General features: G+C 34.2%; 66 protein-coding genes and 2 pseudogenes (2 of these 68 only partly in view). 32 read left to right on the plus strand and 36 right to left on the minus strand.

The features are described from left to right. From CIGN_RS06640 to CIGN_RS06745, 22 genes are all read right to left on the minus strand, one after another. Positions 1-746, minus strand: partial view of a tol-pal system YbgF family protein gene (locus tag CIGN_RS06640; protein WP_086302871.1) — the 5' portion only. Its footprint begins 172 nt before the window's first position; only the first 746 of its 918 coding nucleotides appear in the window; its start codon is at positions 744-746; the stop codon falls past the left edge of the window. Positions 747-759: 13 nt separating this feature from the next. Continuing rightward, positions 760-1,242, minus strand: a complete 483-nt coding sequence (locus CIGN_RS06645; protein WP_086225062.1) for an OmpA family protein — start codon at positions 1,240-1,242, stop codon at positions 760-762. Positions 1,243-1,317: 75 nt separating this feature from the next. Further along, positions 1,318-2,577 (minus strand): Tol-Pal system protein TolB, encoded by a 1,260-nt coding sequence (tolB, locus tag CIGN_RS06650; RefSeq protein ID WP_086225061.1) that lies wholly within the window; start codon positions 2,575-2,577, stop codon positions 1,318-1,320. Positions 2,578-2,579: 2 nt separating this feature from the next. Continuing rightward, positions 2,580-3,353, minus strand: coding sequence for a TonB C-terminal domain-containing protein (locus CIGN_RS06655; protein ID WP_086302873.1), 774 nt, complete (start codon positions 3,351-3,353; stop codon positions 2,580-2,582). After that, positions 3,353-3,745, minus strand: coding sequence for a biopolymer transporter ExbD (locus tag CIGN_RS06660; protein ID WP_086300792.1), 393 nt, complete (start codon positions 3,743-3,745; stop codon positions 3,353-3,355). The genes CIGN_RS06655 and CIGN_RS06660 overlap by 1 nt, the downstream gene beginning before the upstream one ends. Beyond that, positions 3,746-4,315 carry a MotA/TolQ/ExbB proton channel family protein gene (locus CIGN_RS06665; protein ID WP_086300793.1) on the minus strand — a complete coding sequence of 190 codons (570 nt, stop codon included), beginning with the start codon at positions 4,313-4,315 and terminating at the stop codon, positions 3,746-3,748. Then, positions 4,316-4,705 (minus strand): ATP synthase F1 subunit epsilon, encoded by a 390-nt coding sequence (gene atpC / locus CIGN_RS06670; RefSeq protein WP_086226793.1) that lies wholly within the window; start codon positions 4,703-4,705, stop codon positions 4,316-4,318. Between the two features lie 18 nt (positions 4,706-4,723). Further along, positions 4,724-6,121 carry a F0F1 ATP synthase subunit beta gene (atpD, locus tag CIGN_RS06675; protein ID WP_086225056.1) on the minus strand — a complete coding sequence of 466 codons (1,398 nt, stop codon included), beginning with the start codon at positions 6,119-6,121 and terminating at the stop codon, positions 4,724-4,726. Positions 6,122-6,138: 17 nt separating this feature from the next. Further along, entirely contained in the window at positions 6,139-7,026 is an 888-nt protein-coding gene (gene atpG, locus CIGN_RS06680; protein ID WP_086244845.1) for an ATP synthase F1 subunit gamma, read from the minus strand. Between the two features lie 9 nt (positions 7,027-7,035). Next, positions 7,036-8,553, minus strand: a complete 1,518-nt coding sequence (gene atpA, locus CIGN_RS06685; RefSeq protein WP_086225054.1) for a F0F1 ATP synthase subunit alpha — start codon at positions 8,551-8,553, stop codon at positions 7,036-7,038. A gap of 14 nt (positions 8,554-8,567) precedes the next feature. Then, positions 8,568-9,101 (minus strand): F0F1 ATP synthase subunit delta, encoded by a 534-nt coding sequence (locus tag CIGN_RS06690; protein WP_086232552.1) that lies wholly within the window; start codon positions 9,099-9,101, stop codon positions 8,568-8,570. Further along, positions 9,102-9,614 (minus strand): F0F1 ATP synthase subunit B, encoded by a 513-nt coding sequence (locus tag CIGN_RS06695; RefSeq protein WP_086302875.1) that lies wholly within the window; start codon positions 9,612-9,614, stop codon positions 9,102-9,104. A 9-nt stretch (positions 9,615-9,623) separates the two neighbouring features. Beyond that, entirely contained in the window at positions 9,624-10,046 is a 423-nt protein-coding gene (locus CIGN_RS06700; protein ID WP_086225051.1) for a FoF1 ATP synthase subunit B', read from the minus strand. Between the two features lie 62 nt (positions 10,047-10,108). Then, entirely contained in the window at positions 10,109-10,945 is an 837-nt protein-coding gene (locus tag CIGN_RS06705; protein WP_086225050.1) for a ParB/RepB/Spo0J family partition protein, read from the minus strand. 1 nt (position 10,946) lies between these two features. Further along, positions 10,947-11,729, minus strand: coding sequence for a ParA family protein (locus CIGN_RS06710; RefSeq protein ID WP_086225049.1), 783 nt, complete (start codon positions 11,727-11,729; stop codon positions 10,947-10,949). Then, positions 11,726-12,361, minus strand: a complete 636-nt coding sequence (locus CIGN_RS06715; RefSeq protein WP_086302878.1) for a biotin--[acetyl-CoA-carboxylase] ligase — start codon at positions 12,359-12,361, stop codon at positions 11,726-11,728. Before CIGN_RS06715 ends, CIGN_RS06710 begins: the two co-directional genes overlap by 4 nt. Next, positions 12,339-13,253, minus strand: coding sequence for a methionyl-tRNA formyltransferase (gene fmt, locus CIGN_RS06720; protein WP_086302880.1), 915 nt, complete (start codon positions 13,251-13,253; stop codon positions 12,339-12,341). Before fmt ends, CIGN_RS06715 begins: the two co-directional genes overlap by 23 nt. After that, positions 13,250-14,014: a glutamate 5-kinase gene (proB, locus tag CIGN_RS06725; protein ID WP_086302882.1), complete on the minus strand. Its 765-nt coding sequence runs from the start codon at positions 14,012-14,014 to the stop codon at positions 13,250-13,252. Before proB ends, fmt begins: the two co-directional genes overlap by 4 nt. A 68-nt stretch (positions 14,015-14,082) precedes the next feature. Then, complete coding sequence (gene obgE / locus CIGN_RS06730) at positions 14,083-15,123, minus strand: GTPase ObgE (protein WP_086302884.1); 1,041 nt, start codon at positions 15,121-15,123, stop codon at positions 14,083-14,085. Positions 15,124-15,197: 74 nt separating this feature from the next. Then, positions 15,198-15,455 carry a 50S ribosomal protein L27 gene (rpmA, locus tag CIGN_RS06735; protein ID WP_038455086.1) on the minus strand — a complete coding sequence of 86 codons (258 nt, stop codon included), beginning with the start codon at positions 15,453-15,455 and terminating at the stop codon, positions 15,198-15,200. Between the two features lie 12 nt (positions 15,456-15,467). Continuing rightward, positions 15,468-15,776, minus strand: coding sequence for a 50S ribosomal protein L21 (gene rplU / locus CIGN_RS06740; RefSeq protein ID WP_086225044.1), 309 nt, complete (start codon positions 15,774-15,776; stop codon positions 15,468-15,470). Positions 15,777-15,959: 183 nt separating this feature from the next. After that, a complete protein-coding gene (locus CIGN_RS06745; protein ID WP_086302886.1) occupies positions 15,960-16,988 on the minus strand; it encodes a cytochrome-c peroxidase in 1,029 nt (342 codons plus the stop codon). Between the two features lie 408 nt (positions 16,989-17,396). Here CIGN_RS06745 and CIGN_RS06750 point away from each other — a divergent pair, with 408 nt between their 5' ends. The 15 genes and pseudogenes from CIGN_RS06750 to CIGN_RS08530 all read left to right on the plus strand — a co-directional run bounded on the left by CIGN_RS06750 (position 17,397) and on the right by CIGN_RS08530 (position 30,313). After that, positions 17,397-18,137 carry a thioredoxin domain-containing protein gene (locus CIGN_RS06750; RefSeq protein ID WP_086302888.1) on the plus strand — a complete coding sequence of 247 codons (741 nt, stop codon included), beginning with the start codon at positions 17,397-17,399 and terminating at the stop codon, positions 18,135-18,137. After that, positions 18,137-18,808 (plus strand): pseudaminic acid cytidylyltransferase, encoded by a 672-nt coding sequence (gene pseF, locus CIGN_RS06755; RefSeq protein ID WP_181892533.1) that lies wholly within the window; start codon positions 18,137-18,139, stop codon positions 18,806-18,808. The genes CIGN_RS06750 and pseF overlap by 1 nt, the downstream gene beginning before the upstream one ends. Next, positions 18,798-19,583: a sugar phosphate isomerase/epimerase family protein gene (locus CIGN_RS06760; protein WP_086302892.1), complete on the plus strand. Its 786-nt coding sequence runs from the start codon at positions 18,798-18,800 to the stop codon at positions 19,581-19,583. Before pseF ends, CIGN_RS06760 begins: the two co-directional genes overlap by 11 nt. Positions 19,584-19,930: 347 nt before the next feature. Further along, complete coding sequence (gene exbB / locus CIGN_RS06765) at positions 19,931-20,344, plus strand: TonB-system energizer ExbB (RefSeq protein ID WP_086302894.1); 414 nt, start codon at positions 19,931-19,933, stop codon at positions 20,342-20,344. A 9-nt stretch (positions 20,345-20,353) separates the two neighbouring features. Then, positions 20,354-20,740, plus strand: coding sequence for a TonB system transport protein ExbD (gene exbD, locus CIGN_RS06770; protein ID WP_086302896.1), 387 nt, complete (start codon positions 20,354-20,356; stop codon positions 20,738-20,740). Beyond that, positions 20,737-21,408, plus strand: a complete 672-nt coding sequence (locus CIGN_RS06775; protein WP_086302898.1) for a TonB family protein — start codon at positions 20,737-20,739, stop codon at positions 21,406-21,408. Before exbD ends, CIGN_RS06775 begins: the two co-directional genes overlap by 4 nt. A 132-nt stretch (positions 21,409-21,540) precedes the next feature. Then, entirely contained in the window at positions 21,541-22,548 is a 1,008-nt protein-coding gene (pseI, locus tag CIGN_RS06780; RefSeq protein ID WP_086225036.1) for a pseudaminic acid synthase, read from the plus strand. A 3-nt stretch (positions 22,549-22,551) separates the two neighbouring features. Next, positions 22,552-23,550, plus strand: a complete 999-nt coding sequence (gene neuB, locus CIGN_RS06785) for an N-acetylneuraminate synthase (RefSeq protein ID WP_086302900.1) — start codon at positions 22,552-22,554, stop codon at positions 23,548-23,550. Continuing rightward, positions 23,547-24,695: a UDP-N-acetylglucosamine 2-epimerase gene (gene neuC, locus CIGN_RS06790; RefSeq protein WP_086302902.1), complete on the plus strand. Its 1,149-nt coding sequence runs from the start codon at positions 23,547-23,549 to the stop codon at positions 24,693-24,695. Before neuB ends, neuC begins: the two co-directional genes overlap by 4 nt. Before the next feature lie 41 nt (positions 24,696-24,736). Further along, on the plus strand, positions 24,737-25,774 hold the full coding sequence (locus tag CIGN_RS06795) for a nucleotidyltransferase family protein (RefSeq protein WP_086244879.1): 1,038 nt from the start codon (positions 24,737-24,739) through the stop codon (positions 25,772-25,774). Further along, entirely contained in the window at positions 25,771-26,664 is an 894-nt protein-coding gene (locus CIGN_RS06800; protein ID WP_086302904.1) for a Gfo/Idh/MocA family protein, read from the plus strand. Before CIGN_RS06795 ends, CIGN_RS06800 begins: the two co-directional genes overlap by 4 nt. Beyond that, the gene (locus CIGN_RS06805; RefSeq protein WP_086225031.1) at positions 26,661-27,359 is read left to right on the plus strand and encodes an acylneuraminate cytidylyltransferase family protein; all 699 of its coding nucleotides are present in this window, start codon (positions 26,661-26,663) and stop codon (positions 27,357-27,359) included. The genes CIGN_RS06800 and CIGN_RS06805 overlap by 4 nt, the downstream gene beginning before the upstream one ends. Further along, the gene (locus CIGN_RS06810; protein ID WP_086302906.1) at positions 27,352-28,086 is read left to right on the plus strand and encodes an oxidoreductase; all 735 of its coding nucleotides are present in this window, start codon (positions 27,352-27,354) and stop codon (positions 28,084-28,086) included. Before CIGN_RS06805 ends, CIGN_RS06810 begins: the two co-directional genes overlap by 8 nt. A gap of 298 nt (positions 28,087-28,384) precedes the next feature. Beyond that, positions 28,385-29,191 (plus strand): annotated as a pseudogene (locus CIGN_RS08525) (nitrate- and nitrite sensing domain-containing protein); the annotation flags it as partial. Between the two features lie 462 nt (positions 29,192-29,653). Then, positions 29,654-30,313 (plus strand): methyl-accepting chemotaxis protein, encoded by a 660-nt coding sequence (locus CIGN_RS08530; protein WP_236844809.1) that lies wholly within the window; start codon positions 29,654-29,656, stop codon positions 30,311-30,313. 131 nt (positions 30,314-30,444) lie between these two features. On the opposite strand, the pseudogene CIGN_RS06820 reads toward CIGN_RS08530, so the two are convergent. The 6 genes and pseudogenes from CIGN_RS06820 to CIGN_RS06845 all read right to left on the minus strand — a co-directional run bounded on the left by CIGN_RS06820 (position 30,445) and on the right by CIGN_RS06845 (position 35,167). Beyond that, a pseudogene (locus CIGN_RS06820) lies at positions 30,445-31,925 on the minus strand (amino acid adenylation domain-containing protein). Positions 31,926-31,943: 18 nt separating this feature from the next. Beyond that, a complete protein-coding gene (locus tag CIGN_RS06825; RefSeq protein WP_086302909.1) occupies positions 31,944-32,135 on the minus strand; it encodes a hypothetical protein in 192 nt (63 codons plus the stop codon). A gap of 158 nt (positions 32,136-32,293) precedes the next feature. Continuing rightward, the gene (locus CIGN_RS06830; protein WP_086302911.1) at positions 32,294-32,509 is read right to left on the minus strand and encodes an AAC(3) family N-acetyltransferase; all 216 of its coding nucleotides are present in this window, start codon (positions 32,507-32,509) and stop codon (positions 32,294-32,296) included. A 20-nt stretch (positions 32,510-32,529) separates the two neighbouring features. Then, positions 32,530-32,955 (minus strand): type II secretion system protein, encoded by a 426-nt coding sequence (locus CIGN_RS08460; RefSeq protein WP_086226815.1) that lies wholly within the window; start codon positions 32,953-32,955, stop codon positions 32,530-32,532. Then, positions 32,955-34,235, minus strand: coding sequence for a dihydroorotase (locus tag CIGN_RS06840; RefSeq protein WP_086228428.1), 1,281 nt, complete (start codon positions 34,233-34,235; stop codon positions 32,955-32,957). Before CIGN_RS06840 ends, CIGN_RS08460 begins: the two co-directional genes overlap by 1 nt. After that, positions 34,235-35,167, minus strand: a complete 933-nt coding sequence (locus CIGN_RS06845) for an aspartate carbamoyltransferase catalytic subunit (protein WP_086302913.1) — start codon at positions 35,165-35,167, stop codon at positions 34,235-34,237. Before CIGN_RS06845 ends, CIGN_RS06840 begins: the two co-directional genes overlap by 1 nt. A 190-nt stretch (positions 35,168-35,357) precedes the next feature. Here CIGN_RS06845 and rho point away from each other — a divergent pair, with 190 nt between their 5' ends. The 7 genes from rho to CIGN_RS06880 are packed head-to-tail and all read left to right on the plus strand — an operon-like array spanning position 35,358 to position 41,956. After that, positions 35,358-36,686 (plus strand): transcription termination factor Rho, encoded by a 1,329-nt coding sequence (rho, locus tag CIGN_RS06850; protein WP_086225018.1) that lies wholly within the window; start codon positions 35,358-35,360, stop codon positions 36,684-36,686. A 9-nt stretch (positions 36,687-36,695) separates the two neighbouring features. Next, positions 36,696-38,285, plus strand: coding sequence for a DNA polymerase III subunit gamma/tau (locus CIGN_RS06855; RefSeq protein ID WP_086302914.1), 1,590 nt, complete (start codon positions 36,696-36,698; stop codon positions 38,283-38,285). 7 nt (positions 38,286-38,292) lie between these two features. After that, positions 38,293-40,083 (plus strand): translation elongation factor 4, encoded by a 1,791-nt coding sequence (gene lepA, locus CIGN_RS06860; RefSeq protein ID WP_086225016.1) that lies wholly within the window; start codon positions 38,293-38,295, stop codon positions 40,081-40,083. Positions 40,084-40,092: 9 nt separating this feature from the next. Next, positions 40,093-40,440 (plus strand): hypothetical protein, encoded by a 348-nt coding sequence (locus tag CIGN_RS06865; RefSeq protein ID WP_086302916.1) that lies wholly within the window; start codon positions 40,093-40,095, stop codon positions 40,438-40,440. Positions 40,441-40,491: 51 nt separating this feature from the next. Continuing rightward, the gene (locus CIGN_RS06870; RefSeq protein ID WP_086296420.1) at positions 40,492-40,698 is read left to right on the plus strand and encodes a tautomerase family protein; all 207 of its coding nucleotides are present in this window, start codon (positions 40,492-40,494) and stop codon (positions 40,696-40,698) included. After that, positions 40,695-41,354 carry a hypothetical protein gene (locus tag CIGN_RS06875; RefSeq protein ID WP_086302918.1) on the plus strand — a complete coding sequence of 220 codons (660 nt, stop codon included), beginning with the start codon at positions 40,695-40,697 and terminating at the stop codon, positions 41,352-41,354. The genes CIGN_RS06870 and CIGN_RS06875 overlap by 4 nt, the downstream gene beginning before the upstream one ends. 32 nt (positions 41,355-41,386) lie before the next feature. After that, positions 41,387-41,956, plus strand: a complete 570-nt coding sequence (locus tag CIGN_RS06880) for a ComF family protein (RefSeq protein WP_086225012.1) — start codon at positions 41,387-41,389, stop codon at positions 41,954-41,956. A gap of 28 nt (positions 41,957-41,984) precedes the next feature. Here CIGN_RS06880 and pseC read toward each other — a convergent pair whose 3' ends face one another. Beyond that, positions 41,985-43,109 carry a UDP-4-amino-4,6-dideoxy-N-acetyl-beta-L-altrosamine transaminase gene (gene pseC / locus CIGN_RS06885; RefSeq protein WP_086302920.1) on the minus strand — a complete coding sequence of 375 codons (1,125 nt, stop codon included), beginning with the start codon at positions 43,107-43,109 and terminating at the stop codon, positions 41,985-41,987. 9 nt (positions 43,110-43,118) lie between these two features. Further along, on the minus strand, positions 43,119-43,679 hold the full coding sequence (gene dcd, locus CIGN_RS06890; RefSeq protein WP_086239172.1) for a dCTP deaminase: 561 nt from the start codon (positions 43,677-43,679) through the stop codon (positions 43,119-43,121). A gap of 109 nt (positions 43,680-43,788) precedes the next feature. On the opposite strand from dcd, the gene CIGN_RS06895 reads away from it, so the two are divergent. Further along, on the plus strand, positions 43,789-45,573 hold the full coding sequence (locus CIGN_RS06895; protein WP_086302922.1) for a DASS family sodium-coupled anion symporter: 1,785 nt from the start codon (positions 43,789-43,791) through the stop codon (positions 45,571-45,573). A 24-nt stretch (positions 45,574-45,597) separates the two neighbouring features. Here CIGN_RS06895 and CIGN_RS06900 read toward each other — a convergent pair whose 3' ends face one another. Next, positions 45,598-45,879 (minus strand): hypothetical protein, encoded by a 282-nt coding sequence (locus CIGN_RS06900; RefSeq protein WP_086302924.1) that lies wholly within the window; start codon positions 45,877-45,879, stop codon positions 45,598-45,600. A gap of 275 nt (positions 45,880-46,154) precedes the next feature. Between CIGN_RS06900 and CIGN_RS08355 the strand changes: the two genes are divergently transcribed. From CIGN_RS08355 to CIGN_RS06925, 7 genes are all read left to right on the plus strand, one after another. Beyond that, positions 46,155-46,379 (plus strand): hypothetical protein, encoded by a 225-nt coding sequence (locus tag CIGN_RS08355; RefSeq protein ID WP_236844749.1) that lies wholly within the window; start codon positions 46,155-46,157, stop codon positions 46,377-46,379. Next, complete coding sequence (locus CIGN_RS08360) at positions 46,379-47,092, plus strand: MFS transporter (RefSeq protein WP_236844750.1); 714 nt, start codon at positions 46,379-46,381, stop codon at positions 47,090-47,092. Before CIGN_RS08355 ends, CIGN_RS08360 begins: the two co-directional genes overlap by 1 nt. After that, the gene (locus CIGN_RS08365) at positions 47,093-47,347 is read left to right on the plus strand and encodes a hypothetical protein (protein WP_086290107.1); all 255 of its coding nucleotides are present in this window, start codon (positions 47,093-47,095) and stop codon (positions 47,345-47,347) included. It begins immediately after the preceding gene. 49 nt (positions 47,348-47,396) lie between these two features. Next, positions 47,397-47,843 (plus strand): CHC2 zinc finger domain-containing protein, encoded by a 447-nt coding sequence (locus tag CIGN_RS06910; protein WP_236844751.1) that lies wholly within the window; start codon positions 47,397-47,399, stop codon positions 47,841-47,843. A 199-nt stretch (positions 47,844-48,042) separates the two neighbouring features. Further along, positions 48,043-48,288, plus strand: a complete 246-nt coding sequence (locus CIGN_RS08470; RefSeq protein ID WP_335582295.1) for a hypothetical protein — start codon at positions 48,043-48,045, stop codon at positions 48,286-48,288. A 330-nt stretch (positions 48,289-48,618) separates the two neighbouring features. Further along, positions 48,619-49,068 (plus strand): acetyl-CoA carboxylase biotin carboxyl carrier protein, encoded by a 450-nt coding sequence (accB, locus tag CIGN_RS06920; protein ID WP_086253751.1) that lies wholly within the window; start codon positions 48,619-48,621, stop codon positions 49,066-49,068. Continuing rightward, positions 49,065-50,402, plus strand: a complete 1,338-nt coding sequence (locus CIGN_RS06925; protein ID WP_086246094.1) for an acetyl-CoA carboxylase biotin carboxylase subunit — start codon at positions 49,065-49,067, stop codon at positions 50,400-50,402. Before accB ends, CIGN_RS06925 begins: the two co-directional genes overlap by 4 nt. Positions 50,403-50,671: 269 nt before the next feature. Here CIGN_RS06925 and CIGN_RS06930 read toward each other — a convergent pair whose 3' ends face one another. Beyond that, positions 50,672-52,474, minus strand: coding sequence for a PhoX family protein (locus tag CIGN_RS06930; protein WP_086302926.1), 1,803 nt, complete (start codon positions 52,472-52,474; stop codon positions 50,672-50,674). Between the two features lie 136 nt (positions 52,475-52,610). Here CIGN_RS06930 and bioD point away from each other — a divergent pair, with 136 nt between their 5' ends. Both bioD and bioA read left to right on the plus strand, forming a co-directional pair. Then, a complete protein-coding gene (gene bioD / locus CIGN_RS06935; protein ID WP_086302928.1) occupies positions 52,611-53,294 on the plus strand; it encodes a dethiobiotin synthase in 684 nt (227 codons plus the stop codon). Positions 53,295-53,303: 9 nt separating this feature from the next. Continuing rightward, complete coding sequence (gene bioA, locus CIGN_RS06940) at positions 53,304-54,659, plus strand: adenosylmethionine--8-amino-7-oxononanoate transaminase (RefSeq protein ID WP_202819621.1); 1,356 nt, start codon at positions 53,304-53,306, stop codon at positions 54,657-54,659. Here bioA and CIGN_RS06945 read toward each other — a convergent pair. The 4 genes from CIGN_RS06945 to CIGN_RS06960 all read right to left on the minus strand — a co-directional run. Then, the gene (locus CIGN_RS06945; protein ID WP_086302930.1) at positions 54,656-55,336 is read right to left on the minus strand and encodes a methyltransferase domain-containing protein; all 681 of its coding nucleotides are present in this window, start codon (positions 55,334-55,336) and stop codon (positions 54,656-54,658) included. The two genes, bioA and CIGN_RS06945, sit on opposite strands and share 4 nt — an antisense overlap. Next, the gene (locus tag CIGN_RS06950; RefSeq protein ID WP_086302932.1) at positions 55,326-55,940 is read right to left on the minus strand and encodes a pimeloyl-ACP methyl esterase BioG family protein; all 615 of its coding nucleotides are present in this window, start codon (positions 55,938-55,940) and stop codon (positions 55,326-55,328) included. The genes CIGN_RS06945 and CIGN_RS06950 overlap by 11 nt, the downstream gene beginning before the upstream one ends. Further along, on the minus strand, positions 55,921-57,018 hold the full coding sequence (locus CIGN_RS06955; RefSeq protein ID WP_086302934.1) for an aminotransferase class I/II-fold pyridoxal phosphate-dependent enzyme: 1,098 nt from the start codon (positions 57,016-57,018) through the stop codon (positions 55,921-55,923). The genes CIGN_RS06950 and CIGN_RS06955 overlap by 20 nt, the downstream gene beginning before the upstream one ends. A gap of 150 nt (positions 57,019-57,168) precedes the next feature. Then, positions 57,169-57,671 carry the 3' portion of an ABC transporter ATP-binding protein gene (locus CIGN_RS06960; protein WP_086302936.1) on the minus strand. It continues 133 nt past the right edge of the window, so the window shows 503 of its 636 coding nt (coding positions 134-636); its start codon lies beyond the right edge, outside the window; the stop codon is at positions 57,169-57,171.

The raw sequence follows: 57,671 nt of genomic DNA on the forward strand, positions 1-57,671 counted from the left end.
TCATAATATGGTACGGCAGTTTTATAGCTTTTGTTAAAATATTCAATCTCGCCAAGCATAAAATTTGAGTAGGCTGGCTTATAGTTTTTACTAATTAAATGAGTGAAACACTCACTAGCTTTTTTATATTCATTAGCTTTATAGGCCTTATCAGCCATTATTAAAATCTCAGAAGCTGGCATATCATCAAGTTTTAAATTTGATTTTGTCTCTTTATTTTGAGATGTTTGCTCTTTAACTTCTTTGTTTACAGCTTTTTTATCTCCGGATTTTGTTTGAGCTTTTGGCTGAGCAGTTGAAGTCTCTTGATGTTTGCTATCTATTAAAGCAGTTAGCTCACCAAGTGCTTTAGTAATATTTTTAACATCTTCATCATGTTTAGTTTTGTTTGCTTTGATCTGTGATTTTAAATTTGATATATCTTTGGAAGTAGTAGTTTTTTGCAAATTTAGGCTATTTTCTAGCTGAGTTACTCTGCTTTCAATTGCTAAAATTCGCTGATTTATACCATCTAAAAGGCTTTTAACACCTTCGATATTCTCCTGAGCTAGAGCCACATCAGATTGCATTGAGCCTATATTTTGATCTAGTCTATCTACCTTTTTTTTATTATTTAATAAAACCTTTTCACTTTCTGTAAGACCATATGGATTTTCTTTATTTATATTACCTGCATCGAATACTGAAACTTCAGCAAATATAGAAGTTGCAGCCAAAACGGCTGCAACATGGATAAATTTTTTCATTTATTAGATAAAATTATGGAAGTAGTCTAAATTCATCACGACGATTTTGGGCATCGCAAGATTTTGTTTTTTCAGTACATACAGGTTTGCTCTCACCATTGCTGGTAATTTCGATTCTATCTGCAGCGATACCTTGTGCTATTAAAGCATCTTTAGCAGCTTTTGCTCTTTTTACACCTAAAGCATAGTTATACTCATCACTACCCCACTCATCACAGTTGCCTTCTACCATTACTTTGTAGTTGCCAGCTTGATTAAAAATAGAAGCGTTTTGATTAATTACGCTTTGCATATCTGGACGAATACTAAATTTATCAAAATCAAAATATACATTTTGAACTTGAGCTTGTAATGAATTTAATCTCTCAGCAGCGCTGATAACGCCTTGATTAGCTTTATTTGCGTCTGCACTCATATCTACCTCTGGAGATTTTGAGCTACAACCAGCCATAAATAGAGCCGCAGCAACAGTAGAAACTAGGACTAATTTTTTCATCTCATTCCTTTTTAAAAAAATTTTGGGCGAATTATAGCATAAATATTCAAATTTTAGATATAAATTTAATATTTATTACCAATCAATTGACTGTAATTTACCAATTTTTAAAGGGAACTGAAAACTGCGGTTTTCATGAACCCTGATAATTCCAACCAAACTACTTCCATTAATATTTTTGATAAATACAATACTTCCACCATCACTAGAAAATCTTGGATAAGTATTAACTCCGCCTGCTGTAAGTTGTCTAATATAGTCGCTTTTTGTTGAAATTAAATATAAATTAAAAGTCTTTTGCTCATATTCATTTGCACTCTCACGACTTGAATATACAACATAATTATCAAAAGTACTAATTGAGTTATTATTTTTACCATGGAATACCATCTGTTCAACTAACCCATTACCATCAAGACTAGTAGAAAATATATTTGGATATCCCATTCTATCACTGACAAATACTACTTTAGTATCATTATCTACAAAATTACCGTTGACATCGATTCCACTAAATGTAGTAATTCGTTTTAAGTTTTTAGTAAATATATCATATAGATAGATATCACTTTGATCATTTGGTGCCATTGTTAAAAGCAATTTGGTACCATCACGACTGACATCACTTGCTACAATCATACCGCTACTTTGAATGATTTTACTCTTTTGTTTAGTATGTAAATCAAATTTAAAAAGAGTCGGAGTTAAATTTACATAAGATGTGTAATAAAAAGCACTTTGATCATCATTTGCCCATTTTGGAAAGATATTTAATCCACCGCTAATTATAATTTTTTGATATGTAAGCGTATAATCTGCTACTACAATATTGCTCTTGCCAGGTGTTGTATATTGAGAGAATATAATAGATTTATCCATCCACTCAATTGGAGATAAATTTAGATTTCTAGCAAGTTCTACAATGCTTTTATGCGCTAAAAATGGAAATTTATCCACGCTTTGGATATACTCACCACTAAATCTTATCTGATTATTTTTAGCATTTAACACCTTAACTTTTAGACTTAATTGATTGCCTAACTGAGTTAGAGCATATCTGTATATCAAATCAGCATTTTGCTCGCTAGTAAGGATTGCGCTATCATTAAAATCACTAGTATAATACTTATCTAAGACCTCAAATGCTGAACCAACTTTTAAATCTCCTACGATAAGCTTAAAAAATTTATCTTGTAATGCTCTATTGCCAAAATTTTGCGTAGCATCTTGAACTATAATTTTTGGCAATACAAGCCCCTTATTTACAATATCGACTCTACCATCTGCAGCTATTAACCCAATACAGATCATAAGTAACAAAAATAGCTTTTTCACTTTTACTCCGTTTCTATTAAATCAATTAAATTTATATCCAATACAGTAGCATCTTTACTAGGTGGAACTGGGAAATCTATGGCTTTTAACTGCTCTAAAAACTCCCTAACCTTGCTATTAAATGCACTATTTAATGAATACTCGTCTATATGATAGCTTAGTTTTCCAAATTTATCTATAATAATTTTAACCTTAGCATTATTGTTTGTATCTGCTTTATAGCGCACCCATCTATTTTGAATAATCTCTACTATATCGCCCATATATTTATTATATACGCCTGTTATTGATGATTTTGGTGCTTTTTTATCTATATCTTTTTGGAGCGAAGCGATAATATCAGCTGCACTTTTTGAATTAGATTTTGTCTCGCTTTTAGCATTACTTTGAACGGCTTGAGTTGTCTGTGGAGTAATATCTATAGGTGCAGCCTCGCTAAAAAGATCGCTTAAATTTACACTTGGTATATCTTGTTGTTGTGACACAATATCTTTATTTGTTGTCTCTTGTTTTAATTCTAAAGGTGGTTCTACTTGCTTTTTAATTATAAATTCTTCTATTTTTTGTTCATTTTGCTCAGGCGCTTTGATACTTTGACTAATATCTGATTCTACTACAAAAACATCCATAAATGCGTCTTTGTCATTTGTATATTTTATGCTCTCTTCATATCTACTGAGTTTAAAAAATATAAAAAATATAATGAAAAAATATAATATTACAGAACACCAAAAAGCGCCTGTAGTGTTATATGAGATTCCAAATTTACTATTCATTAACCATTTGTTTCTAAGGCAACCTTAGAAAAACCTGCATTTTTCATACTTTTTAAAACAAACATAACATCATCATATATAAGTCTCTTATCAGCTTTTATATATACTGGTGAATTTTTATCATACTTTTTAGATAATAATACTAAATTATCGCTAAGTTCATTTAAAGACATTTTAGATTGATCAATATATACCTGTCTTTGACTATCAATTCTAACTGTTAAACTTTTTAACTCTTGGCTTAATACTTTAGATTTTGAACCATCTGGCAAACTAATTTGCTCTTCATAAATAATAGCTGGTGTTGTTACCATTAAAATAGCTAATAACACCAGCATAACATCAACTAAAGGGGTAATATTTAGTTCTGGATTTTCATCAAAATTTATCATCTATTTACTACTAAGCAATAAATTTGTTTCTCTTTGTATAAGACTTATTAATTCATAAGCTTTACGTTTAATCAATAGATTAAAACTATAAGCTGGAATAGCTACAAATATTCCACAACCAGTAGCAACTAAAGCTTCTGAAATAGCTGGCGCAATAACTGAAAGAGATGCTGCACCACCACCTTGACCAAGTGCCGCAAATGTCTCTAATATACTAATAACAGTCCCAAAAAGCCCTATAAATGGTGAAGTAGATGCGATAATTGCAAGAGCTGTAAGGCCACTTGTAGAGTTATTTTGAGCTAGTGATATAAAGACTTCTAGACGTTCTTTGCTTAAATTTGATTGTGGGCATTTTTTTAAAACTGAATCTGTATTTTCAAGCTTATTTCCAAGCAAGATCGCCTCCAAAGATTGCTTCTCTCTTTTAATCCAGCGATTAAGTCCATTATATCTTGAGAATAAAATAGTAAAACTAATAACAAAGTAGAGTGACAACCACGCAAGAACGACGATTGTCACCAAGCTACTTTTAGATAGATAACTTATAAGAAGTTCTATAGACTCCACTTATCTAACCCTTACTGAACTATCAATCTTAGATAATGCAGTAGCTAAGATTCCATTGCTATCATGCATTTTTCTTACAAGAGCTTTAGCGTTTTCTATAGATTTAGCAATCTCACTTTCGCTATTGCCACTTACATGTACAGCACCATCAACTAAGATGCTAATTTTGTTTTCATCGATCTTAGCATAGCCCCAATCAATAGCAACTGCGTCATGACTTCCATCTAGATTTTCTATATCTACTACGCCAATTTTAAGCAAGGAAACCAAAGAGGCGTGGCCTGGCAAAACGCCAAACTCGCCATCTGCACCAGGAAGGACTACCATTTTAGCATCATTAGAAAATATTAGCCCTTCTGGGGTGACTATTTCTAAATGTATTGTATTCATATAGCTTCCTTTTTTGGCTTACGATTTCATCTTTTCAGCTTTAGCGATAGCCTCATCAATATTTCCTACCATATAAAATGCATTTTCTGGTAGGTGATCATATTTACCTTCTAAAATACCTTTAAATCCAGCGATTGTCTCTTCTAGACTTACATATTTACCAGGACTACCTGTAAATACTTCTGCAACGAAGAATGGCTGAGATAGATATTTTTCAATTTTTCTAGCTCTATCGACAGTTAATTTATCTTCTTCGCTTAGCTCATCCATACCTAAAATCGCAATAATATCTTGCAAGTCTTTATATTTTTGCAATACTGCTTGAACGCCACGAGCAATTCTATAGTGTTCTTCACCTAAAATTTGTGGATCTAGCATTCTAGATGTTGAATCTAGTGGATCAACTGCTGGATAAATACCTTTTTCAGCAATGGCTCTATTAAGAACTGTAGTAGCATCAAGGTGAGCAAAAACAGTCGCAGGAGCTGGGTCAGTAAGGTCATCTGCAGGTACATAAACAGCTTGAACTGATGTGATAGAGCCTTTTTTAGTTGATGTAATTCTCTCTTGTAATTTACCCATTTCACTAGCAAGTGTAGGTTGATAACCAACCGCACTTGGAATACGTCCAAGAAGTGCTGACATTTCTGAACCTGATTGAGAGAATCTAAAAATATTATCAATAAACATAAGAACATCTAGTCCCATCTCATCACGGAAATACTCAGCCATTGTTAGACCAGTTAAAGCAATTCTATTTCTTGCCCCTGGTGGCTCGTTCATTTGACCATAGCATAGGGCAACTTTATCTAAAACGCCCGATTCTTTCATTTCATTATAAAGGTCGTTACCTTCACGAGTTCTCTCACCAACACCAGCAAATACTGAGTAACCACTATGTTTGAATGCAACATTATGAATAAGTTCCATAATAATAACTGTTTTACCAACGCCAGCACCACCAAATAGACCTACCTTACCACCTTTTGCATATGGAGCTAGAAGGTCAACAACTTTAATACCAGTTTCAAAGATTTCACTTTTTGTGCTTTGCTCTTCAAACGGAGGCGGATCTCTATGGATAGACCACCTATTGTCAAATTTTTCTTCAGCACCTTCGTCTATTAAATCGCCTACAACATTAAAAATTCTACCAAGAACTTTTTCACCAACAGGTACACTAATAGGTGCGCCTAAAGCCGTAGCCTCTAGACCACGAGTTAGACCCTCACTCATATCCATAGCAATTGTTCTCACTCTATTATCTCCTAGATGTGCAGCAGTTTCTAATACTAGCTTATGCGTATTACCTTCAACAGTAAAATTTACTTCAATAGCTTCGTTAATTTTAGGTAAGTAGTCTTTGAAATCAACATCAACTACAGGACCCATAACTTGGCTAATTACACCTTTCATTATTACTCCTTATAAATTTACTTCATACTCTCAACGCCACTTATAATCTCTATAAGCTCTGTTGTGATACTCTCTTGTCTTGCTTTATTATAGGCAAGATTTAACTCTTTTACTCTAGCTTTAGCATTATTTGTTGCATTATCCATAGCCTGCATTCTAGCACTATGTTCAGCCGCCAAAGAGTCAATAAGAGCATAATACATACTATACTCAAAATACTTTCTCATAAGCTCATCGAGTATTCTCTCATCATGTTCTGGCTCAAAGTCCATAAGCGAACTATGCAATTGATTATCTTCAATCACTGGTGGTTCAACTGGAACTATGGTATTTACTCTTAGTTCTTGAGAAATCATATTTTTATAGCCATTATGAACTAAAATAACTTTATCAGTTACTCCAGCTACAAAATCAGCAATAGCTGCTTTAATAACCTCTTGAGCTTTCTCATATGTAGGTGCTGAACTTACGCCACGGTAACTTTCTAAAATCTCAATACCTTGGAAATTGAAAAATTCAATACCTTTTTTACCCACAGCTCTTAAGCGAACTTTAACTTTTTTAGATTTAAACTCATCTATCATATTTCTTACAGCTTTAATAGTTGAGATATTAAAACCTCCACAAAGACCTTTATCAGCAGTAACAAAAATTATATCAACCTTTTCTACCTTAGCCTCTGTATCAAAAAATTTATTACCTTCGCCAACGATTTTAAACTTATTAATCTCATAAGCTATCTCGCTTAAGACCTCATTGATCTTTAGAGCATAAACACGAGAATGGCGAGCTGCCTCTTCTGCTTTTTTTAATTTCGCAGTAGAGACGAGCTTCATCGCTTTTGTAGTTTTTTGCGTGTTTTGTACGCTCTTGATCTTTCTTTTAATATCCTTTAAATTTGACATATTTTAGCCTTATTCAGCGCTAAATATTGCTTTAAATTCATTTAATGCTTTATCTAGTGCCTCTTCGATATCTTTATCAAGCGCTTTTTTGTTACGAATTTGTTCAAAAATATCTGGGTATTTAGCCTCGATATATGGATAAAGCTCAGCTTCAAATTTAGTAACAGCAGACACTGGAAGATCGTCTAAATATCCATTGCTTCCTGCAAAAATAATTACAACTTGATTTTCAACTGGAAGCGGACTGTATGGTGGTTGTTTTAGAACTTCAACCATTCTTTGACCACGCTCTAATTGCTTACGGCTACTCTCATCTAAATCGCTTGCAAATTGAGCAAATGCTTGTAATTCACGGTATTGAGCTAGGTCTAGTCTTAGAGTACCAGATACTTTTTTGATAGCTTTAATTTGTGCAGCACCTCCAACACGAGATACAGATAGACCAACATTAATTGCTGGGCGAATACCTGAGTTAAATAGATCACTCTCAAGGAAAATTTGACCATCTGTAATAGAGATAACATTGGTTGGAATATAAGCTGAAACGTCGCCAGCTTGAGTCTCTATAATAGGTAATGCTGTTAAGCTTCCTGCTCCTAGTTTATCACTTAGCTTACTTGCTCTTTCAAGTAGTCTTGAGTGTAGATAGAATACATCACCTGGATAAGCTTCACGACCTGGTGGACGGCGAAGAATAAGTGACATCTCACGATATGCAACAGCATGTTTACTTAAATCATCATAAATAATAAGCGCATGACGAGAATTATCACGGAAATATTCACCCATTGTTACACCAGCATATGGTGCTAAATATTGTAAAGCAGCTGCATCGCTAGCACTTGCATTTACAACAATTGTATAGTCCATAGCGCCATATTCTTCAAGTTTTTTAACAACTTGAGCTACTGTTGATTGTTTTTGACCAATTGCTACATAAATACAAATTACATCTTGACCTTTTTGGTTGATAATTGTATCAGTTGCAACTGTAGTTTTACCAGTTTGACGGTCACCAATAATAAGCTCTCTTTGACCTCTACCAATTGGCACAAGAGCATCAATCGCCTTAATACCTGTTTGAAGTGGCTCATGAACAGATTTTCTAGCCATAATGCCTTTAGCTTTTTCTTCAATAAATCTAGTCTCAGTAGCATCAATTGTACCTTTACCATCAATTGGCTCTCCCAAGGCATTTACAACACGACCAATAAGTGCATCGCCTACTGGAACTCTAAGAAGTCTACCAAGTCTTTTTACGCTACTTCCTTCTTTAATATCATTACAACCACCCAAAACAACAACACCAACGCTGCTCTCTTCTAGGTTTAGCGCCATACCTTTTTGACCATTTTCAAATTCAACCATCTCGCCAGCCATGACATTTTTAAGACCATAAACATTTGCCACGCCATCAGCGACTGATATAACCTTGCCAGTCTCTTCAATATTAACGCTAAGATCAAAGTTTTCTATGCGTTCTTTGATGATACTGCTAATCTCATCAGCTTTTAACTTAACACTCACGCTTTTACTCCTTATTAAATTACTTTTAATATATATTCGCTCATTTGAGCTTTTAATCTATCGATTGAAAAACTAACTTCAACACCTAAATCGTCAATCTCGATTTTAATGCCATTAAATTCGTTTTTTACAGTTTGAAATTCAATATTTACATCAAATTTATTAGAAAATTTCTGCTCCAACTCACTCTTTTGAGTTTCGCTTAACTCGATATTTCCAGAGATTAAACCTTTAAATTTACCATCTCTTAAAGCTTTTTGATATTCAAATTCTCTTGCAATTTCTGGAATTAAATGTAATCTACCTCTATGGCTTAAAAGCATTAAGAAATTAGCAAGTTTTTCATTTTTATTATCATTAACTAAAGTTAGCAAAAACTCAACCTTAGACTTCGCATCAATGATTGGCGAGTCTATTATGTAGTTAAATTTATCTAGGCCAAACGCAGCAGCTAACTTACTAATCTCGTCACTTACTCTATTAAATTCATCAGCGTCTAAAGCTAAAATTAGTGCTTTTACATATTTTTTGGCTACTATTTCTCTCATTTAGCTCACCTTTTTCATAATAAGATTGATAAGCTCATTTTGATCTATTTTCATAGCATCACTTGCAAATAGCTCATCTAAAACTTCGCTAACTACGGCTCTAACAAGCTTTCTTTCTTCAAAGTCTTTTTGTTCTTCATAACTTTTTTCTAAGATAGCAATCTCATTTTGAGTATCTTTTTCTATCTTAACTAACATGATTTCTATCTCTTTTTTAACAGCTTGAGTTAAGTCATTTGCAATAACTTTAGCATTTTCTACCTTTTTGACAGCCTCTTCTTTTTTAGCATTTGAGGCTTTTAGCTTCTCTTGAATAGCGTTTAATCTATTTGCAATAGCGTTAATTCTGCCATGATATGCAGCTTTAACTGGCTTAGCTATTAAGTAGTAGAGTATAGCAAAGAATATAACAAAGTTAATCACCCTAGGAATGATATCATACTCACCGCTTCCGCTACCAGCACCAAAAGCAAGCATTGGAGCTGCTAATAATAGGATAAATTTAATATTCATACAAATCTCCTACATTTTTGATAAAGAACCAGCAAGGGTACTTTTTAATTCTGGAATTTTAGCGGTTAAATTAGATTTTAACTCAGCTTTTCTATCGGCAAGTCCAGCCATAAAACTGTCAAAATCAGCTTCTAAACTCTCTTTTTTGATAGCAACTTTAGTAGCTGCTCTCTCTTTAGCTTCACTTAAAGCAGCATGCTTTTTAGCCTGAGCTTCAGCTCTAGCATCACCTATGATCTTCTCTATTTGGGCTTCGTAATTTCCAGTATCGCTAGCATTTTTACTAACGCTCTCTTCATCATTTTTGATAGATTTATTTCTATCATCAATGAAACCAAGCAATGGCTTGTAGAGAATGGAATTTAGCACAAAGATAAGCCCTAAAAAGATCACTAATGTAATCAGCAACAACGGCGGATCTATCTGTAGCATCGGTTCTCCTTATGTAATTTCATTAAACTAATCGAGTATTTTACAATATTAAAAAATAAATTCTACTGAATTTTTTGAATTATTTTTATCATATTATCGATTTTTTTACTATCATTTAAATTTAAAGTAATTTTTTGCCCGTTTATTTTACATTTTATTCCAAGTTCTTCAATTAAATCTTTAAGCAAATTTAAATTTTTTCTATCCTCAAAATCTATCCTTGGTCTGCTTTGATTGCTATTTTTAAGTCTTTTTACTAAATTTTCAGTATCTCTTACGCTAAGCTTTTGCCCCATTATACTATCAGCTACTAGTTTTTGATTATCTTTATTTAGACCAACCATAATCTTAGCATGACCTTGAGTAATTTTACCCTCATCTATTAACTCTTTAGTATGTTCATCAAGCCCTAAAAGTCTTAGAGTATTGGTTATTTGCGTTCTGCTTTTTTTAACAATAGACGCTAAAGCCTCTTGGGTAATTTTATATTCATTAATTAGCTCTTGATATGCATTTGCTAGTTCAATTGGGCTTAAATTCTCTCTTTGGATATTCTCAATTAGTGCTAATTCTCTTAAATTTTTATCGCCGATATTTGCGACGATTGCTTTGATTTTATCCTCTCCTAAAAGTTTAGTAGCCCTTAAACGCCTTTCGCCAGCAATTAGTGTAAAATTATCACCCTTTCTAATAACAATAATTGGCTGAATTAGCCCGTGACGCTCGATACTTTGACTAAGTTCTCTTAATGATTCATCGCTAAAATTTCGTCTAGGCTGAAACGGATTTGGCTCAATTCTATCAATTTCAATATCAGCTACTAACTCTTTGTGTAATTCCTTATTATATGCTTGCTCAACATCACCTAAGATGGAGTCTAATCCTCTACCAAGTGCCATATTACCCCATTATCGAGTGAGCTAATTTTTGATAGGCTAAAGAGCCGCTAGATTTTATATCATATAAAATAACTGGCTTACCAAAGCTTGGACTCTCAGCTAATTTAACATTTCTAGGAATTATGACAAACCCATCTTCGCAGTTTTCAGCCTTAAATAGCTTATTACTAAAGTGTTTTTTCAAGTCAGCAACCGTCTCTTTAGAGAGATTATTTTGCGAACTATACATCGTAGGCAAGAATCCTTTGATAGCTAATTTTGGATTTGTTGTCTCTTTTATCACTTTTACAGTGTTAAAAATCTGTGCTAAACCCTCCATAGCATAAAACTCGCATTGAATCGGAATAATAACGCTATCACTAGCAGTTAGTGCATTAATTGTTAAAATTCCAAGTGTTGGTGGGCTATCGATTATTATATAATCATAGCTATCACGGATGGTTGCTAGCTTGCTTTTTAAAATATTTTTATAGTCACGATTTTGCTCGTTAAATTCCTGCTCAATACCAACTAGCCCAATATTTGATGGGGCAATATCAAGCATTTGCAGCTCTGTTTTTAATATTATTTCGCTGATATTTTTTCTACCAGTTAAAACATGATAGATATTAAATTCATAATCACTTCTTTTAAAGCCTAGCCCAGTCGTCGCATTAGCTTGCGGATCAATATCAAGTAGCAAAACTCTCTTCTCAGCCACAGCCAACGAAGCTGCTAAATTGACAGCTGTAGTAGTCTTTCCTACGCCACCTTTTTGGTTGGCAATGGTTATAACCTCACTCATCTTGCTGAATACACCCTTTTATTATTTATTATTATCGAGCCATCGCTTTGCAATGTAGCACCGCTTAGGCTCACTGGCTTCTCATCTATATGGACACAAAAATTCTTTGACAATCCAAATTCTATCAAATATTTGCTAAAAATTTGCTTCCATTGCGGCTTGGCATTTAAACTTTTAAAATACAAATCTAGTATAAAATCCCTACTAAGCTCTATATCTAGGCACCTAGCAAAGCTAGGAGCACTTTTTAAATTTAGCCCTATTCCACATACATATACGCTATTAATTTTTGTTGTAATGATACCTGCAATTTTATGCTCTCCTAGATAAATATCATTTGGCCATTTTAGCCATAATTTTGAGCCCTTTTCTCTAAGTGCCAAGACTAAAATATAGGCAAAATATATGCTTGCAGATACTGACTCTAAGTCGCTTGGCAAATCCTTGGCATCTATTGCAAAACTTAAGTATAAATTGCCTTTTGGGCTCTGCCAGTTATTTGCTCTACTTCCTATGCCATGACTTTGACAATCAGCCACTATAGCACACGGGGGATATTTTTTAAATAATTTTATATCTTCAATTAGTTTAGTTTGTGTCGATTGACACTCACAAATATACTCTATCTCCAACACCTAGCCTTTTGCCATTTAAATAACTTTTTGCATCAACTGATTTTTTACCAGCTGCTTGTAGTGTTTTTATTAAAATACTTCCATTATTTACACCAACTACAAAACCATTATCATTAATGGATAAAATTTCACCAATTCCACCATTTAAATTTGCTACTTCTATATCTAAAATTTTTATTCCATTTTTAGTAAAAATCCCTGGCCATCCATAATATGCTAAAAATTTTATCCAAATTTGACTAGCACTATCAACACTAAAATCAACTAGACCATCATCTTTTTTTATCTTTTTACACTTTGAACTAAGAGCATCAAACTGCTTGATTGGATTGATATTTTCATACTCATTTAGTATTTTAATAGTCAAATTTGCAGCCATTATGCTGAACTTATCAAATAATTCATATGAGTTCATATTGGTAATATCAAGAATACTAAATGCTAAAATATCACCGCTATCAAGCCCTTCATTCATTGCCATAGCTGTAACTCCGCTTAAATTATTTTTATCTAAAATAGCCGATTGTATAGGAGATGCACCACGATATGCTGGCAAAATAGATGCATGAAGATTCACGCAAGGCGCAATATCTAAAATTTCACGCGGTAGAATCTGTCCATAAGCTGCTACTATAATAATATCAGGATTTAGTGATTTAATATGCTCTTTAACTCCGCTCTCTTTTAAAGATTTTGGCTGATAAACTATATCATTAAGTCCTAAATCTATGGCTAGTTTTTTTACATCTGGCGGGGTAAGAGCTTGGCTTCTACCTACTGGTTTATCAGGCTGAGTATAGATAGCAAGAATATTAAATTTAGCCTTATAAATCTCTTCTAAAATTTTACTAGCATAGCTTGGAGTTCCCATAAAAACTATATTTTTCATCTTTTACCTTTAAAAATTGTACCGCCAATTTGGTTTGAGTTTAACAAAAACTCTCTTGCTACACTAAGATCAAACCCGCTGGCTAAAAACATATCTTTGCCATTTTGCATTAAAAATTCAGCCGCTAATAGCTTTGTAGTAATTCCACCTGTGCCATGCTTTGAGCCTGTTTGCGAATTTTTAGTTAATTCAGATTGATCGATACTAGTTACTACCGATCTTATTGTAGCAGTTTTATCTAAACTTGGATCGGCTGTATAATAACCATCTATATCACTTAATATAACTAGTAAATCAGCATCAAAATAGTACGCTACCGCACTTGATAATCTATCATTATCCCCATAAACTATCTCGCTAATTCCTGTAGAATCATTCTCATTTATAATTGGTAGAATTTTATTTTCAAGCAAGCCATTAATTACATTTTTAGCATGATTAGTAATTTTTCTAGAGTCAAAATCACCTGCTGTAAGCAAAATTTGAGCTGCCATTTTACCATATTTTGATAAGGTATTAGAGTAGATTTCCATCAAATATGGTTGTCCAAGACTAGATAAAATTTGCTTATTTATAACACTTGTTCTTGGTAGATCAAATTTGGCTTGACCAGCGCTAATTGCTCCACTACTAACTAAAATAACTTCAAATTTATTGCTTAAATCACTTAAAAATTTACAAAGATTGTCTATTCTACTTTGACTAATTGCATTCTCATCGCTTAAAACATGTGAGCCAACTTTTATAACTATGCGTTTCACTCTAGCCCTTTTTATAATTATTTAGGGCTAGAATTATATCTAAATTTATCTAAATTTATCACCTAATTTTAGGCTGTAGTATCATCTTTTAAAATCTCTAAAAGAGCGAATTTGAGCTCTTTTAAATTTTCTCCGCTAACGCTTGAAATTGGCATTACAAAATATGGAAGTGAAGTATCAATTTTATATCCACTTTGTTTTGTTTCAAAGCCAAATTTAGATATAAAATTTTGGACTTTTTCATCAATATCCTCAGCCACATCTGCTCTAGTAAGAGCAATGGCAAAACTTCGTTTAGCAAGTAAAGGTGAGAATTTTTCAACTTCAGATCTTAGAGTTTCAAACTGCTCTTCAAGGCTTCTATAGTTTGCTAAATCTATCATATATAGCAAAACTTTAGTTCTTTCGATATGTTTTAAAAACTTAATTCCAAGCCCTTTGCCATCACTAGCTCCTTCTATAATACCTGGAATATCAGCCATCACAAATCCATTGAATTGATCTACTTCAACCAATCCTAGCTTTGGTGTAAGCGTAGTAAATTCATAATTTGCAATTTGTGGTTTAGCATTTGATACAGCTGAGATTAAGGTAGATTTACCAACATTTGGAAAACCAACAAGACCAACATCGGCAATCAGCTTTAATTCAAGTCTAATATTCTTAGTCTCACCTGGAAGTCCTGGCTGCGCTTTTGAAGGTACTTGATTTACGCTAGTTTTAAAATGAATATTGCCAAGACCGCCTTTACCGCCAAGTAAAAATAACTCTTTTTGACCTTCAGTTGTAAGGTCTAGTAGCAACTCTCCACTATCATTATCATACACAGCAGTTCCTGGCGGTACAATTAATTCAAGGTTCTCACCCTTTTTACCAGTCATATTTCTTGGAAGTCCTGGTACGCCATTTGCAGCTTTTAAAACTCTTTTACCTTTGTAGTTGGCTAAAGTATGCGTATTATTATCAACTATAAAATATACATCACCGCCATTTCCGCCATCACCGCCATCTGGCCCACCTAGAGGAACATGCTTTTCACGGCGAAAACTAGCACAGCCTGGCCCACCTTTGCCACTACTTACAGTAAAACTTACACTATCTATAAACATTTTGGATATCCTTTATCTAAAGGCTATTTAAAGAATAAATTAATTAAAGAGAAAGCCCCGTTACGGAGCTTAAATTATGCAGCTGGATAGACAGAAACTTTTTTTCTATCTTTATCTTTTCTTTCGAATTTCACAAAACCATCAACCAAAGCAAATATAGTATGATCTTTTCCCATACCTACATTGTTGCCTGGGTGAGTTGCTGTTCCTCTTTGGCGGATTATGATATTTCCGGCTCTTACGAACTCACCGCCGAATTTTTTAACACCTAAGCGGCGACCTATACTATCACGGTTATTTTGGGTTGAACCCTGACCTTTCTTGTGTGCCATACCTTACTCTCCTTAGGCTTTTATACTTGTAACTTTTACACGAGTGTATTCTCTTCTAAAACCGCGTTTTAATTTTGAATCTTTTCTTCTGCGTTTTTTGTAGATAACAACTTTTTTGTCTTTACCTTCTCGTATAACTTCTAAAACAACTTTTGCACCACTCACAAACGGCGCACCTACCTTTAAACTGCCATCATTAACTGCTAAAACCTCAGTGATTTCAACAATTGATTTTGCTTCGGCTTCAAAATGATCTAAATTTAGGAAGTCACCTTCGCTAACTTTATACTGTTTTGAGCCATGTTTGATAATCGCATACATCAAACTATCCTTTAAAATTTGGTAAGACCAAAAAGCACTCTTAAATAGAAATTTATCAAAGAGATTTATGGAGCTATTTTGGATATTAAGGCGTGATTATACTAAATTTATTATAAATTTTGACTAAATTTTTTAGGGGGGGGTGAATTTGAATTTAGCCTACCGAGTTGGTAGGCTTTGAGATTATAGCTCTGGTTTTGGAGTAGCTTCTGTGCTTGCTGGGAATTGTGGATATACAACTTTTGGTTTTTCGCCTGTTAGGCTATTTAAGAAGCTAATAATGCTTTTTGCTTCAGCATCGCTGATTTCGATACCTAATTGGACACTTCCCATCTCTTTTACAGCTTCATCAAGTTTCCATATAGCGCCATTGTGGAAGTATGGAGCAGTTTCTGCTACATTTCTTAGAGTTGGAGTTTTGACCATGCCATTTGCATCACCTTTAAAGTCGCCAATATTAGCAAATTTATATTTACCTGCTACTTCAAATGCTTGCATAGATCCACCTAGATTTACACCTGTGTGGCAAGTAACACAACCTTTATCAATGAAAGTTTGTAGGCCTTGTTTTTCAGCTTTGTTTAGAGCTTTTAAGTCGCCATTCATAAATTTATCAAATTTAGATGGAGTAAGAAGTGTTCTTTCGAAACTTGCGATCGCATCGGCGATATTGTCAAATGTAATACCATCTTTATATATTTTTTTAAATTCAGCCTGATACTCTGGAAGTGAGCTTATTCTCTCTACTGCAAGTGCTGCTGGAGTAGCCATCTCTGGTTCAGCTTCGATTGGGCCTTTGGCTTGATCTACTAAAGTCATAGCACGACCATCCCAAAATTGTGTTGTGTTTAGCACTGAGTTATAGACTGTTGGGCTATTTAGATGATGCGGATTTACCGTCCATTTATGACCTACAGCAGCAGCGATACCATCAGTTCCACCTAGACCTAGATTGTGGCATGTATTACAGCTGATTATACCGCTTTTTGATAATCTTGGCTCAAAATATAGTTTTTTACCGAGTTCGGCTTTTGCTTTTGTAAATTTATTTGGTTTTACGCCTATCTCTTTTAGCATCTCATCTACTTGAGCTTGTGTAGTTGGAAGTGCTTTTAAACCAGCATCTTTAGCAGCTTTTAAAAGATCAGCATCACTAGCAGCAAATAAAGATGTAGCAACTAATACAGAACTTAAAAGTAATCTACTTTTCATAATGAAACTCCTTACAAAATTTGGTTTGCGATTAGAAATATAATAATTGAAAGTAAATAAAAAATAGCGAATTTAAGCTAAAAATACTCTTTAAGTATTAATTATTTTTATTAAATATAAATTTTACTTATTTTAATTAAGATAAATTTAATCTTTTTATATTGGTAAAATAGTCCTTAAAAGGTAGTGTTGACTCAACCATTTAAATATCTTTAACTAAATTTATAATAAAAATTTATAATAAAAAAATTAAATAAAATTGTAATAATGTTACCATTGGTAAATTTTATCCTACTAAAATACCAAAATTTAATATAAATTCTTAAAACCTTCCTTAAAATTGTTGATTTTTATTTAAAATTTAACCATATAATTTAGCTTAGCCATTTTAAACAAGGATACATTATAATGAAAAAAATTTTTATAAGCTCTTTGCTTAGTTCAAGCCTACTTTTTGGCGCACTTAGCGATGCTGAGATTTTACAAGTTTTTGAAGGTGGCGATGAAGAGCTAAAATACACAATCGACTCACGCAAAAATCTACCAAATACAAATTTTGAAGAGATCAAAATCAAAATGAGTGATGGTGAAAATAGCGCTTACATTGCACTTTATAGTGATGGGGCTTATATATTTCCTGATGTGATTGATATTAAAAATAAAATCAGCTATCTAGCAAATTTTGAAAACGCTCAAGCCAAAATCGCCATAGAAAACGCAACCAAAAAACTAGGCGAACTTATCAAATCAATACCAAAAGATAATATAATCTCAATTGGCAATGATAAAAACAAAGAGACAAAATATCTATTTACAGATCCAGATTGCCCATATTGTCGCCAGGATTTAGAGCTAATTGAAGCTAAACTAAAAAGCACAAATTTAAAAATAATCCTAGCGCCAGTCTCAAACCACGGTATTCCTGCAATTAAAAAATCTATTGCGATACTAAACGAAGCAAAAAGTGCTAAAAATGATACCGCTAAAATAAAAATCCTAAGAAAATATTTTGACCCAAATGCCAAAGAGCCTAACATGATTAGCCAAGAAGAGATTGATAAGTTTAAAGCCCAAGTTGATAAAATCTTTACCACCGGTGCTGTACGTGGTGTGCCTATGCTAATTGATGCTAAAACACTAGGATTATAATGAACGCTTTAGCTATTATTACTGCTCGTGGTGGTTCAAAACGAATTCCACGCAAAAATATTAAAGAATTTATGGGAAAGCCTATGATCGCATACGCTATTGATGCGTGCAAAGATTCAGGGATTTTCGATGAGATTATGGTCTCAACTGATGATGATGAAATCGCAACTGTAGCAAGAAAGTTTGGTGCAAATGTACCATTTATGAGATCTTCTAAAAACTCAGATGATTATGCGACTACAAATGATGTATTAACTGAAGTTTTAGAGCAGTATCAAAAGCGTGGAATTAAACCTTCTGTGGTCTGTTGTGTTTATCCGTGCGTGCCATTTTTAGATGGAGAGATTTTACGCTTAGCTTATGATAAATTTAAATCAAGTGGCGCTGATGGACTTACTCCTGTTGTTAAATTTAGTTTTCCGATTCAAAGATCCTTTAGGATTAAAGATGGTTTTTTAGAGTATAGAGAGCCGCAAAATGCATCTAAAAGAAGTCAAGATTTAGAGCCTATGTATCATGATGTAGGAATGTTTTACTTTTACAAAGGCACAAAGCTAAATGGTAAAAATATAATTCCATATATAATAGATGAATCTGTAGCGCAAGATATCGATACAATGGATGATTGGAAGATGGCAGAGATTAAATTTAAGGTAAAAAATGAGCTATAAAATTGGACTAAAGCTTTGGAGTTTAAATGAGAATTATATAGCACCGGCTAAAGAACTTTATGAGTGTGGCAAGTATGATTATATAGAACTTTATACCGTGCCTAATAGCTTACAAATGCTACCTTTGTGGAAAAATTTAGCTAAAGATTGCGGTGTTAAATTTGCCATTCATGCGCCACATTTTAGCAGTGGGCTAGATTTTTCAAATCCTAATAAACAGCGTTATAATCTAGAATTATGCGAACAAGTAAAACGCTATAGCGGCGAGCTAGAGGCCGTTTATACCGTATTTCATCCTGGAATTGGTGGAAGCATTAATGAGAGCGTACGACAGATGAAAATGGTAAAAAATCTAAAATTTGCTATCGAAAATAAACCATATATCGTACCAATGGACAATGGAACCGCATTTTGCGTAGGGGCAGATTTTTTGAGTATTAAGCGAATTTTAGACGAAGTAGGATGTGAATTTTGCCTTGATGCTGGACATGCGCTTTGTAGCGCAAACTATCAAGGATTAAATCCTTATGAGTATATTGCTAAATTAAACGAGCTAAATCCTAGAATTTATCATCTAAGCGATAACGATGAGAACGCAAAACTTGATGCACATATGCATTTTGGTGATGGGAGTATTGATTTAGCAAGGGTATTAAAGCTTTTGTGCGGCGGGGAATTTTTAGCAATTGAGACGATCAAAGATAGCAAAGATAATTTAGATGATTTTGCTAAGGATTGCTCAATTTTAAAATTGCTAATTAAAAATACTAAGTAATTTTAGAGTATTTTTAATAAATTTATTTTATTGCTAAATTTGGGATTAAAATTTCAATCTCAAATTTAACTCTAAATATAAATTTATCACTTAAATTAATAATATATCAAATTATTTAAATATTGTAAATTTAAAAACATAAAAATAATTATAATAAATTATTTAGCTATTAATGCCGTACTAATTTTCCAAAATCACATCTCAACTATGATAATAATTCTTAAGATTATGAAATTAAAAAGATATTTAATAATTTATATCAAATTTATTTCCTAATTTATGCTATTTTTATAATCTTAATTTAAAGTTAAATTGAGTATAATTATCAAAAAGATTTGGAGAATTATATGGAATTTTTAAAAGAATATATAGATTATATTATATTTGCTACCTTAGGAATTATGGCGTTTATAGCCTGCTGGTGCGTGATAGAAAGAGTGTTGTTCTTACGCAAAGTAGATATAAACAGCTACACTAGCCAAACCGAGCTTGATAACGCTCTAAGCTATAATCTTACAACACTATATATAATCTACTCAAACGCTCCATATGTAGGACTTTTAGGAACTGTTATTGGTATTATGATTAGCTTTTATGATATGAGTATTTCAGCTACTATAGATGTAAAAAGTGTAGTTTTAGGCCTCTCACTTGCGCTTAAGGCCACAGCCCTTGGCCTATTAGTTGCTATACCAAGTCTAATAGCTTATAACTATCTATTTCGTGCTGTAAATCTCATATCAAGCAGATATAAAAAATAGGATATAATCTTGATAAAATTACCTAAAAACGAAGGGTTAAATATAATCCCATTTATAGATATTATGCTTGTTGTTTTGGCTATGGTGCTTAGCATTTCTACATTTATTGCTAGTGGACAAATCAAAGTAGATCTTCCAAATGCTAGCTCAGCTCAACCGCTAGAATTCAAAGAAAAGCTAACCATCATAATCGACCAAAATGATAACTTTTATCTCAACGATACTATCATAGATATTAACGACCTTGAGGTTAAAATTGCTGCTACGCCAAAACAAACAGTAGTTGAATTAAAAAGCGACAAAGGTGCTAAATTTGATAGCTTTGTCAAAATTATTGATATTTTAAAGGTCAATAATCACCAAAATTTCTCAATCATTACGGAGAAAACACGATGATGCGAGCAATTTACTCAAGCAAAACCCAATCATTTTGCTTAACTAGTATGCTATTTATTCCATTTATTTGGTTTGGTCTAAATGCATTAAAACCAATCGTTCCAGCTATCACTACACAAAGCATTAGCCTAAATCAGATAGTCCAAATTCCAAAACCAGCTCCAGTGCAAACACCTAAATTTGAGACACCAAAACAAGTTCAAAAAATCGAACCAATCAAAACCCCAAAACCAACTCCAGTCAAACCAAAGCCAACTCCAACTCCAAAACCAATGCCTATAGAATCTAAACCGGCTAAAAAAATAGAACAAATTACACAAGCAACACAAACCACTCCAGTAGCACAAACTAAGCCAGTAGAACAAATACAAACATATAATATAACTAGCGCTACACCAGATCCATTTTTAGCAGCGATAAAATCAGCTATAAATGATAATCACATATACCCACGCACCGCTAAAAGACTAAGACAACAAGGCAATGTATTAGTTGAGTTTATATGGACAAAAGATATGGAGTTAAAAGGGTTAAAAATTCTAAAATCTTCCCAGCACAAAGCTCTAAATGAAGCTGCACTAGCTACAATAACAGCAGCGGCTAAAAGTTTTCCAAAACACGATAAGACCGTTCAAATTCAAATCCCGTTAGTTTATAAAATAAACTAAAAACTACTAAATTTGCTCATCTTGTCTTTGGGCGATTTGAATTTGGATTAAAATTTGGATTAAATTTCTACATTTGTAGCTATATTTTGACCTTTTTTAGATACAATCTATAAAATCAAATTTGGAGTTATCATGAATCCATTTGTTATAGCTGAGATGTCGGCTAATCACTGCGGGGATAAAGATTTAGCATTTAAAATTATCAAAGCTGCCAAAGAGTGTGGTGCTGATGCTATTAAAGTTCAAACATATACAGCAGATACTATTACGATTGATTGCCGTGATGAGATATTTATGACTAGAGATGATGGACTTTGGGCTGGACAAAGCCTTTATGAATTATACCAAAAGGCCTACACGCCGTGGCAATGGCAGGCTGATTTAAAAGCTTATGCTGATGAGATTGGGATTGAGTTTTTTAGCACACCGTTTGATTTTAGCGCAGTTGATTTTTTAGAAAGCATCAATGTCAGTCGCTATAAAATAGCCTCTTTTGAAGCGATGGATTATCCACTTATTCGATATGCTGCAAAGCATAAAAAGCCAATGATAATATCTACTGGAGTTAGCACAATTGATGAAATTTACGAGGCAATTGACGCATGCAAAAGTGTTGGTAATCACGATATTACAATCCTAAAATGTACATCTAACTACCCAGCTCAAATAGAAGATATGAATATTGCAACTATCTCTGATATGATGGCTAGATTTGCTCCACTTGGTGTAAAGGTTGGGCTAAGCGATCACTCAATGAGCTTAGAAGTACCAATCACTGCTGTGGCTCTTGGAGCTAGTGTGATTGAAAAGCACTTTACTCTTGATAGAGCCTTAGGTGGAGAAGATAGCGGATTTTCGCTAAACAAAGATGAATTTAGCGCAATGGCTCAAGCGGTTAAAAATGCATATAAAGCCCTTGGTAAGGTTGATTATAGCTTTAGCGAGCAAAATCGTAAATATGCTAGATCGCTTTTTGTAACAAAAGATATTAAAAAAGGAGAAATTTTAACCCCTGAAAATATCCGCTCTATTCGCCCAGCTCAAGGTCTTCACCCACGATATTATGAACAAGCCATTGGCAAAAAAGCTACAAAAGATCTTAAATTTGCTAAGCCTTTAGAACTTAGCGACTTTGAGTAAGCTATGCAAAAAGTCTATATAATAGCAGAAGCTGGAGTAAATCACAATGGAGATTTAAACACAGCTAAAAAATTAATAGATGAAGCTAAAAAGGCCGGTGCTGATGCTGTTAAATTTCAAACCTTTAAAGCTGAAAATTTAGCTAGTAAAACTGCTTTAAAGGCAACCTATCAAAAACAAACTACAGATTCTAAACAAAGCCAATATGAGATGCTAAAGGCCCTTGAGCTAAGTATTAAATCCTATACTAAACTAATAGAGCATACCAAAAATATTGGAATTGAGTTTTTATCTACTCCATTTGATATTGATTCAGCAAATTTACTTTTTGAGCTTGGTCTGAGCAAATTTAAAATCCCAAGTGGCGAACTAACAAATCTACCGCTACTTCGTACTATTGCTAAATTTAAAAAACCAATAATTTTATCAACTGGAATGGCTACAATGGCTGAGATTTGGGATGCTTTTAATATTCTTAATACCAATGTAGCACTAGAAGATATCACGATTTTGCATGCAAATACTGAATATCCTACACCTTTTTGCGATGTTAATTTAAAAGCAATGGTTAGTATTGGGGCTGAATTTGGAGTTAAATTTGGATATAGTGATCACACATTAGGAATTGCTGTGCCAATTGCAGCGGTTGCACTTGGGGCAAGTGTGATTGAAAAGCACTTTACCCTAGATAAGACCCAGCCAGGCCCAGATCACAAGGCTAGTTTAGAACCAAACGAATTAGCTCAAATGGTAGCTGGAATTCGAGCAATTGAGCTAGCCCTAGGCGATGGAATCAAAAGCCCAAGCCCAAGCGAGATAAAAAATATAAACATTGCTAGAAAGTCTATTGTAGCTAAATTTGATATTAAAAAAGGTGAAATTTTTACCGATGATAATATCACGACAAAACGTACCACGCCAGCAGGAATTAGCCCAATGAAATGGGATGAAATAATAGGAACTCCAGCACAAAAAAATTATAAAAAAGATGAGATAATATGAGAAAAATATGCGTAATAACTGGATCAAGAGCTGAATATGGTCTACTTTATTGGCTGATTAAAGAGCTTAGCATTAGCAAAAGTCTGCAACTTCAATTAATTGTAACAGGTAGTCATTTGCGAAGCGATTTTGGCAATACATATTTACAAATTCAAGATGAGTTTAATATCAATAAAAAGGTTGATATTTTAAATTTTGCCAATGATGCTCTTGGTGTATGCAAATCTATGGGAGTAGCTACTAGCGAGATTGGCAAAGCCTTAAGCGAACTAGCTCCTGATATTGTTGTGGTTTTAGGCGATAGATATGAGATATTTTGCGCAGCATCTGCGGCCCTAGTATTAGGTATTCCAATAGCTCACATTCACGGCGGAGAACTCAGCGCTGGAGCTATTGATGAGTCATTTAGGCATAGCATTACAAAGATGTCGCATATCCATTTTACTGCAAATAAAGAGTATGCTAAAAGAGTAGCTCAATTAGGCGAAGATCCTAAATTTATCTTTAATGTTGGCGGTATGGGAATTGAAAATATAAAAAGGCTAAAGCTATTAAATAAAGCCAAATTTCAAGACTCAATTAAATTTAATCTAAATAAAAAAAATATCCTAGTAACCTACCATCCACTTACTACTCAAACAGATAATAAAAAAGATTTTAAAGAGATTTTAAAAGCACTAAATGAACTAAAAGATACAAATATAATTTTTACAAAAGCTAATAGTGATGCTGGTGGAATAGCTATAAATAAAATGATAGATGAATATGTCAAATCTCGCCCTAATTGTATCGCCTTTGCCTCCCTTGGAAGCCTAAGATACCTAAGCGCACTTAAGCATGTAGATATAATTTTAGGTAATAGCTCTAGCGGACTTTTAGAAGCCCCTAGTATGGGAGTTGCAACCATAAATATAGGCCCAAGACAAGATGGCAGACTAAAAGCACCAAGCATCATAGATGTCAAGCCTATAAAGGCGCAAATTTTAAAAGCAATAAAACTTGCCTATAGTCCAAAATTTCAAAAAATAATCCAGAAAAAACAAAATCCATATGGCAACTCAAAGCCTAGTAAAACCATAATCAAAGTTCTAAAAAATATAAATTTAAAAGATATCACAGTCAAAAGATTTAAGGATTTGGTATGACTTTAAATTGGGGGGGGGTTCTACCCCAAAAAGGCCATAATATGAATATAAACTCTCTAAAGCTAAGCCCAACTAGCAGTATAAAAGAGGCTCTTAAAATAATCGATAGTGGCGCACTCCAAATGGCGCTAGTTGTAAATAGCGATGGCAAACTTTTAGGTACAATTAGTGATGGTGATATTAGGCGAGGATTATTAAGCTCAATGGAGCTAACTCAAAGTATTGAATCCCTATACTATCGCACGCCTATAGTTTCGCACTCGTTGCATGTCTCTCCAGATATCATTGCTAAAGCCAAAGCTAAAAATATACGCTACATTCCAATTATCGATGAAAATGATATCGCAACTGCTATTGTTAATATTTATGAACCAAACTTTAAAAAACCAAACCAGGTTATATTAATGGCTGGCGGATTAGGCACAAGGCTTCGCCCGCTAACTAATCAAATTCCAAAGCCAATGCTTCATGTAGGTCCAAAACCAATTCTACAAACAATCATAGAAAGCTTTCTTGCAAATGGGTATAGCGATTTTACTATTTGTGTCAATTACAAGGCTGAGATTATTACAAACTACTTTGGCGATGGAAAGAAATTTGGTGTAAACATAAACTATGTTTTTGAAGATAAACGCCTTGGTACAGCTGGGGCGCTAAGCTTGATAAATCCACCAAAAGATGATTTTTTTGTAATGAATGGCGACCTGCTAACAAATACTGATTTTACTAAACTTCACGACTATCATACAGCTCACAAATCTGTTGCTACAATGTGTGTGCGAGAATATGAGATGCAAGTGCCATATGGAGTGGTAAATTTAGATGATAATACTATCAAATCTATCACTGAAAAGCCACGCCAAAAATTCCATGTAAGTGCTGGAATCTATATGTTAAACCCACAAATCCTAAATTTTATTCCAAAAAATGAGTATCTAGATATGCCAGATCTTTTTAACTCTTTAGCTACTAAGAATCAAAATCCAAAAGCTTATCTAATTAATGAAGAGTGGCTAGATATAGGCAGAATCGAAGAGTATAACCTAGCAAATGAGCTTTATAGTGAGATTTTCTCATGAGAGCGCTTATACTTTCTATGGGGTCAATTGGTCGCCGCCACGCTGATGTTTTGCGCTCATTAGGATTTGATATTAGTGCCATTTCATCACAAAAAATTATTGATATAAAATGTTATAAAGAGCTTGAAACAGTAGATATAAATCAGTTTGATTACTTTATCATTGCCTCGCCTACATATTTGCATTTTAAACATTTAAGCTATATTGATTTAAATGCCTGTAATAAAATAATACTTTGCGAAAAGCCATTATTTGATAAATTTAGAGATTTTAATCCAAACAATAAGATTTTTATTGGGTATAATCTGCGTTTTCATCCACTAATTTTAGAGCTAAAAAATATGCTAAATCCAAGCGATATTTTAACTATTGAAGCTCGCTGTGGTCAATATTTGCCATCATGGCGAAAACGAAAATATACTAGCTCTTATAGCGCTAAAAAGGAGCTTGGCGGAGGCGTTTTGTTAGATCTTAGTCATGAGATTGATTATCTTAGCTTTTTATGCGATTCTAAATTAGAATTGATTAAATCTTATCAAGCCAAAGTATCAAATTTAAATATCACTAGCGATGATATTTGTATGATTTTAGCTAAATGCAATAAGACTTTAATAAATATCAGCCTAAATTATCTAAGTAAAACACCATATCGTCAAATTTTAATTGAGACAAATAATAATACCTATCATCTTGACCTCATCGCAAATATACTTAAAATAGTAGATCAAGATGGAAAAATCACTCAAATACAAAAACCAAATTTACAAAGAAACGATACTTTCAAAGCGATGCATATAGATGCTTTAAATATGCAAAATCATATATGTACATTTTCTCAAGCTATGGATACAATGCGACTAATAGATCAAATTCAAAAGGAAAATATATGAGCAATATACTATGTACCATTTGCGCTAGAGGCGGTAGCAAAGGTGTAAAAAATAAAAATATCCGCCCAATTGCTGGTCTTCCACTCATTGCTCACACTATAAATCAAGCCAAAGAGTGCGGTTTATTTAAGCATATTGTAATTAGTACTGATAGCGATGAGATAGCCTCTACAGCGCAAAAATATGGAGCGGAGGTCTTTTTTAAACGAGATAGCGCTTTAGCTAGTGATACTGCTGGCAAACTAGCTGTAATCCGTGATGCCTTACTAAAAAGTCAAGAGTATTATAAACATAAATTTGATTATATTATAGACCTTGATGCTACATCTCCTTTGCGTCTATCTAGCGATATTAATATGGCTTTTGAGCAGTTTATACAAGATGATAATGATATTCTTATTACTGCTACGCCAAGTCGTAGAAGTCCATACTTTAATCTAATAGAAAAAATAGATGGCAAGATAAATCTTAGCAAAACTCTACCAAATCAAATTTTACGCCGTCAAGATGCTCCAGCTACATATGATATGAACGCTTCAATTTATATATGGAAATCTTTAGTTTTATTAAATAACGATACCTTGTTTTTACCTAAAACTGGACTATATGTAATGCCTGCAAATCGCAGCATTGATATAGATGATGAGCTTGATTTTATGATAGTAGAGCATATTTTAAGGAGTAAAAATGCTTAAAGATAAAGTAGTTATAATAATTGGCGGTTCAGGATTAATCGGCAAAGCTTTTGTAAAATCAGCTATGCAAAATCACGCTACAGTAATCAACGCAGATATAAATCAGCCAAACACAAAACTAGATTGTGAGTTTATCCATACTGATATAACTAATAAAAGCTCACTTGATAATCTAATAGAATTAACCAGTCAAAAATATGGCAAAATAGACGCTGTAGTAAATTCTGCCTATCCAAGAACAAAAAACTTTTCTAACCACTTTTTTGATGTAGAGTATGAGGATTTTTGCACTAATACCAATCTTCAACTTGGTGGAGCATTTTTGGTTATGCAAAGATTTGCTAAATTTTTTAAATCACAAGGATATGGCAATATAATCACACTCTCATCTATTCAAGGCGTAGTAGCACCTAAATTTCAAACCTATAAAAATACACAGATGAGTTCTCCAGTAGCCTATAGCGCTATTAAATCTGGAGTTATTCATCTAAGTCGCTACCTAGCTAAATATCTAAAAGGGAATAATATTAGAGTCAATTGCATAAGTCCAGGTGGAATACTAGATAACCAAAATGAGATATTTCTAAGTCAATACAAAGATGTCTGTCTAAATAAAGGTATGTTAGACCCAGATGATATCTGCGGGGCTTTAATATTTTTACTTAGCGATTATAGCCAGTTTATTAATGGACAAAATATAATTGTAGATGATGGATTTTGCTTATAATCTTAGTAGAGTAAAAATTTTGGCGTAGTAATCTATGCCAAAATCTAAGCAGCATCAAAGCCAAGTGATACTAACTATCAATAATAATTATATAATAATACAATCAAACTCCAAATTCTCTCATAAAAATAAATTTTTTAATCTTAAATTCCAACTTTTAATCTAAAAATAATTTATTAATAGTAAAATATCAGACGAATTAATTCATATTTTGAAAGGATAAAATATGTCGATATTCGACAATTTCAAGATTAAGAATAAGATGCTTATTCTCATCGTCATTCCGCTCATCGTCGCTATGATCATAGCTGGCAATCTCATCAATAAAGAGTATGATACCTATAAACGCACTCAATTACTTGAAGATGGAATCTTGCTCTCATCTCAAATTTCACTTGTAATACATGAACTACAAAAAGAAAGAGGTTCATCATCAGGATATCTAGGTAGTAAAAGTGAAGATTTTAAAAAAATTTTACTAAATCAACGCCAACTAAGCGATAAAGAGATAAATAAGCTTAATGAAAATCTATCTAAATTTGAAATAGATGCATATCCAGTTGAGCTTAGGGACTCTATAAAAGATACAATAAATGCGCTAAATAATATCCAATCTATAAGAAGAGGTGTAGATAATTTTAGCGTTAAAGTAGGAGATGTTTTAGGATACTATACAAATACTATCTCAAAACTAATCAATAATATAGTAGTAATCTCTAATATCTCAAACAACTACAAAATAATCCGCTCTTTAACTGCATTTGTGAGCTTTATAAATGCTAAAGAAAATGCCGGTCAAGAAAGAGCAGTCTTATCAAATACATTCTCAGCTGATAAATTCGGCGATGGAATTTATAACAAATTTATCGCATTAGTTGTAGCTCAAAACCTATATACAGAAGAGTTTAAAAAATATGTAGACCCTGAGGAGCTAATCAATTACAACAATATAACTAGTGGAAACAAAGATTTTCAAGAAGTTGAGCGTATGAGAGCTGTGGCGATGAAAAATGCATTTACTGGCGGATTTGAGACTAGTGGTACATACTGGTTTGCTACTATTACCAAAAAAATTGATATCTTAAAACAGATAGAAGATAGACTAGCAGCTAGATTGATTCAAGACATAGACCAGATAAGACAAAGCAATATTAATGTGCTTGTTTTCTCAATTGGAATTTTAGCCTTTGCGTTTATTGCTACATTTGGATTTAGCTACATTATAATCCATAATATTAATAGTAGAATTGCTAAAATCCTAAACTATCTAGTGTATGTCCAAAAAACAAAAGATATTAGACCAAACAATGTTCTAAACAAAGGCAAAGATGAGATTGGGCTAATCTATGAACAAATAGAAGGATTTTTAAAAGTTATTAGACAGCTATTTGGTCAGCTTGATGGACAAATTCAGCAAAATCTACAAATTGCAAATGACTTACTAAACGAGTCAAAAGTAATTCAAAATGATACTCAAGAGGGCTTTAAACTATCAAAAGATTCACAAATAATCGGTCATAGCGTAGAAGATAGCCTAAGCGATAATGCTTTAAAAAGCAATGATACAATGAACAATATCATCACAGCTAAAAATGAACTAAGCTCAACCTCTAGCGTTATATCTGAATTCTCTGAGCTAGTAACGCTTGATGCAAGTCGCCAACAAGAGCTATTAACTAATATCTCAATGCTAAATAATGATGCTCAAAATGTTAAGAATATTCTAACAACTATATCAGATATTGCTGATCAAACCAACCTTCTTGCACTTAATGCCGCCATCGAAGCAGCAAGAGCAGGCGAACATGGTAGAGGGTTTGCAGTTGTTGCTGATGAGGTTAGACAGCTAGCTGAAAGAACTGGCAAATCTTTAGATGAGATTGATATAACTATCAATGCTATTACTAAGTCAATTGATGATGTAAGCTCAAAAATCACACAAACCTCAAGAGATTTTACAACATTTGTCGATGAAGCGCAAAATATTCAAAATACAATCCAAACAGCAAATGATAACATTGATCATGTCATCGCCCTAGCTACCCAAGCAATGGCTAGTTCAAAAGAGTTAAATGATAAAACCAATAACCTACTAAGTAATAATAAAACATTAAATGATAGGCTACAAAATATCTCAAATTCAATGGATAAAATTAGCTCAGTTTCTGATACACTAGAGCATAAAGCTGAGGATTTAAGGGATAAAATTAGCGAATTTAAGTTTTAATAGCTTGGTTAATAGTATTTGCTGCAATGGCTAAGCTTTTAGTCATTGCAAGAATAAGCATAAATAAGGCGATTTAATAAATAGATATTTTTATTAAATCGCCTTATCCTTTACCAATTACTATAATACCCTCAAAGCTTATCATCAAGCGCCTTTCTATCGATTTTGCCATTAGCATTTAGAGTAAATTTATCCAATCTTATAAATATTTTTGGGATCATATACTCTTGAATTTTTTTACTTAAAAACTCTCTAATCTTATCTATATCTCTACTAGCTTCATAAAACGCTACAATTTTCTCACAAGTAAATTTACACGCTGAACGCTTGATTTGCGGATGTGAATTTAATGCCGCTTCTATCTCACCTAGCTCAATCCTATGACCATTTAGCTTGATTTGAGAATCTAGCCTGCCATAACAGATTAACTCATTATACTCATTATAAGCTGCAATATCGCCAGTTTTATAAATTGGGTCGTAGAAGTTATTATGAAGTGGATTTTGGATAAATACCTGCGCACTCTTAGTCCTATCGCCATAATAACCAAGGCTAAGACTACTACCACGCACGCATAATTCACCTTTGATAAATGGCTGAGTAATAAGGTTATTATCTTCATCAAAAAGTAAAATTTGTGTATTTTTACACGCTTTGCCAATTGGTAGTAGCTCATCATCACCAAATTCTCTATCACACACATAGTAGCAGCATACATCAGTTATCTCAGTTGGCCCATATAAATTAGCATAAAGTGCATTTGGCAAGGCTTTTCTCCAGATATTTAACTGACGATTTGGCATTATCTCACCACAAAATAGCACCTTTTTAAGTGTTTTTAGTTCTTGATGTTCTAACGCTCTTGTATTAGCAAAGTATATTAACACGCTAGGAACCCAAAATATCATCGTAACACCGTGAGTTTTTAAATACTCCACTACCTTAGCTGGAAAGGCAAATTCAAAAGTAGATAAAAGATGTAAAGTCGCTCCGCATCTAACTGTAGTAAAGATATCTAAAATTGAGTTATCAAAATAAAATGGTGCTTGATTTACCAATATTTCATCACTTCCAACATCAAAGGTTTTACTAACCCAAAATATATAATCAATCACACTTTTATGGCTGATACTCAAACCTTTTGGCTCACCTGTGCTTCCGCTAGTAAATAGCACATAAAGCAAGTCAGTATCAATAATCTCAACTCTACTAAGCAGTGATAAATTTAACTCAAAGCTATCAAATTCATCGCTATAAATCATTGGAATATCATAATTATTAGCACCCAAATCCCTTGCTGTAATAATAAGTGCAGGTTTTAAAATATTTATAATTTTTTGCACTCGCTCAAATGGCATTTTCTCATCTATAATACTATAAAAATTTCCACTTCTAGCTATGCCAAACATCGCTATAAGCGCTTCGATGGATTTTGGCAAAATTATTAAAACTGGCTTTTATTTAACCCAAATTCTAAAATCTTGCTAGCCAAAGCGCTACTTTTATGGCTAAATTCAAGATAATTAATACAATTCTTACCGCTTACAAATAGTGTTTTATTTGGATATTTTGCTACACTTTTATCTAGAAATTCATAAATATTGCTAATCATCACGCTACCTTAAATATCTTATTTTTCACTAACAAACACCCCTTTATTCCAATCAAGTTCATAATCAATAAATGTATAAAGATTTTTACCGCCATTATTTAATAAATCATTAGCTGTAATTCTAAAAGTATCACAAGAACCAAGCAGCTTGATATAATAACTATCAAATTTAACTTCCTTTAAAATACTTTCATAAAAGCTATTTAGCATATTTTTTTACCCCAGCAGCACGAACATACATCACATAAGTTCTCTTAGTCTCTACGCCATTAGCATCAATATATCCAGCCGTAAAAGGCTTAAAATAGCGATATGGCACTTGCGAGGCTCTTCTACATAATGTGCAAATGTAATTCCCATATTGATTACTACATTAAAAAGGCCATTTTCGCATCAAATTTATACATATAACCAAATGGCGAGTAACTCTCAAAGGCATCGATATTATTAAGATTAGCAAGCATTTTAGCATCCTTGCCCCAAACCATTAATGAATAAATCGGATGAGCTGTACGGCCAAATTCAGGGCGGTTTTTTAATATCCAGTTAGCTAACGCTCCAGTCGATCCAGATAATAAGCAAATTTACCTTTTAATAGTAAAAATTAATTAAATATTCCGCTACTGCTTAGGGTGATATCATTATCTATCCACTCTTTAACAGCTGGGATTTTAACTAAAGTTTTGCATAATGGCTCGCTTGAATTACTAGCATCATCAACACTAATAGTATCGCTTGCGAGCGTGATATTTAGGCAACTTGTCCAAGCTTCGTTTTTATCTAGTGATTTTTTATATGTTGGAGCGAGATTTTCTAGATTGCTTTGAGATTTTAATTCACCAGCTGGTAGTTTGCCATTTATAGTGTAATATGCAGTAAGCTGGACGATGGTATCTTTTAGTAAAGTAGCTGATGTTACAGCACTTGCATCATCCTTAGTAGCAACTAGCCTAGGTACTGCGATACTAGCTAAAATGCCAAGCACCACAATGACAAAGACTAGCTCAATCATTGTAAATGCGCTTCTCATCACGCTACCACATTTGGAAAATCATATACTAATCTTCCAGATTTTATAGTTTTGATTGCAGCACCTTTTAGTTTTTTACCTAGAAGTGGTGAGTTTTGTGATTTAGATTTGTTTAGCTTTTCATCGTAGAGATATTCAAAATCAGGATCGACAATTGTAATGTCGGCCAAATAACCCTCAGCGATAACTCCTCTATCGTTTAGTTTTAGTAGTTTAGCTGGATTTAGGCTAGTTAGCTCTACCATCTTATTTAAGCTTATCACCCCATCTCTAACTAAATTTAAAGTAAGTGGAATGAGCGTTTGAAGGCCTAAAATTCCAAATGGAGCCTTATCAAATTCTCTTTGTTTTTCATCATTATGATGTGGAGCGTGGTCAGTACAGATGATATCTATCACGCCATTTTTTAATCCATCTCTCATAGCCTCTACATCAGCTTTGGTGCGAAGTGGTGGAGACATTTTGTAATTTGTATCGTAGTTTTCTAGCTCACTTTCATCAAAAGTAAAGTGGTGCGGGCAGACTTCACAAGTGATATTTATTCCCTCTTTTTTAGCTGTTTCTATTAGTTTTAAACTCCATGCACTACTAACATGAGCTATATGGATATGGCCACCTGTGAGTTTAGCTAATAGCATATCACGACTTATCATTATCTCTTCTTGTTCTCTTGGCATACCTTTTATACCTAGTTTCATAGACATTAGACCTTCATTCATGTGGCCATTTCTACATAGTGAGCAGTCTTGAGAGTGATTTATGATAAATGAGCCGTGAAACGCTGAATACTCAAGCGCAGCTCTCATAACATCGCTAGAGCTAACAGGCAATCCATCATCGCTAAATGCCACGCATCCAGCCTCGCTCATCTCGCCCATCTCAGTAATTCCACCGCCTTTCATTCCTTTGGTTATAGCGCCAATTGGCATTAAATCTATTAGGCCTCGTTTTTTAGCCTTTTCTATCATATCTCTAGTTATTGTAGCATTATCATTAACAGGATTTGTATTTGCCATTGGACAACAAGCAGTTACTCCACCAGCTACTGCAGTTTGCGATCCAGTAATAATATCATCTTTATACTCAAACCCTGGATCTCTAAAATGCACATGGATATCAATTAATCCTGGCATAACTAATTTGCCATTAGCATCTATTACTATATCAGCAGATGGCTCATCTGTGGTAATAGAGATAATTTTATCATCTTGTATTAATATATTTGCTTTTTTACTCTCGTTGGCATTGATTATTGTTCCATTTTTTATTAAAGTTTTCATTATAGCCCTTTTAGATTTTTATAAACTATATCTAATATAGCCATACGCACAGCTACGCCATTTTCTACTTGTGATAAGATTGTAGATATGCGTGGGTCATCAGCTACATCGCTATTTAACTCTACGCCACGATTGATTGGTCCTGGATGGAGGATTATTACATTTTCTTTTGCTTTTTGCATTCTAGTTTTGCTTAGTCCAAAATATCTGCAATACTCTCTAATGCTTGGAAATGGAGTCTCATCATCGCTTCTTTCTAGCTGAATTCTAAGCATTATAATAGCATCGCTTCCACTTACTGCCTCATCCATATCTTTGCAAATTTCACAACCAAACACCTTAGTATATTGCATCATTTGGGGTGGGCCAAATAGCTTAACTTTTATACCTAATGTTTGCATAGCATAGATATTTGATCTAGCTACCCTAGAGTGAGCTATATCACCAATGATTGAAACTGTAAGATTATTAAATGAGCCAAATTTTTCATGTATTGTAAAGAGATCTAATAACGCTTGAGTAGGATGCTCATTGCAACCATCTCCTGCATTTATCACACAGCTAGGAGTGCGAGAAGCGACAAATTGTGCTGCACCTGAACTACTATGACGCATTATAAAGATATCTGTTTGCATAGATTCTATATTTTTGATTGTATCTATTAGGGTTTCGCCTTTATTGGTGCTTGAGTTACTAGCAGTGAAATTTATAGCATCGCTAGATAGCCTTTTGGCCGCAATTTCAAAGCTTGTGCGAGTTCTAGTGGAGTTTTCGAAAAATGAATTTACAACCGTTACGCCTTTTAGAAGTGGAGACTTTTTCTCATTTTGTAAATTTAGATTTTTATAATCTTTAGCTAGGTTTAAAATTTGATATATATCCTCGGTGGTAAGATCTTTTGTAGAGATGAGATCCTTTTTGGAGTATGCCATTTTTGCCCCTTTTTTTAATACGATATTTTATCTAGATTTGGCTTAATGGTAGATTTAATTTTGAAATTTTATTCATTTATTTAAATTCAAATTTTATTGACAATTTAAGAAAATTTGTATAAAATTGGTTCTTTCAAACTACAATTTTATTCGTTGTACTGCTATTTATTCACTATATTAAAGAGGTCTAATGGAAAATAAGGAAACTGCTCAACAATCAAACCAACCAACCAAAAAACAACACACACGCACACACACGCCAGTTGATGGCTATAAAATAGAAGAGTTAAGACTCCAAGACTTAGATAGCCTAGTAGCAATCGCCGAAGAAGTAGGCGTCCAAAACCCTAGAGAATTTCGCCGCCAAGAGCTAGTATTTGAAATTTTAAAAGCCCAAACCAAGCAAGGCGGATTTATCTTATTTACTGGAATTTTAGAGATAGTTGAGGGCGGATATGGCTTTTTACGCTCTACTGATGCGAATTTGAGTGATTCTGCTAATGATACATATGTTAGCCTAAGCCAGATTAAAAAATTCGCCCTAAGAGTCGGCGATATCATAACCGGACAAGTAAGAGAGCCAAGAGAACAAGAGAAATATTACGCTCTTTTAAAGATAGAAGCGATAAATTATAAATCCATAGCCGAAGCCAAAGAGCGCCCATTATTTGATAACCTAACTCCGCTATTTCCAAATCAAAAAATTCAATTAGAATATGATCCAATGAAGCTTACAGGTCGTGTGCTTGATCTTTTCACCCCGATAGGCAAGGGGCAAAGGGGACTTATAGTTGCCCCACCTAGAACAGGTAAAACTGAGCTTATGAAAGAGCTAGCTCACGGCATTACAAGAAATCATCCAGAAGTTGAGCTAATAGTGCTTTTAATAGATGAGAGGCCAGAAGAGGTTACAGATATGCAACGCAGTGTGCGTGGTGAGGTATTTAGCTCTACATTTGACTTACCAGCGTCAAATCATGTAAGGGTAGCCGAGTTGGTGATAGAAAAGGCTAAAAGGCTAGTAGAGATGGGAAAAGATGTTGTGATATTGCTTGATAGCATTACTCGCCTTGCTAGAGCGTATAACACAGTAACCCCAAGTAGCGGTAAGGTTTTAAGTGGTGGTGTGGATGCCAATGCCCTTCATAAACCAAAGAGATTTTTTGGTGCAGCTAGAAATATAGAAAATGGCGGAAGTCTAACGATAGTAGCGACTGCTTTGATCGATACAGGTTCTAGAATGGATGATGTGATATTTGAAGAGTTTAAAGGCACGGGTAATAGCGAAATTATCTTAGATCGCACCATTTCAGATCGTAGAATTTATCCAGCTGTAAATATACTCAAATCTGGCACTAGAAAAGATGAATTACTACAAGGTAGCGATGATTTAGGCAAAATTTGGGCTATACGAAATATTATAGCTACTATGGATGATATAGAGGCTCTTAAATTCCTATACTCTAAAATGTTAAAAACCAAAAACAATAAAGAGCTTTTAAGCATAATGAATGAATAAGGACTAAATTTGAAAGCTTTAGCACTCAAATATCGCCCAAAGAGCTTTGATGAATTGATAGGTCAAGATGTGGTGGCAAATACGCTATCTCATGCCTTAGATTCTAATAGATTAGGCCATGCGTATCTATTTTCGGGGCTTAGAGGGAGTGGCAAAACTAGTAGCGCTAGGATTTTTGCTAAGGCTTTATTGTGTCAAAAGGGTATAAGCGCTCATCCGTGCGAAGTTTGCCCAAATTGTATAATGGCTAATGAAAATCGACATATGGATATCATAGAGATGGACGCAGCAAGTCATCGTAAAATTGATGATATCAGAGAGTTAATCGAGCAGACAAAATACTCACCAAGTAGTGCGAGATTTAAGATATTTATCATTGATGAGGTTCATATGCTAACCAAAGAGGCCTTTAATGCGCTTTTAAAGACGCTTGAAGAGCCACCTGATTATGTTAAATTTATTTTAGCGACTACTGATCCGCTGAAACTTCCAGCTACTGTTTTATCACGGACTCAACATTTTAGATTTCACTCTATTGCTAAGGCTAGTGTGGTGAAGCATTTGGAGTTTATATTAAATAAAGAAGGGATTGAATTTGAACCAAGAGCCTTAGAGGTCTTAGCTAGAAGTGGTGGTGGTAGCCTTAGAGATACTCTTACCTTACTTGATCAAGCTATTATCTACTCACACGAAAAGCTCACGCATAAGGTTGTTGTAGATATGTTAGGACTGCTTGATCCAGCTAAGATCGATGAGATATTTGCAATAATAAATTCAAAGGATAAAAATAATCTTTTACAGCTTTTAAATGAGCTTCAAAATTATGATTCTAGCTCAATAATTGATGAATTAATCGAGTATTTAAAGTATAAATTTATACACCAAAATGGCGACTTTTCACTTTTGATTTTTGAGAGATTTTTTAGGATATTAAGCGAAGCTAAAGCTATGCTAAATAACTCAGCCGATCCAGAATTTGTTTTATTTATCACATTATTTATGATGCTTGAGGCATTTAATCTTACAAATATTGATGATGCAATATCATCACTAAAATCTCAATCACCCAATTCAAATTTATCGCTAAATTCAGTGTCAAATTTAACCTCGCAGCCAACAGAGCAAAACCATTCTAATTTAACATCAGTTAAGCCAAAATCAAAAAATAACTATCAACTATTTGTTGATGCCATTTATGATAAAAGCTATGAACTAGGTGTAATTTTTGATGAGTGTGTGAGTTTTAAAGGGTTTAAAGATAACACTTTAAATCTTGAGTTTGCTATGAGTGATGATCAGCTAATTTTGGCTAGGAAATTTTATAATGATGTAATTTTACCATCTGTTCGTAGTATTTATGGAGAAAATAGCAAGCTAAATGTACAAAAAAGTGAACCAAAAAAGCAAAGCCCACTTAGCCGTGCTCCAATGCCACCAATAATAGGACAGACTACGCTAAATAAGCAAAATCCAAATTCAAAACCAACCGACGAGCCAAAAGGATTAGAGGCACTAAAATCATCGCTTAGCCAAGAGGATATGAATTTAAAAGAGTTAAAACGGCTGTTTGGCGAGCCGCAGATTTTATCAAATAGTTAGGAAAATTATGGAAAATATAAGAAATTTCAGCATCATAGCCCATATAGATCATGGTAAAAGCACGCTAGCAGATCGCATTATAACAGAGTGTGGCGCTGTTGATGAGAGATCTATGAGCTCTCAAGTCATGGATACAATGGATATAGAAAAAGAGCGCGGAATCACTATAAAAGCGCAATCTGTAAGGCTTGGCTATACACTTGATGGCGAGCATTATATATTAAATTTGATTGATACCCCGGGACATGTGGATTTTAGCTATGAAGTTAGTAGGAGTTTGGCAAGTTGTGAAGGGGCTTTGCTAGTAGTAGATGCCTCTCAAGGAGTCGAGGCCCAGACAATAGCAAATGTATATATCGCACTTGAAAATAATCTTGAGATAATTCCAGTAATAAACAAAATAGATCTCCCAGCAGCCGATCCTGATAGAGTTAAAAATGAGATAGAGCATGTTATTGGGCTTGATTGCTCTGAGGCTTTAGAGGTGAGTGCTAAAAGTGGAGTTGGGATAAAAGAGCTAATAGAGACGATAATTCGCAAGATTCCACCACCAAAAGCGGATTTAAATTTGCCACTTAAAGCGCTTATTTATGATAGTTGGTTTGATAACTATCTAGGTGCTTTGGCTCTTGTGAGATTATATGATGGTAGCCTTAAAAAGGGTGATGAAGTCTATGTAATGGGAACTGATAAAAGGCATATTGTATTAGATCTGATGTATCCAAATCCTGTTTCGCCTATCAAGACTAATGAGCTAAAAGCTGGTGAGGTAGGCATAGTGGTTTTGGGGCTAAAAGATGTAGCCAGTGTCAGCGTAGGCGATACCATAACCCTAGCCAAAAATAGGGCCGCAGAGCCAATAGGTGGATTTGAAAAGGCCAAGCCATTTGTCTTTGCTGGATTATATCCTATTGATACGGATAAATTCGAAGATTTAAGAGATGCTTTAGATAAATTAAAATTAAATGACAGCTCTATAAGTTATGAGCCTGAAACTTCAGCGGCTCTTGGTTTTGGATTTAGGGTTGGATTTTTGGGTTTATTACATATGGAAGTTGTCAAAGAGAGATTAGAGCGTGAGTTTAATCTAGATTTGATAGCTACCGCACCGACAGTTACCTATCAAGTAGTATGCACCGATGGAGCTACCATAAATATCCAAAACCCAAGCGAACTACCACCAGTAAATAAAATAGAGCATATAAAAGAGCCATATGTCAAGGCTACTATCATCACGCCAAGCGAGTTTTTAGGTAATATCATAACTCTTTTAAGCTCACGCCGTGCTATTCAAACTAAGATGGATTATATCACCACTTCAAGGGTACTTTTGGAGTATGATATACCGATGAATGAGATAGTTATGGATTTTTATGATAAGCTCAAAAGCGCCACAAAAGGCTATGCGAGTTTTGATTATGAGCCAAGTGAGTATAGGATTGGCAAGTTAGTTAAGCTAGATATCAAAGTAGCAGGCGAGACCGTAGATGCTCTATCTATCATAGTACCTGAAGAAAAGGCTATGAGCAAGGGTAGGGATTTTGTCAAAGCGATGAAAGAGATAGTCCCAAGACAGCTATTTGAAGTGGCGATCCAAGCTAGTATAGGAAGCAAAATTATCGCTAGAGAAACGGTCAAATCAATGGGCAAAAATGTAACTGCTAAATGCTATGGTGGCGATATAACACGCAAAAGAAAACTTCTAGAAAAACAAAAAGAGGGTAAAAAGCGTATGAAAGCCATAGGCAAGGTTACCTTGCCTAGCGAGGCGTTTTTAAGCGTGCTTAAGATAGATTAAGGGGAGATGATGAAAAGGGGATTATGGATTGTACCAGCATTGATTATAGCTGGATGTAGCTCTGATAGCTCTAAGGCGACAGATATATTAAATAGCGTTAAAGATGCCAATATCCAAGAGATTATCAAGGTTGCCTTGCCAGAAGAGATCAAATCCAACCCAGCAATGGAGTATATACAAAACGCTATGGATAAAAATCAAAATGAGATAATAAAAAATATAGAGATATTAAGCCAAGATCTCAGTGAAAATAACGCCTATATAACTATCAAAATCAGATCTGCCAATGCCCATATAGATGGAGATAAGATCAAACTCAAAAGAGATGATAAGGGCGAGTGGATAATAATAAAATAGCATATTAATCTAAAATGGCATAAAATTTGCTAATAAGCCAAAAGGAGTTTAATGCCTTATATAAATATCAAAGTAACAAAAGAGAATGGAGAGCCTACAACGGAGCAAAAAGCGAAGTTGATAGAGGGCGTAACGGAGCTAGTAAGTCAAATTTTAGGTAGAAACAGATCTAGCACCATAGTAGTAATTGATGAGATAGATATGGAAAATTACGGCTTAGGTGCTAAAAGTATAAAATCTATAAGGGAGAGTAAATGAGATCAATTTTGGTTTTAATCTTAGCTATGATTTTAGGTGGATGCGCTGTAAGCAATAACACACAAACTAACCAGGAGCAAAAACCTAAACAAACACTATTTCGCATAGATGCAAAGTGTGAGCCTTGCTCACAAAGAGGCTATGAGACGCTAATTGATGGTAAATTATACAGAAGCGATGTAGCAATAAATTGTTGTGAAAATATCCGCACAATCGATACATCAGCAGCACTAAAAAAAGTATATATCCATAAAGTTATCGATTTAATAGAAACACAAAAGTTAATAAAAATTAATGGTAAATATATTAAATTTGATAAAAATTTTGCTAAAGTATTTTACGAAACATTAGCTGCTGAACTAGAAGCTCGTGGAATTTATGTTGCAAGTGATGGTGATTCGCCTTATACATATAGGGTTCAGTTTGAATTTGATAATATCAAAAGCATTTATAGTCCAGGTGCAAATTATTTAAATTCAAAACTCTTTGGTACGCTAAAAATTAAAAATATCAATAAAAATAGAACACTCTATATCACTACAACTCAAAATGTAAGCGATCTAAGCGTAAGCAAGATAGATGATTTTGACCTATATATGAATCTACTAATCAAGCAATCAGCCAATAAAGTTGCTCAAGAGATTTCAAAGTTATAAAAGGCCATTTCTAAGGCTATTTTGGTAAATTAATGCGATGTGTGAAATGTGCTAAAATATCGCTTAAATTGATATGTAAAGATTGCCAAAAGATACTTAGTGAGTATCAGCAAGGTTGTAGGCTAGTAGATGGATTTAAGGTATATTATTTTTATAAATATAGTGATATAAAAGAGATTTTATCTACTAAGCATCATCTTTGTGGTTCATTTGCGATTTCGAATTTGGCTCGTTTGAGCCTAACCAAATTCGCTAGTGAGTTTAGCTTTGGGAGCAAGGTTTTAGTAATTCCGCTTGATGATAATACAAAAAGCGGATATTCTCATACTGCTATCCTAGCCAAGGCTTTATCAAATTCAGAATTATCACCGCTTTATAGGGCATTGCGTGCTACAAATAGCGTGAAATATGCTGGAAAATCTTTGGAGTTTCGTCGCAAAAATCCACGGCAATTCAAGCTTTTAAAGCAGATTAAATATCCTGTAATCTTAGTAGATGATATAATCACCACCGGCTCTAGTATGCTAGAGGCTCAAAAGCTCTTAAAAAGAGCCGGAGTTAGGGTGCTTTTTGGCCTAGTTTTAGCCGATGCTAGGGAGTAGGAATTTGAGTGTTAAAATCCTAAATTTATCAAATCCCACACCCAATGCTATATTTTTCTAACATTTGATTTAAGCTTGATATAACCACTCTTGCTTCATCATCGCTCATCATCTGATGGCACGGCAGACTAAGCTCAGCTCTATAAAAATCCTCAGCACCATCTAATCTCATCTCGCCATATAAATTTTTATAAAAGCTAAATTGATAAGTTGGCTTATAATGCACTTGTACCCCAATGCCCATAGCGTGAAGTTCGTTATAGATATCCTCTTTTACGCACCATAAATTCGAGTTTAAAAGCACCGGATATAGATGCCTGGCACTTCTTATATTATCTGGGATATCTATCGTTTTTAGATATTTTGAGTTTTTAAAGGCATCATCATATATCTTAGCAATCTCATAACGCCTATTTATAAATTTATCAAGCTTTTTGATTTGGCTTAGCCCCAAAGCACACGCCACATCGCTTAAGCGGTAATTATAGCCTAGAGTTACCATATCCATATTCCAAGCCTGTTTTTTTACCATACCATGTGAGCGTGTGAGTCTAGCAGATTTAGCGATATTTTCATCATTAGTTAGCAAAGCCCCACCCTCAAAAGTCGTAATAGGCTTAATCGCATGAAAGCTAAAAATCGTAGCATCAGCCAAAGTGCCAACCATCTTGCCATTAATACTACTACCCAAAGCGTGACTAGCATCATCAATAATTTTAATATCTTGCTCTTTTATTAACGCTTTGATAGCATCCATATCTACTGGATACCCACCAAAATCCACAGCGGTTATAACCTTGGTTTTATCGCTTATTAACTCTTTTATAGAGGCTGGATTTATATTACCATTTAAGAGTACATCAGCAAATTTAATCCTAGCACCACACATTATAGCCGCATTTGCGGTGGCTGCGAAGGTTATAGGAGTGGTGATAACTTCATCGCCAGGTCCTACACCAAGTGCGATATATCCAGCGTGAAGTGCCGAAGTGGCTGAGTTCATCACCACAGCATATTTCGCCCCAGTAAGCTCGCACAAAGCACTCTCAAAATCCACCACACGATTTCCACAAGTTAGCATATCGCTTTTTAGCGCTTCTACCACGGCTTGTATATCATCATCTTCTATTTTTTGTCTGCTATAAACCATCATTTTAAACCCTTATTGTAGTATTCTTGGTAGGGTTATGCCAGTTTGGGATTGATATTTGCCATTTTTGTCAGCGTAGCTAGTTTCACAAATCTCATCCCCTTGTAAAAATAGCACCTGAGCTATCCCCTCATTTGCGTAAATTTTAGCTGGAAGTGGGGTTGTATTTGAAATTTCAATTGTGATATGTCCTTCAAATCCAGGCTCAAATGGCGTTACATTGACTATTATCCCACACCTTGCGTATGTACTTTTGCCAAGGCATATAGCTAGGGTATCTCTAGGCATTATGAAATACTCCACCGTCCTAGCTAAGGCAAATGAATTTGGTGGCACAATACAGATATCACCGATGAAATCAACTACATTTTTCTCATCAAAATTTTTAGGGTCTACAACTGTACCACCTACATTTGTAAAGATTTTAAATTCATTTCCAACCCTAATATCATATCCATAACTAGAAAGCCCATAGCTGACAACGCCACGACCGATATTCTCTTCACAAAATGGAGTTATCATCTTGTGTTCTAAGCTCATTTGGCGTATCCATTTATCACTTTTTAAACCCATAAATTTCCCTTTATGCAAATTTATTTAATTATATTTTATATACAATTTTAAGTTAAAGCTAAGTATTATACAATCTAGTTAATTTTGAAATGCTTAAAAAGGAGAATAAATGAGCGGACGCAAAATTCTATCTCTTGTGATTTGTGTTTTAATCGCTGCGGTGTTTTTTGTTTTACCTACGCCACATGGTCTAGAAGACAATGCGTGGCATTTTTTGGGTTTATTTATAGCTGTCATTTTGGCTATCATTTTTGCCATTATGCCACTTGGTGCGATCTGTTTGATAGCGATCGCAATCGTCGCTATTACTGGAATCACGACGCCACAAAGCACTCTTAGACAAACTCAGATCAAGACACTTACTGCATTAGCCAGCAAAGTTGATATTGATAAAATGGAGTTAAAAAAACAGATTTTAAACGCTAAAATTTTAGCTCTTAAAAATGCACTAAACGATCTAAAAATCGAGATAAACTCACAAAATGAAGGTGAAAATTTGCTAAAAGAATTATCAGCTTTGCATCTTAAAAACACGACAAAAACGGCAAATTCAAAGCTTTTAGATGGTAGTGAGATTTCTGTTTTAAATAGTATTGCGTTGAATAAATTTAGTCAAAAAGAGATAGACAAAAAAGTCAAAGCTGCTGAGTGGAAACTCAAAGCCAAAACCGGTATAAACGATGCTTTAAGTGGCTTTTCAAATGCGTTAATTTGGCTCATTGTTATTTCAATCATCGTAGCTAAAGGCATCATAAAAACAGGGCTTGGCGAAAGACTTGCATATTATTTTATCTCTATTTTTGGTAAAAAAACGCTTGGAATTGCCTATTCAATCGCACTTAGCGAGACGATTTTAGCACCCGTCACGCCCTCAAATACAGCTAGGGCTGGAGCTATCATAAATCCGATTGTTCAAGCGATCTCAAAAAGCTTCAAAAGTACGCCAGAAGATGGCACACAAAACAAAATCGGAACATATTTGTCACTTGTAAATTTTCAAGCAAATCCGATCAGCTCAGCAATGTTTATTACCGCAACTGCGCCAAATCCTTTGGTCGTAGATCTTGTCGCAAAAGCTACAAATTTAGATATTTCTATTAGCTGGATACAGTGGGCTTTGGGTATGTTTGTGCCCGGAATTTTGGCGATGATGATTATGCCTTTGGTGATTTATTTTTTATCGCCACCAGAGATCAAATCCACCCTAAATGCTAGAGCTTTTGCCAAAGAAAAACTTGCAGAACTAGGTGCTATGAGACGCGATGAAAAGATTATGTTTGGCGTATTTTTATTTTTACTTATACTTTGGGCTGGTGTATTTGGATTTTTGTTTGGAATCACGCTAAATGCCACAACTATCGCATTTTTAGGTCTTAGTGTCGTGTTGGTGACTGGTGTTTTGAGTTTTGATGAAATTTTAGCCCAAAAAGCCGCATGGAATACACTTGTTTGGTTCTCTGCACTTGTTATGATGGCAACTATGCTTGGCAAACTTGAAGTAACGACATTTTTGGCTTCAAATTTACAACAATTAGCACTAAATTTAGGTCTTGGCGAGATTTCGATTATGCTATTTTTATCGGTTGCGTTTTTGTATTCACACTACTTTTTTGCTTCGACAACTGCACATATTTCGGCAATGTTTTTTGTATTTTATAGCGCAGGTCTTGCACTTGGCGCACCACCGCTTTTGTATGCATTTATTATGATTACAGCTGGAAATGTGATGATGGGTATAACACATTATGCTACAGGAACTGCGCCGGTCATCTTTGGTACTAACTACGTTAGTCTCAAAAAATGGTGGGGCATTGGTTTTGTTATGTCGATCGTAAATATGGTCGTGATGATTTTGGCCGGTTTGGTTTGGTGGAAAGTTTTAGGATTTTATTAAATTTATGGCAAAAGTATGCGTTTTTCATACTTTTGCTATGTTAAATATTGTTTTTTTACTATAAAATAAAATTGGGGATTGATGAAGTATGTTTCGTATGTTTTGACTTTCGCGTTTTTTGTAATGGTTTTGGCTAAGACCGCTAGAGTTTTCAAATTTTTTGACAAATTTTTCTATACTGCGATTTTCATCTTTTACGCCCCAAATTCCCAAAGCATAGCTTGAGATAGCGACTAAAAGAACTGCAGCAAAAAGAACAATTAGCCCAAAAATAGGATCACGATATTCTATAAAAAAGAAATCCAAATGCTAAACCTAATAATCAAATTTAAAGACCATTATAGTAAATTCAAGGTATAATCTCGCTTATGATAAAATCAAGTAGTATAGAATATCATCTTTTTTTAAAAATATATTAAGAAATTAATAAAATAAATAAGTTACATTTTTAAGTAGTGACCAACAACTCTTGTCTTTTTGATTGGTGCGACAATAACGCATTATTTTTTATAAAAAACACTGATTGTAATATTTAATCAAATCAATTAAATTCATAAATTTAAATCAATAAGGAGATTTTTATGTTCCTAAACAAAAATATCATTTTATTGCTTTTAGGCCAAGGTTTTAGTGGAACTGTTGTCTCTTTGCTAACTTTTAGTAGTGGATTAGCTGGAAAGTGGCTGCTTGATGATATTTTGTATGCTAAGGCTTGTCTGCATTGTTATAATAGTAGTTTTGCCTCGCTTCCTATCTCTGCTACGCTTTGCGGGGCTTTTATAGCTGTATTTTTTCATCAAATTTAATGCAAAAATTTGGTAGAAAAAAGGTATTTTTATATGCTTCTTTGATTGGTTGTTTGGGCACTGGTTTTGCTATGTTTTCACTAATGTCTGGGCTATTTTATCTATTTTGTTTTGCGACTTTTTTGCTCGGATTTTTTACTGCGCTCAATCAATTTTATAGATTTTTAGCTAATGAAGCTCTAAATTTAGCTACGCAAAATGACAAAAACAGAGCTACAGCCTTTGTCGTAGCAGGCGGGATAATGGGTGGTATTTTAGGACCAAATTTGGCAAACATCGGCACTTTGATATTTGATACACCTTTTGTTGGCTCATTTTTATTTGCGCTTTTGCTTTGTGCTATCAATTTTGCTATTACTCTGCCATTAACGCTTACTTCACCAAATACTAAAAAACAATCTCAAAAAGTCCCTTTACTAACTTGCTTAAAAGAGCCAAATTTTATTCTTGCTACGCTAGCTTGCGCTTTTGGATTTGCATTTATGACGCTCATTATGAACGCAGCGCCGCTTGCGATGAGTGAATATAAATTTAGCTATGACGAAGCTAAAAGTGTGCTTGTGTGGCACTTCATAGCTATGTATGCACCAAGCTTATTTTTAGCGTTTTTTATGAAAAATTTAAGTCCGTTTAGGCTTATTTTACTTGGGATTTTATTTTATTTGATTGCTGTTTTGGTAGCACTTTTTAGCGTGAGTTTTTGGGGATTTTGAGTGAGTTTAGTGCTTGTTGGTATCGGCTGGGCTTTTAGTTTTAATGGCGGAACATTTATGCTAAATGCCATAAACTCAGAGTATAAACTACGCTTACAAGGTCTAAATGCTATTAGCATTTTTGGAGCAAATTTGTTAGCAAGTTCTAGCGTAGGATTTGTGCTAGCAAATGGTGGTTGGAAAGTGCTAAATTTGATTTCTTTTGGATTTATAGTGATATTTTTATCTATTATTTTCGGACTTAAAAAGATATGAGTTATAAATATGAGTTAAATTAAAGTAAATAGTTGGTATAATCCCCTTTATGATAGAACCAAGTAGTATAGAAAATTTAAAAGCCATAATAGATATAAGTGATGTCATAAGTAGCTACATACCGCTGAAAAAATCAGGTGGAAACTTTGTGTGCGTATGTCCATTTCACAACGATAAAAACCCATCAATGAGCATAAGCCCTAGTAAAGGAATATTTCACTGTTTTGCTTGTAAAGCAGGTGGTGATGCTATCAAATTTATAATGGACTATGAAAAACTTGCAAATATGTATAACTTTACCCTGACTTATACGAAAGAACAAAATAGCCATAAAATAGATAAAAAAGTACTTGAAAATCTAAATTTACACTACAAAAGCCTACTTTACAAAAATCAGGAGGCACTAAACTATCTATATAATCGCAGTATAAATGACGCTATGATAGAGATCTGGGAGCTGGGCTGGGCTAGTGAGAATCAAAACACGCTAAATTGACTTCAAAATGAAAATATAGACAAGGAAGCAGCCCTACAAATGGGTGCGATAAAACAAAGCGAACACTCAAAGGTTATTTTTGCAGAATTTGGACTTAAATAACTTAGAGTAGCTTTTAGCTCCTCTTATTTTGAGTGCTAAAACTCTATGTTTTTCTTTGGTGTTGTTTATAACTATAGGTATTTTACTGGCATATTTTTTGGCATTTTACAAGGGTAAATTTAAAACATTTTTTGAACTAGTTATAATGATTTTTCCACCTATTGCTACTGGATTTTACTGCTTTACGTATTTGGTAGAAATAGCTAGTTTTTTAAATTTAGAGATAGTTTTTAGTCTCAAAGCTTTAGTTATAACTTCATTTTTAGCAAGTCTACCACTGTTTGTAAAGCCGATTCAAGCCACATTTGAGAATTTCCCAAAGATCTTATTGAAGTTGGCTTGAGTATTTGAAAAAAATAGGTTTGAGATAGCTGTTTTTATTATTTTTCCAAACATCATTGGCGATATTTAATGCGGTTTATAATGGCCAAAACGAAAAAGCTCTCATTCTTAGCTTTGTTCTTGTGATTCTTAGCTCATTTATGTTTTGGATGATAGATAGACTAAAACATACGCGAACTTTTGAAGTTTGATAAATTTGGATTATTTTGATTATCTTACGCTTAAATTTAGCGTATAAATCCAAATTTTAGATATTTTTTTTAAATTTAAACCAAATCTTTTACTCAAATTTGATAAAATGTAAAGTTAATTAAATTTTAGGAGAACTATTATGACAAGAGATGAGATTAAAGAGCTTATGAGCTTTTTTGATGAGACAAACATTAATAAAATTAAGATAAAAGATGGTGATTTCGTAATCGAGCTAGAAAAACATGAGCCATGCGAGCAAATAGCCCCAGCTCCAGCTTGCCCTACAATCCCAGCTCCAGCCCCAATCAATGTAGTAGTAAATGAAAAAACAGTAACTACTTCAACAGCAACTGATACATTAAACGCACCGATGGTAGGGACATTTTATATAGCTCCAAGTCCAGGCGCTCCAAGCTTTGTTAAGGTAGGTCAAACAGTGAAAAAAGGCGACACTATAGGCATTATAGAAGCGATGAAAATTATGAATGAGATTGAAGCTGAGTTTGATTGTAGAATTACAAAAGCCCTAATCGCAGATGGCCAACCGGTGGAATTTGGTATGGCGTTATTTGAGGTTGAAAAACTATGAGAGAGATTAAAAGAATCCTAATAGCAAATCGTGGTGAAATAGCTCTTAGAGCACTTAGAACTATCCAAGAGATGGGTAAAGAAGCAGTTGTAGTGCATTCTACAGCTGATAAAGATGCTCTTTATGTTAAATACGCTGATGCTAGTATCTGTATAGGTGGTGCTAGAAGTAGTGAGAGCTATCTACATATCCCAGCTATTATCACAGCTTGCGAGATTAGCGAAGCTGATGCGATATTTCCAGGTTATGGATTTTTGAGCGAAAATCAAAATTTCGTAGAAATTTGCGAAAAGCACAATATCAAATTTATAGGCCCAAGCGTAGAGGCTATGGCTTTAATGAGTGATAAAAGCAAAGCCAAACAGATGATGATGAGAGCGGGAATTCCAGTTGTACCAGGTAGTGATGGCGCTATCAAAGATATGGAAATGGCTAAAAAATTAGCTAGTGAAATTGGCTATCCAGTGATTATAAAAGCAGCCGCAGGTGGCGGTGGCCGTGGTATGAGAGTGGTAGAGAAAGAAGAGGATTTAGAAAAGAGCTTTTGGTCAGCTGAAAGCGAGGCTATGAGTGCCTTTGGTGATGGGACAATGTATATGGAAAAATATATCTCAAATCCACGCCACATAGAGGTTCAAGTCCTAGGCGATGAGTATGGCAATGTAATCCATGTAGGTGAAAGAGATTGCTCAATGCAACGCCGCCACCAAAAATTAATAGAAGAGAGCCCAGCAGTAATTTTAGATGATGAAACTAGGGCCCAACTCCACCAAACAGCCGTAAATGCTGCTAAAGCCATAGGATATACGGGTGCTGGGACTTTTGAGTTTTTATACGATCAAAGGGATAATAAATTTTATTTTATTGAGATGAATACAAGACTCCAAGTTGAGCATTGTGTAAGTGAGATGTGTAGCGGATTAGACTTGATAGAGTGGATGATACGAATCTCACAAGGCGAGAGATTGCCAGAGCAAAAAGATATCAAATTAAGTGGCCACTCAATAGAGTGTAGAATCACAGCCGAAGACCCAAAAAGCTTCACTCCAAATCCAGGTAAAATCACAAAATATGTCGCCCCAGGCGGTAGAAATGTCAGAATGGATAGCCATGTTTATGAGGGTTATAGCGTTCCGCCGTATTATGATAGCATGATAGGCAAATTAATCGTCCATGATATAGATAGAAATAGAGCTATTGCCAAGATGAAAGTCGCACTTGATGAGCTAATCATACAAGGGATTAAAACAACCAAAGATTTTCATATAAATATGATGAATAATGATGATTTTATCAATAATTTATATGATACAAACTATTTAGCAAAGCATTAAATCTACTTAAATCAAATTTGGTTAAGATAGCCAAATTTGATTACTTAATTATATTTTTTATTTGAGAAAATATTTTTTGTTATTTTGAATGTATTTAATATTTTCAATATTATAAAACCAAAAAATCTTAAGTTCCAAAATCATTTTTATTAAAGCTTAAAGAGTTTTAATAAAATGGCGTAAATCTGCGTCTATCGCAGTAACCTTAAGAGGCTTTTACAAAATTTTCGCAAAGACTAGCTTTGCTAGTCTGCGAAGTTAAAAATATTTTATGAGCCAATTACGCCGCCATCTTTTTTACGGATTTGGACTATTGTGCTTCGTGGAGTTGAGTTGCCGCCATTTGGATAGTGGCTATTTGCTAGATTTTCGCCTGGGTGTTGGATTCCTACAAACATAGTTGTATAATCTTCATTAAAGGCAATTCCCGTAATCTCACAAGCCACAGGCCCAGTCAAAAATCTTCTAACCTCGCCGGTGATAGGATTGGCGCATAGCATTTGGTTATTTCCCATCCCTTCATAATCGCCTTTATTTGAGTATTTACCATCAGTTTGTATCCAAAGTCTGCCAAATTTGTCAAATTTCAATCCATCTGGGCTATTAAACATATTTTCTGTATTGATATTGCTAGTTCCTTTTCTTAAATCATTTGGATATTTTAAAGGATTTCCCGCAAGTAAAAATATATCCCATTTAAAGCCACTATCAGCGTGATTACCGCCTTTTGGGGACCATCTTAGGATGTGGCCATAGATATTATTGGCTCTTGGGTTTGACTCGCTCACTTCTGTTCTTTTGGTGTTGTTGGTTAGGGTTACATATAGGTATTTTCCATCTGAGTCTGCTGCTATCCACTCAGGTCTATCCATAGGTGTAGCACCAACTATGCTAGCTGCTAATCTAGCATTTATCAAGACATCGCCTTGATTGTGAAAGCCATTTTTCTCATCTAAACCATTTTTGCCATATTCTAAGGCCACCCACTCGCCTACGCCTTTGAAATCGCCGGTATCTTTTAGTTTGGCTACATATAGAGTGCCTTCATTTAAGATATCTTTATTTGGTTTATTTGGATTGTATTTGGCTTTGCTAACAAATTTATATATAAACTCATTAACCTCATCATCGCCCATATATACCACTACTTCACCGTTTTTGGCTATTACTACTTCAGCATTTTCGTGTTTAAATCTACCTAGGGCGGTGCGTTTGATTGGGGTTGAGTTTGGATTATATGGATCTATCTCTACTACCCAACCAAAGCGATTTGGCTCATTTTCGTTTTTAGCAATATCAAATCTCTCGTCTAATTTCCACTCATAATTCTCGCCTTTTACGCTAAGGCCATAGCGTTTTTGCGCTGGATTAAATGCGTAATTCTCATCACTAGACCCAAAGTAGCCATCGAAATTCTCTTCACAAGTAAGATATGTCCCCCATGGCGTTTTGCCACTAGCGCAGTTATTTATAGTTCCATATACTTTACTACCGCTCTTATCGGCTTTTGTTTTCATAAGCTTATTAGCTCTAGCTGGGCCTTGGATCTCCATTTTGGTATTGGCTGTGATTCTGCGATTGTATGGCGAGTCTAGCACAACACTATAATCTCCATCGCTATTTCTAGCTATCTCAAATATACTTACTCCAACGGAATTTTGCTCATATTTAACATCATCTAAGCTCATATTTTTGCCATTGTGATTAAACATTATTTCTGGATTCATATACTCATTATTAACAGCTAAAATCGCTCTATCTTCATCAAGGCCAAACCACGCCATACCATCGGTATTATCGCCAAATACCAAATTCGCATTTGCTATGGCTGCTTTATTGATAGTTTTACTCTCATCAAAAGGCGTTGCCTTGCTAAAGAGCGCATCGCCCCAACTAATTAACTTTTTAGCCTCATAACCTTTTGGGACTATGACGCTATCGCTTGTGCTAGGGGCGATTTGTTTAAATCCTATTAAAGGTTTTTTCTCACTAGCTAACACACTAGAAGGCGAAAAAAACCCCGCATAAGCCAAAACAGCGCTAGAAACTTTCAGAAAATTTCTTCTTTCCATAAAAAACTCCATATGATAAATTATGATGAAATTATAAAATCAGCTTGTAAAATTTTTATGTTATTTTGGTTAAAAATATGTAAAATTTAGCCTTAAAATTTTAAAATACAAATTTACAATATCCAAAGGAAGTAAGATGAGTAAAAAAATATTTATTTTAGGTACTGGAACTGATGTAGGTAAAAGCTATATAAGCGCCTTAATAGTCAAAAAAATGCGTGAATTTGGATTAAATATAGGATATTTCAAGCCTGTTTCGAGTGGGAATTTGGTAGGTGATGATGGGGATATAATCCCACTTGATGTGAAGTTTGTGCGTGAGTTTTCTAAGATTGAGCTTAGCTACTCTCAAATGAGTGAGTATAACTTTCTTAAGCCTTATTCTCCACACCTATCAGCTATAAATGAGAAAAAGCAAGTAAATTTAGATAAAATTCTAGCTAAATTTAAAATCCTAGATGAGATTTGTGATTTCTTGGTGATTGAGGGTGCTGGCGGAGCGATCTGCCCTTTTAGATATGATGGAGCAAAATTAATGCTACTTGATATAGTAAAGGCTATAAACTCAAGCGTTATAATAGTCTCAGACGCAGCCCTAGGAGCGATAAATCAAGTGGGATTAACTAGCTTTTATCTAAACCAAAATGGGATTAACATAAAGGGGGTAATATTAAATAATTTTGATGAGAATTGCCCAATTTGCGTTGATAATAAAAAGATGATAAAAGAGCTTTTTAGCTTAGAAATTCTCTCTTGTGTTAAAAGAGATGAGCTAAGCTTAGAAATCAATAAAAATGATATTTTAAATATATTTAATTAAGGATAAAATATGCTTTTGGATATAGCAAAGATGGATTTGGAGCTAATCTGGCATCCGTGTTCGCAAATGTATGATTATAAGGAACTACCACCGATTGTGATAAAGCGTGGTAAGGGGGTAAAAATCTATGATGAAAATGATAAAGAGTATATAGATATTATCAGCTCTTGGTGGTGTAATCTACTAGGCCACTCAAATGAGTATATCAATCAAGCTATCACAAATCAGCTTAACAATATAGAGCATGTGATATTTGCCAATTTCACTCACGAAGGCGCTGTGAGATTGGCTAGTAGATTAAGGCAAATTCTCCCACCTAAGCTAGATAAATTCAACTTTTCAGATAATGGTAGCTCGGCTGTGGAGAGTGCGCTTAAAATGGCGTTTCAATATCAGCACCAAGTAGGCAACACACATAAGAATAAATTTATCTGCCTTAGCAATGCTTATCACGGCGAAACTATCGGTGCTTTGAGCGTTGGGGCGCTTGATTTGTATGCTAAAATTTATGAGCCGATGCTCTTAAAAGCCATCCGCATAAAAGCCCCTGATATGTATAGAAGCGAATTTGAAGGTGATAGCGATGAGATAGCTAGAAAATATTTTGAGCATTATGTGGTGCCGATTTTTGAAAAATATGGCAAAGAGAGTGTGGCCTTGATAGTTGAGCCTATACTTCAAGCTGCAGCTGGGATGATGATATATCCGCCTTTGTATCTTAAAAAGCTACGCCAAATTTGCGATGAGTATGGGGTATTACTAATAGCTGATGAGATAGCTACTGGATTTGGGCGGACTGGGCGGATGTTTGCTTGTGAGCACGCAAATATCAGCCCTGATATCATAACACTCTCAAAGGGTCTAACTGGCGGATATATGCCTATGTCTGTCGTGGCTACGACTAATGAAATTTACAACGCCTTTTACGCCCCATACTCGCAAGGTAAGGCCTTTATGCACTCTCATACTTATAGCGGAAATCCACTTGGGTGCGCTGCAGCGAATGCGGTTTTGGATATATTTGAGAGTCAAAATATCTTAAATTCAGCTCAACAAAACGCAATTTATCTAAATAATGAGATAAACTCCGCTCTAAACTCGCATAAAAATGTAGGTCAAATTCGCTCCATCGGACTCATAAACGCAATAGAGCTAGTAGAGCAAAAAGATAGTAAAAAAGCCTTTAATAAAGATCTAAGAATCGGATATCAAATTTACAAAAAAGCTCTAAAAAATGGTCTTATATTAAGGCCACTTGGCGATGTGATATACTTCAATCCGCCGCTAAATATCCAAAAAGATGAGATGGATGAAGCGATAAAAAGGTGCGTAAAAAGCATTGATGAGATTCTTGGGGGATTTTAGTTTTTTAAGATTAAAATTGCGAATTTATAACTTAGGCTAAAATCATCATTAAAGTGCGAATTTAAGGCTTTATAAGAGCTTTTTGTAAGCTTAAATTCGCCTTTAATATTATTAACTCCAGTATGTTTAAGGTGAGTTAAAAGCTCTTTTAAATTGCTAAATTTTAGCTTTATTTCTTGCTCTTTTATTGTGAGAATTTCAAATTTTTTACCAAAAATCGCTTTTAACTGGGCTAAATTTTTATACTCCAATCCTTGATTTGTAAAGCTAGAAAGCTCCCTTAAAGTCCCATCAATAAATATACTAAAAGCCAAAATTCCGCCACTTTTTAAGCTAAATTTGAGCCTATTAGCCAAATTTTCAAGGGCATTAATCCATTGAAAAACAGAGCTTGAGATGATTAGATCTTGTCTATTTTGAATTTGTAAATTTGAAATATCCCCTATTTGAGTGCGGAATTTACTCATAAATTCACTCTCATAAAGGTCATTTAAAATCAAATTTTCATAGCTCAAATTATCTATAATCAACCTTGTCAAAACTCCGCTTCCAGCGCCAATTTCATAGATATCTTTGAAATTTTGCCTATAATCTTTAAGAGATTGTATCAAAGCATTCGCCGCATAAATCTGCGGTTTGGCATAAAGGTCATAAAATTTCGCACTTTTAAATTTCAACTATCTCTCCAAAGCTTTTAAAATTAAAAAATGCAAAATGCGGAGCGTTTATAATCCTAGCTTTATCCTTAAAATATTCTAAAACCGCCCTATTATCAAAGACCAAATCACGCTTACTCACATAAGCCCTATCCCACGAAATAGCGTTCTCACAGGGCAAAATAGCGTTTTTATAAAGATTTATAAGCTCGATTTTGGCATTTTGATTAAATGTAAAATCTTTTAATTTTTGCTCATTAATGCCTAAAAAACAGAGCCTTTTAAAGCCCTCAAAATCAAACTTGCTTATACTTTTATAAAAGATATCTTTTTTAATCCCATATTTTTCATCTATTCCAAAAGGGGTGCCATTTATGGCGATTGCGACCTTTAAGGGGGTGTTTTTCAGCGCCAAATTCGCAGCCCAAACGCCCATTGACCACGCTATTAAATATATATCTTTATCTATTAAAATTTCCTTATCAAAGCCCAAATCACTATAATCACTAACCACCAAAAGCCCATAATCCCCAAGCTCCAAGTGGCTAATACTACTTTTATCAAATCCATAACCTAAAAATAACACAATAAGCTTTTTGCTATCTTTAATGAGATCCATTTTCATCTAAAATCCTTTTTAAGCTCACTAAATCATCAATTTCTAAATCCGCCCTTAAGCTAATTCTAAGCCTAGCTTTCCCTTCTGGCACCGTAGGTGGCCTAATGGCTGGTATGAAATATCCAAGACTTTTCAAGCTATTTGAAAGCTTTAAAGTCTTAGCATTATCTCCTACGATAAAAGGCGAAATATGAGTGGAATTTAGCCCCAAAAAATTGATTAAATTCGCTAGATTTTCACGCTCTTTTGTGTAGTCTTTACTTAGCACAAAATTACTCCAAGCTACATTTATAGGCGCCAAAGCGGTCGAGTATATAAGGCTTCTAGCACTATTTATGAAGATATCTTTAAACTCATTTGAGCTTAAAATCACAGCCCCGCTGCTACCTAGCGCCTTGCCAAGAGTAATAAGCATAAAATCAATATCACAACTCAATCTAGCACCAATCCCAAGCTCATCTAGAGCAAAAAATGAATGCGCCAAGTCGATATAGAGCATCACGCCATCATATCGCTTTTTTAAAGATAGCATAAAATCTATATCCGCCCTATCGCCATCCATGCTAAAAATCGCCTCGCTTAATATGATAATATGCTTAAATTTATCACAATTTTGCTTAACCAAGCCCTCTAATGCTTCATTGTCATTATGGGCGTAGCGTTTGAATTTCGCATTTGATAATTTCAATGCATCTATCATACTAGCATGAATTAATTTATCAGCTATAAAGAGCGTATCATCACTATTTAAGGCGCTAATACAGCTTAAATTCGCACAATACCCAGAGTTAAAAATCACCGCACTTTTATGAAATTTAGCCTCAAACCAACTCTCCAAACGATCAAATTCATCACTTGAAGTATATACCAATCTACTAGCCCCAGAGCCAAAATACCACTCACTACCCAAGCAAATTTGCAAAAATTCATCTCTTAATGCCCTATTGCTAGCTATCCCAAGATAGTCATTACTACCTAAATTCAAGAGATTTTTACCATCTAAACTTAGAAATTTTGAGCTTATCTTAGAGTGCTTTAGCTCCCTAAAACTGCTATTTTGCTTTGCTTTTTCTATATCAAACATTATAACTCGCTTAAATTTGCCTTTTAAAAAGTTATAATTATATCAAAATGTAGCTATGTATTTTTAAATTTTCAATATTTTTCTAAAAGCATTGGCCTAGATTTTGCGACTTTACCAAAGATTGTATTGGAATTATAGATTTGGGGTGGATTAGCATTGGGTTAAATGCTGATTGGATAGTTGGTATTTTATATCGCATAATTGGGCTATATCTTTATCGTGCGTTACTAAGACCAAAGCGGCGTTATTGGTTTTGACATAGTCAAAGATTACGCTCATGACCTCTTTAGCGGTGGTTTGATCTAAATTACCAGTTGGCTCATCAGCAAAAATAATTTTAGGATTTTTAGCTAATACTCTAGCGATACTAACTCTTTGCTGTTGGCCGCCGCTAAGTTCGCCGATTTTTTGATTTATTACTTTATCTATTTTTAATGCTTTAAGGAGGTTTAAATCAATTTTTTGACCGCTTAATATAGTGGCGAGTTCGATATTTTCAAAGCCATTAAATCCTTTAAAAAGATAATGTGCTTGAAAAATAATCCCAAAATCATATCTGCGAATTTTTAAAAGTTCATCACTACTTAGCTTATAAAGTGATTTATCATTATATATAACTTCGCCATCAGTAGGCGATAAAAGTGTAGATAAAA

Source organism: Campylobacter devanensis (assembly GCF_002139915.1).
In the GTDB taxonomy this organism is placed as follows: domain Bacteria; phylum Campylobacterota; class Campylobacteria; order Campylobacterales; family Campylobacteraceae; genus Campylobacter; species Campylobacter devanensis.

What these genes read in the sequence shown, in the direction of transcription:
- CIGN_RS06875 (WP_086302918.1), top strand. Translation starts at nt 40,695, where the DNA reads ATGAGATCAATTTTGGTTTTAATCTTAGCTATGATTTTAGGTGGATGC.
- CIGN_RS06660 (WP_086300792.1), bottom strand. Translation starts at nt 3,745, where the DNA reads ATGATAAATTTTGATGAAAATCCAGAACTAAATATTACCCCTTTAGTT.
- CIGN_RS06645 (WP_086225062.1), bottom strand. Translation starts at nt 1,242, where the DNA reads ATGAAAAAATTAGTCCTAGTTTCTACTGTTGCTGCGGCTCTATTTATG.
- atpD (WP_086225056.1), bottom strand. Translation starts at nt 6,121, where the DNA reads ATGAAAGGTGTAATTAGCCAAGTTATGGGTCCTGTAGTTGATGTTGAT.
- neuB (WP_086302900.1), top strand. Translation starts at nt 22,552, where the DNA reads ATGCAAAAAGTCTATATAATAGCAGAAGCTGGAGTAAATCACAATGGA.
- rho (WP_086225018.1), top strand. Translation starts at nt 35,358, where the DNA reads ATGGAAAATAAGGAAACTGCTCAACAATCAAACCAACCAACCAAAAAA.
- bioD (WP_086302928.1), top strand. Translation starts at nt 52,611, where the DNA reads ATGAGTAAAAAAATATTTATTTTAGGTACTGGAACTGATGTAGGTAAA.
- pseF (WP_181892533.1), top strand. Translation starts at nt 18,137, where the DNA reads ATGAACGCTTTAGCTATTATTACTGCTCGTGGTGGTTCAAAACGAATT.
- rplU (WP_086225044.1), bottom strand. Translation starts at nt 15,776, where the DNA reads ATGTATGCGATTATCAAACATGGCTCAAAACAGTATAAAGTTAGCGAA.
- accB (WP_086253751.1), top strand. Translation starts at nt 48,619, where the DNA reads ATGACAAGAGATGAGATTAAAGAGCTTATGAGCTTTTTTGATGAGACA.
- CIGN_RS06805 (WP_086225031.1), top strand. Translation starts at nt 26,661, where the DNA reads ATGAGCAATATACTATGTACCATTTGCGCTAGAGGCGGTAGCAAAGGT.
- CIGN_RS06950 (WP_086302932.1), bottom strand. Translation starts at nt 55,940, where the DNA reads ATGAAAATGGATCTCATTAAAGATAGCAAAAAGCTTATTGTGTTATTT.
- CIGN_RS06705 (WP_086225050.1), bottom strand. Translation starts at nt 10,945, where the DNA reads ATGGCACTTGGTAGAGGATTAGACTCCATCTTAGGTGATGTTGAGCAA.
- CIGN_RS08530 (WP_236844809.1), top strand. Translation starts at nt 29,654, where the DNA reads ATGAACAATATCATCACAGCTAAAAATGAACTAAGCTCAACCTCTAGC.
- fmt (WP_086302880.1), bottom strand. Translation starts at nt 13,253, where the DNA reads ATGAAAAATATAGTTTTTATGGGAACTCCAAGCTATGCTAGTAAAATT.
- atpC (WP_086226793.1), bottom strand. Translation starts at nt 4,705, where the DNA reads ATGAATACAATACATTTAGAAATAGTCACCCCAGAAGGGCTAATATTT.
- obgE (WP_086302884.1), bottom strand. Translation starts at nt 15,123, where the DNA reads ATGTTTATAGATAGTGTAAGTTTTACTGTAAGTAGTGGCAAAGGTGGG.
- CIGN_RS06750 (WP_086302888.1), top strand. Translation starts at nt 17,397, where the DNA reads ATGAAAAAAATTTTTATAAGCTCTTTGCTTAGTTCAAGCCTACTTTTT.
- bioA (WP_202819621.1), top strand. Translation starts at nt 53,304, where the DNA reads ATGCTTTTGGATATAGCAAAGATGGATTTGGAGCTAATCTGGCATCCG.
- CIGN_RS06910 (WP_236844751.1), top strand. Translation starts at nt 47,397, where the DNA reads ATGATAGAACCAAGTAGTATAGAAAATTTAAAAGCCATAATAGATATA.
- CIGN_RS06865 (WP_086302916.1), top strand. Translation starts at nt 40,093, where the DNA reads ATGAAAAGGGGATTATGGATTGTACCAGCATTGATTATAGCTGGATGT.
- CIGN_RS06775 (WP_086302898.1), top strand. Translation starts at nt 20,737, where the DNA reads ATGATGCGAGCAATTTACTCAAGCAAAACCCAATCATTTTGCTTAACT.
- rpmA (WP_038455086.1), bottom strand. Translation starts at nt 15,455, where the DNA reads ATGGCACACAAGAAAGGTCAGGGTTCAACCCAAAATAACCGTGATAGT.
- CIGN_RS06795 (WP_086244879.1), top strand. Translation starts at nt 24,737, where the DNA reads ATGAATATAAACTCTCTAAAGCTAAGCCCAACTAGCAGTATAAAAGAG.
- CIGN_RS06825 (WP_086302909.1), bottom strand. Translation starts at nt 32,135, where the DNA reads ATGCTAAATAGCTTTTATGAAAGTATTTTAAAGGAAGTTAAATTTGAT.
- neuC (WP_086302902.1), top strand. Translation starts at nt 23,547, where the DNA reads ATGAGAAAAATATGCGTAATAACTGGATCAAGAGCTGAATATGGTCTA.
- CIGN_RS06925 (WP_086246094.1), top strand. Translation starts at nt 49,065, where the DNA reads ATGAGAGAGATTAAAAGAATCCTAATAGCAAATCGTGGTGAAATAGCT.
- CIGN_RS06840 (WP_086228428.1), bottom strand. Translation starts at nt 34,235, where the DNA reads ATGAAAACTTTAATAAAAAATGGAACAATAATCAATGCCAACGAGAGT.
- CIGN_RS06695 (WP_086302875.1), bottom strand. Translation starts at nt 9,614, where the DNA reads ATGAATATTAAATTTATCCTATTATTAGCAGCTCCAATGCTTGCTTTT.
- CIGN_RS06810 (WP_086302906.1), top strand. Translation starts at nt 27,352, where the DNA reads ATGCTTAAAGATAAAGTAGTTATAATAATTGGCGGTTCAGGATTAATC.
- CIGN_RS06845 (WP_086302913.1), bottom strand. Translation starts at nt 35,167, where the DNA reads ATGGCATACTCCAAAAAGGATCTCATCTCTACAAAAGATCTTACCACC.
- CIGN_RS06800 (WP_086302904.1), top strand. Translation starts at nt 25,771, where the DNA reads ATGAGAGCGCTTATACTTTCTATGGGGTCAATTGGTCGCCGCCACGCT.
- atpG (WP_086244845.1), bottom strand. Translation starts at nt 7,026, where the DNA reads ATGTCAAATTTAAAGGATATTAAAAGAAAGATCAAGAGCGTACAAAAC.
- CIGN_RS06690 (WP_086232552.1), bottom strand. Translation starts at nt 9,101, where the DNA reads ATGAGAGAAATAGTAGCCAAAAAATATGTAAAAGCACTAATTTTAGCT.
- CIGN_RS06700 (WP_086225051.1), bottom strand. Translation starts at nt 10,046, where the DNA reads ATGCTACAGATAGATCCGCCGTTGTTGCTGATTACATTAGTGATCTTT.
- pseI (WP_086225036.1), top strand. Translation starts at nt 21,541, where the DNA reads ATGAATCCATTTGTTATAGCTGAGATGTCGGCTAATCACTGCGGGGAT.
- CIGN_RS06895 (WP_086302922.1), top strand. Translation starts at nt 43,789, where the DNA reads ATGAGCGGACGCAAAATTCTATCTCTTGTGATTTGTGTTTTAATCGCT.
- CIGN_RS06760 (WP_086302892.1), top strand. Translation starts at nt 18,798, where the DNA reads ATGAGCTATAAAATTGGACTAAAGCTTTGGAGTTTAAATGAGAATTAT.
- exbB (WP_086302894.1), top strand. Translation starts at nt 19,931, where the DNA reads ATGGAATTTTTAAAAGAATATATAGATTATATTATATTTGCTACCTTA.
- CIGN_RS08355 (WP_236844749.1), top strand. Translation starts at nt 46,155, where the DNA reads ATGTTCCTAAACAAAAATATCATTTTATTGCTTTTAGGCCAAGGTTTT.
- CIGN_RS06880 (WP_086225012.1), top strand. Translation starts at nt 41,387, where the DNA reads ATGCGATGTGTGAAATGTGCTAAAATATCGCTTAAATTGATATGTAAA.
- CIGN_RS06870 (WP_086296420.1), top strand. Translation starts at nt 40,492, where the DNA reads ATGCCTTATATAAATATCAAAGTAACAAAAGAGAATGGAGAGCCTACA.
- CIGN_RS08460 (WP_086226815.1), bottom strand. Translation starts at nt 32,955, where the DNA reads ATGAGAAGCGCATTTACAATGATTGAGCTAGTCTTTGTCATTGTGGTG.
- lepA (WP_086225016.1), top strand. Translation starts at nt 38,293, where the DNA reads ATGGAAAATATAAGAAATTTCAGCATCATAGCCCATATAGATCATGGT.
- CIGN_RS06655 (WP_086302873.1), bottom strand. Translation starts at nt 3,353, where the DNA reads ATGAATAGTAAATTTGGAATCTCATATAACACTACAGGCGCTTTTTGG.
- CIGN_RS06930 (WP_086302926.1), bottom strand. Translation starts at nt 52,474, where the DNA reads ATGGAAAGAAGAAATTTTCTGAAAGTTTCTAGCGCTGTTTTGGCTTAT.
- pseC (WP_086302920.1), bottom strand. Translation starts at nt 43,109, where the DNA reads ATGATGGTTTATAGCAGACAAAAAATAGAAGATGATGATATACAAGCC.
- CIGN_RS06955 (WP_086302934.1), bottom strand. Translation starts at nt 57,018, where the DNA reads ATGTTTGATATAGAAAAAGCAAAGCAAAATAGCAGTTTTAGGGAGCTA.
- CIGN_RS06710 (WP_086225049.1), bottom strand. Translation starts at nt 11,729, where the DNA reads ATGAGTGAGGTTATAACCATTGCCAACCAAAAAGGTGGCGTAGGAAAG.
- CIGN_RS08360 (WP_236844750.1), top strand. Translation starts at nt 46,379, where the DNA reads ATGCAAAAATTTGGTAGAAAAAAGGTATTTTTATATGCTTCTTTGATT.
- CIGN_RS06745 (WP_086302886.1), bottom strand. Translation starts at nt 16,988, where the DNA reads ATGAAAAGTAGATTACTTTTAAGTTCTGTATTAGTTGCTACATCTTTA.
- dcd (WP_086239172.1), bottom strand. Translation starts at nt 43,679, where the DNA reads ATGGGTTTAAAAAGTGATAAATGGATACGCCAAATGAGCTTAGAACAC.